Source organism: Virgibacillus salinus (genome assembly GCF_900102415.1).
Lineage (GTDB): Bacteria > Bacillota > Bacilli > Bacillales > Amphibacillaceae > Lentibacillus > Lentibacillus subterraneus.
The window spans coordinates 173,014-220,640 of the sequence record NZ_FNKD01000004.1; the positions used below are offsets into that span (position 1 = coordinate 173,014).

Here is a 47,627-nt window from a genome sequence, read left to right on the forward strand (position 1 = left end):
TACAAGTTTTTTTGCATAATAGAAGGCATCCTGCTTGCTTGAGATACTTGTATTAAATAAGCCTCCAAGTTCTTGCTGATTTGGTTTGATTAGAAAAGGCTTTGTCTGTATTAAATTTTTTAAAGCTTGACCAGATGTGTCGAGAACAAAACGAGCATCTTTTTCATCACATATTTTTGAGATTGCTTGGTAAAATGATTGCGGTATGGAATCAGGAAGACTCCCCGCTAATATAAACCAATCGTTTTGCCGTAACATTTGTATTTTGTTTAGTAATTCTTGCTGCTGATCCTGGTTAATGTTTGGTCCAGGTCCGTTTAACTCTGTTTCTTGCTCGGACTTCACCTTGACATTAATACGGGTAACTTCATGTGTATCGACAAACGCTGTCTCGATACCTTCCTGCTGTAAAAATTGTTTGATATAATCTCCGGTAAATCCACCTGCGAATCCCAATGCTACACTTTTCACCTGAAGTCTCTGTAAAACCCTGGATACATTAATTCCTTTTCCACCCGGATAGTAATAAACCTCGTTTGAACGATTTAATTTCCCTGGTTTAAACGCTGGGAGGTATGTTGTGTAATCTATTGATGGTGTAATTGTGCATGTGTAGATCATGTTGAAAGCCCCTTTACGGTGGTGATTTTTGACAGTTTATCTAAATCTTCTTCATTGATGTCACTTGTGATGATTTCTGCATCCTGCAGTTCGCATATTTTAGCAAAACTTACTTTGTTAAGCTTCGAGTGGTCTGCTAACACATACGTGTTTTTTGCGAGAGTAAAAGCAGTATGTTTAATACTTGCTTCTTCTGGATCAGGTGTTGTATATCCATAATCCTCGTGGAAGCCATTTACGCCTAAAAAGCATTTATCAAATCGGTAACTTTTAAGTGATTGAATAGTTTGTGGTCCAATCAATGCACTGGTTTTTACTTTTATAAATCCTCCAGTTAAATACGTTTGGATGTTATGTTCGATTAATGAATCCAGGTGTGTAAGTCCATTTGTAACAACGACTACTTCTTTATCTTGTAAAAAAGGAATTAATTGCAGTGTAGTTGTCCCTGCATCAAGAAAAATACAATCTCCCTTTTTCACAATTGAAGCAGCATACTTGGCAATATTTATTTTTTCCTGAAGGTTTTTGGCTGATTTTTCCGATATACTGTATTCCTGCAATTTCCGTTCACTTAAAGTAGCTCCACCATGGATGCGTTCGAGTTTATCTAATTTTTCCAGGTCAGTTAGATCGCGGCGTATTGTCGATTGAGAAGCAGAAGTTGCGACAGAAATGTCCTGGATTGTGATTGTTTGTTTCTCTTTTAATAAATTTAAAATAATTTCATGGCGTTCGGTAGTCAGCATCTTGTCACCACCTAATATTTTGATAATCTCAGTATAAGGGAAACGTTTTCATAATTCAATCATAAAAAATCAAAAACAATCAAAAGTAATCATTTTTTTAATATTATGCTGTCATATGTTTAAAAATGCCATAAATCGGTTATTATCATTTAAAGTATAATATTATTAAAAGAAAGGAGGACTTCAAATGCGCAATGTATCCTTAGAAGGTATTTTCGTACACCCGATTACTCAAAAAAGCCTTAAGCGTTCAGGTACTGCACATGCGATTGCTGCTGCAGAATATGCTTATATGTTTGCCAAAAGATATGATGTTAACCCAGACCATGCAACAAAGGCAGCACTCTTACATGATATTGGACATTATACGTGGTATCGCGATGGGGCATGGGATTATGAGCTATACAAGGAAAGTGATATTCATGCAATAAAAGGGGCAAGTCGTGCACATAAACTGCTCGTCCGTATTGGGGAAGATCGTCATGTGGCAAAAGAAATTGCCGTCGCTATTCTGTTGCATACAGATTCGTATTTACCCAATGGCGAACTGGAATTAAAGCCATTGCAAAAAGTTGTTGCACTTGCCGACGAGGCTGATGAAGAAATTAATGGAAATCATCATTATAAAACGATTGAAGATCATGTTGCCTTGGAACGTATTCGAGCGCTTGACACGCGAATTGACAGTGGCGAAAAATCCGCGCATGAAATAGTTTAACCTCTTAGAAATCTTCTCTTTTTTTAATCCCCTAATAAATTCTTTTAAATTATTTTCAAACCGCTTTCACTGGTATAATGAAGATGAAAGGGGTTTTTTGAAATGAAAAAATGGTCAGAGGAAATTGAAATTGACGCACCTATTGAACAAGTTTGGAAACTTTTAGATGGCACGTTGGAGAATATGCAAAAAGTAATGCCAAATGTTATTGCAAATGAACCAGTCAAGGTCACGGACGAGTTAGTGGGCAGTATCCATCGTCAAAAATATAAGGAAGGTAAACGTGTAGAAGAGTACGATGTGGAGACATTACTTTACCAAAATCAGCCTGATTATAAAGAAATGAAGGTTGGTTTTACATTGGCTAATATGTTTGATATTACAGCACACTATGAACTGAAAAAGTTAGATGAAAGCAAAACTTATTTCCGTTATGAAACAACAAACCAGCCACTAAAATGGTTCATGAAACTATTGATAAAGCTAGCCATTAGCAACAAAGTAGTTGTGAAGTTTGTAAACCGTGTGAAACAGGTTGCTGAAGATGAGAGTAACCGCTAATACATAAGAATGGTAAGTATCTGGGGCAAATATTAAGGATTGAATTATCAAAAGTTAATCGTTTACATTGCTGGCGGACATACGTTCCACTATCTCTGATGAAAAGTGGCTTTTGAGGTGATATGCGGACATAGGAGCCCTTATTTAACATTTATCAGCATATAAAAAGACTGTTTCCATCAAATAAGGTCCCTGGTGTCCGCTAAAGTAACTTTGGCATTCATCGTGCTAAATTAACTCTATTTTACCCCAAGGTATTCTTCCAAGGTTAGCCCTTTTTGCATAATCTCCTCAGCGGCATCTTGTCCAACATAGCGTAAATGCCATGGTTCATACTGATATTTGGTGATTTTTTTCTTACCTTTAGGGTATCGAATGATAAATCCATACTCTGCAGCATGCTGTTGTACCCATTTTCCTTCGTCAGTTTCACCAAATTCGACTGTTAATTCATATCCATTATCAGGACTAGTTACATCCATTGTTAAACCGGATTGGTGCTCACTTTCTCCAGGCCTTGCACTAAATGTATTTGCAACTTTTTCACCGTGCTGTGCAACGTTAGAGGCAAATATAGCATCCTGTCTATCATAGGAGCGATACCCTGATTGGGCGAATAAATCAATCCCGGCATTGTCTCCTGCCTGAAACATTTCTTCTAGTGCATCTGCTGCAATTTGACGCATTTGCATTTTAGGTACCGAACCAGTAAAAGGGAATCGTACATCTGGTTTTACTAGATTACGAGGAACAAAGTCTGCTGGTAATGCATGTTCTTTATTTACTAGTGCTAAAATTTCATGTGGGTTACTGACAGTACTCTTATCATTATCCGGTTTTGCCAGTCCTGATGCTGGCTCTATCGATGATTCGTTTTCAAGTGATTTTCTGAGAGCTTCTTTTGTAGCTTTATTATATATCCCTGAGACATCCATGCCTTCCTGTTGCATTTGAAAATCTGTGATTGCCCAGGTTGTCATAGCATTGAACTCACCATCCACGGTAAGTGAATACCCTACTTTGTTAAGAATTTCCTGCAGGGACTGAACAGATTCACCCTGGTCCGTTTTATGCAAAGTTGTTTCTGGCAGTGTTACATCTTCCTCCTCTGGTTCTTCTTTCATATCCTGACCATTTTTTTCACTAGTTGGTGCTGAATTGGTATTTCTATCTTTAGGTTCTTGATTATTGCATGCGACTACTAGGAATAGTAGTGTCATCAGTGCAAAAGCGACTGATAATCCTTTTTTGAGCATTCATGTTCTCTCCCTGTTATCCTCTATCTACTATTCGTATATGAAGGTAAAAAAGTGTCATTGATAGAGGGAAAATATTTTTTTATTTCAAAAATGCCACTTTTTGAGCTTCTGGTTCGATTATAGTATTAGAATCATAGTTTTCTTTTAATCCATTAAATATCATAACACTTGATGTTTTTAGTCGTCTACACGAATTGGTATTTACATCATTGCATGAATATTGCTTTATAATTAGAGTGAGTCTATTTTCTAAGGATATTGAAGCAATGTTTATTTCTGTCCGAAGCTTTAAATGCTCTGGGGGAAAAACACAATTATTTCGCCTCTCTCATAGTTATATTGAAGTGAATATGACTGGAGGGAACAGGTGTGACTGCTATGACAAGCATGCCAAAGCATGTTGAACCCAATTATAGTTTGATAACATTTTTACTTTTTTGGTGTGCGTTGATTGTTGTCTCAAGTGTGTATGTAACTACTCCTCTTATTGGTGTGTTTGTAAAGGAGTTTCAAGTAACTCAAACAACCGCTGCGTGGACGGGAAGTATATTTTCTCTGTTTTATGCGGTGGGATTTTTAGTTTTGGGTCCGTTAGCTGATCGTTATGGCCGAAAACAAATGATTGTATTTGGTCTGGGTGTTCTTTCACTGGTTACCTTTGCGATCGGGTTCGTGAATCATCTCATATGGCTAATAATACTTAGAGCATTACAAGGATTTATCTCAGCAGCATTTGCTCCAGCAGCTTTAGCTTACGTGTTTGATGTTTTTCCAAAGCGTAAGCTGGTTACAACAATTGGCTTTACTAGCTTTGGATTTTTAACAGCGGGAATCTTCGGTCAGGTAGTAGCAGGATTTATTGATCAAACGTTTGATTGGCATTTTGTTTTTATATTATTTGGAGGATTATACCTAGTTAGTTTGCTTGCAGTTGCTAAAATATTGCCAACAACCAAAAGCGAAAATACTCCTATTAGTATGGCTTATCACATCAAACAAGTGAAAAAAATCTTTGCTCAAAAAAACTTCCGTTTATGCTATGTAATTACGATCATGTTACTGCTAACCTTTATTGGTATGTATACCGCGCTTGGTGATTATTTAAAAAACGCGCCTTTTTACCTTAGGGATAAGGAAATTCTCTACGTTCGGACTGCAGGATTAGCTGGAATGATTCTTTCACCATTCACCGGATTTTTGGCAAAGAAGTTAGGATTGTTAGTGGTTTTACGAGTGGGTTTAGCGGTTTCGGTAGGCGGATTAGTAATGTTAGGGGTAGACACTAATTTACCAGTAATCATTTGTATGAGTGTAGTTTATGTAGCCGGTATTTCACTAACATTTCCAGCAATTATGACGTTAATTGGTGAATGGAGTGGAAACATCAGGGCAATTGCTGCATCAATATATACGTTTATATTATTTATTGGAGCATCACTTGGGCCAATTGTTACCAGTGGTTTAATGCAAACAGGAAGTTTTTTTATAACCTTTGTCGTTTTGGCCATATTGTTATCGGGTGGACTAGTAGCTTCGTTTTTTATTCGTAGTTAGTGTGAAATTTCTCGATAAGTAAGGTGATATAAAATAATAATGCTGGATTCATTGTGCCTGAATCCAGCATTGTTGTGTCTTATTTTGATTCGAATAATCTAGTGATTTCAACAATTACATTTGTTGCTTTCTCCATGTTATCGACTGAAATATATTCAAATTTTCCGTGGTAGTTTTCACCGCCTGTGAATATGTTCGGTGTCGGTAAACCCATATAGGAAAGCTGTGAACCGTCTGTGCCGCCGCGAGCTGGTTTTACAAGGGGGTCAATGTTCAAATTTGTCATAGCTTCATAGGCGATATCAACAATTTCTTTTACAGGCTCGATTTTCTCGCGCATGTTGTAATATTGATCAGCCATTTCCAGTTCTGCACAATTTTCGCCATAGGCTTCGTTAATGTCATTCGTAAATTTACGCATTGTTTCTTTTCTGGATTTAAAATTATCTTTATCAAAATCACGAATGATATAGGTTACAACAGTTTTCTCGACATCACCATTAACGGAAATCAAGTGGTAAAAGCCTTCGTACTTTTCTGTATGCTCAGGTGATTCGTGTTGGGGGAATTTGTTGATGAATTCCGCTGCCAATTTTCCTGCATTAATCATTTTATTCTTAGAAGTTCCAGGGTGCACACTGTTGCCTTTAAAGGTGACTCTGGCAGCTGCAGCGTTAAAGCTCTCATACTGTAATTCTCCCAATGGGCCACCGTCGACGGTATATGCAAAAGGAGCATTGAATCGTTCCACATCAAACTTTTGAGGGCCGCGGCCGATTTCTTCGTCAGGTGTAAAGGCAACACGTATGTCTCCATGTTTAATCTCAGGATGATTGATTAAATAATCCATCGCAGTCATAATCTCAGTTATTCCTGCTTTGTTATCTGCACCAAGCAAGGTTGTCCCGTCTGTAGTTATGAGGGTGTGTCCCTTGTAGCCTGGGAGCTCAGGAAAATCTTTAGCAGTTAAAGTTACTCCTAAATCTTTGTTCAATGTAAGGTCATTCCCATCAAAGTTTTCCACCACTTGCGGATTCACACCCTTTCCGGTGAAATCAGTAGCAGTATCCAGATGCGCCAGGAATCCAATTGTGGGTACTTTTCTGTCCGAATTTGATGGCAGCGTTGCCATTACATATGCGTTGTCATCGACTGTTACATCAGTCATACCAATTGTCTTCAGCTCATCTACCAATAAGTTAGCAAGTTCAAATTGACCTGGTGTAGATGGGGTACTTTCATTGCTTTCGTCAGACTGTGTATCGATTTTTACATACCTTGTTAGGCGTTCGATTAACGTTTTTTTCATATGTATTCACCTCCTTATTTAGTTAATTTTATCATAAACTTAGAAAGGAAATAGAAATTAGTTTAGAATATAAGATAGAAAGAATTATTTAGGAGGAGGGGTGATTTTGTCAAAGATAGTTAATGATACTTGGCTTAAGGAACAGTTGGAAAACAAGTTAGAGAATACTGTTGTCGTTGATGTCCGTTTTGAGTTGAATGACCCTGAGGCCGGGAGAAAAGCTTATTTGGAAAGCCATATTCCACATGCGGTTTATTTGGATTTGAACAAAGATTTATCAGGAAAAGCAGAGAAGCACGGTGGTAATCATCCATTACCAGATAAGGATATGTTTGCTGCAAAAATAGGCAATATTGGAATTGACCATGATACAGCAGTTGTAATCTATGATCAGCGAAATGATATGTTCGCCGCGCGTTTATGGTGGTTGCTTCATTACATTGGGCACGACAACGTATATCTTTTGGATGGTGGGTTCGAACGTTGGGTAGAGCAAGGACATGAGGTGTCATCGGAAATACCGACTCTATCTGCAAAAGATTTTCAGCCAAATTTTCGTAAAAACCAGGTTGCTGACATTGATGAAGTGAAGGAAAAGCTGGGTAATAAATCTGCAGTATTAATTGACTCACGTAGCAGAGATCGTTATTTAGGAAAAACAGAACCACTATATCCAAAAGCAGGGCATATTCCTGGAGCCAAAAACTACTTCTGGAAGAATGTTTTGGATGAGAATGGCAACTGGAAAAATGACACTGACCTTCAAGAGAATTTTTCCTCATTATCTAAAGAAGATGAGATAATCGTCTCTTGTGGCTCAGGGGTCTCCGCATGTCCGAATGTGCTAGCTTTGAAGAAAGCTGGCTATAAAAATGTTAAGCTTTATCCTGGTAGTTTCAGTGACTGGATTTCATATGAAAAAAATGAGATTGAAAAGAAGGGTGAGTAGCAAATGGATATAAAACGAAAACGCTGTGAATGGGTAACCGATGAACAAATATATATCGACTATCATGACCATGAATGGGGAAGGCCAACACATAATGATCAGGAATTGTTTGAAATGCTTTCATTGGAAGGTGCTCAAGCAGGTTTAAGTTGGATCACGATATTAAAGCGAAGAGAAAACTACCAAAAAGCTTTCGATTACTTTGATCCCAAGATCGTTAGTAAATATGATGAAGGTAAAATTGAAAAGCTGTTAAATAACGAAGGAATCATCCGGAACAAACTCAAGGTTAATTCAGTTATTACGAATGCAAAAGCGTTCTTACAGATTCAAGAGGAATTTGGTGACTTTGACAGTTATATCTGGAATTTTGTTGGTGGTGAACCCGTTCTAAATAGCTGGGATGCGCATGCTGATGTCCCCGCCTCCACTAAAGAGTCAGAGGCAATGAGTAAAGACCTGAAGAAACGCGGGTTCAAATTTGTTGGCCCGACTATTTGCTATGCATTTATGCAAGCAACAGGGATGGTTAATGATCATACCAAAGATTGTTTCTTGGCAGTCGATAAAGCATAACTACTTTCTAACTAGATAAGCTCAACTGAGGTTTGGCAATAAGCGGAGTTTCAAATATCATAGGTAATGAAAGAACAAGCTACTTCTTAAGAAGTAGCTTGTTTTATAATTTAATTATTACGTTATTGACATTACTGCAAGATAGGATATACTATTAATTGAACACTGGTTAAATAAATGAGGGATAATTAAATGGCAGCCAGAAAAGCAGTAGTAAAAGAACTAACTCGCGAAATGATTATGAATGCTGCACGAGATTTGTTTGTAGAAAAAGGGTACCAATCTGTTTCAATGCGGCAAATTGCAAAAGTGTTAAACTACAGTCATGGAGCAATTTATTATCATTTTAAAAACAAGGCGGAGTTGTTCTATGCTCTAGTTGAAGATCATTTTATCATGCTGGATAGTATGATTGACGAATTAGTTTTAGAAGAAATAGAAGACTATGAAAAACTAAGAAATATCTTAATGGGGTATATTGAGTTTGGCTTAACCCATCAAAGCCATTATGAAATTATGTTCTTGGTCAAGGATGAAGAAGTTCGTACTTTTATAAATGAGAGTCCAATGCAAACGTATCAAAAGTTTGCTTACTATGTATCCCAGTTAAGTGACAAGCATTTAACCGTACAGGAGATATGGTCTATATTTTTATCATTACATGGGTTTGTAACACATTATATAAGGCACGTAGCAAATTTTAAAGATGCAAAAAGTATGGCGGAAGCGCACGTTAATTTATTACTTGAATGGACAAAAAGATAGAGTTTAAACAACTTTATTTTTTTACTAATAATTAAACACTGGTCAATTAATAGGAGGGAATAAAAATGAAAGTAGCATTAGTATTGGGTGCGACAGGTGGTATGGGGTATTCAATAGTTAGGGAGCTGTCGGCGCGGAATATTAAAGTGAAGGCATTTGCACGAACTAAAGGAAAACTAGAGAACATGTTTCATACAGACCCAAATGTGACAATTCATCCCGGAGACATTTTAAATCAAACCGAATTAATCGCTGCGGCAGAGAAGGTGGATGTTATTTTTAATGCAGTAAATATTCCGTATGATGAGTGGGAGGATAAGCTGCATCTCTTAACGAATAATGTACTTGAAACTGCAAGACAAGTTAAATCCAAGCTTGCAGTTGTAGATAATATCTATGCATATGGGAAAAATACCGGTGTCAAGGTCAATGAATCTACTCCAAAATACCCTCATACCAAAAAAGGGAAACTACGCATGGAAATGGGTGAATTGATTAAGGAGTCTGAAATCCCTTATTTAATAGTGCATTTTCCAGATTTTTATGGGCCTTACGTAGAGAATGGACAAATTAATTATACCTTACGACAGATGGTTGCTGACAAAAAAGCAGGTTTTATCGGCAGACATAATATAGCAAGAGAGCATATTTACACTCCTGATGGTGCAAAGGCAATGGTAGAACTTAGTATGCATGAAGCTGCGTATGGACAACACTGGAATATTCCTGCTGCTGATGTGATTACTGGTGAGGAAATCATTGATATAGCAAAATCTATAACTGGATACAGTAAACGTGTATTTACTATTACGAAAACCTTGATTAGATTTCTTGGTGTATTCAATAAACAAATGCGTGAATTTGCAGAGATGCAGTATTTGAATGAGGATCCTGTAGTTTTGGATGGGAGAAAGTATGAGGAGAATATTGGTTCGATTCCCAAAACTCCTTTTCATGAAGGATTAAAGGAATCCATTGCTTCCTATCAAAGATAACAGTAGAGCCAGTTTCATCAACTAATCGATGAAAGCTGGCTCCTTAGTTAGTCAATCATAGGTGCTTTTCTTTGTTTTGTTGCTTGTTCATAAGCATATGCTAATTCGATAAGTTTCTCTTCTGTGAAGGCTTTTCCTGTAAATGTTATGCCGACCGGTTTTCCTTCTGTTGTATATCCTGCTGGAACGGTTATGGAAGGGTAGCCTGCTTTTGCGGCAATACCGGCACCATAATTATTCGCAAATATTAATGCGTCTAAATTATTCTCGTACATTGCTCCGTCGATACCTTGTTCCTGTGACATCTGAATATCATTTAATCTGGCATTGATATATTCTGCCTCAACTAGTTTTCCACTTTTCTCATCTGACTGCTCGAGAACTGTCTGTCCGTATTTCAGAGCTTCTTCTCCAAAAAATTCATTTAATTGAATCACTTCTTCTAACGAATGAACTGGGAAGTTATTGGATAAGTTTTTCAAGTATGCATTTACACCACTTTTAAACTCATGAAGGAGTACGTTAACATCGTTTAAATTGGTCGGCAAGCTAATTGGATCAATCAATTCTGCACCTGATTTTTGTAAATCTGCTAAAGCAGTGTTAATTATGGTTAGTTCTTCATCATCAAGTCCTTCCAGGTAATCACGTGAGATGCCAAGTTTGGCATTATTCAATCCGTCCATATTCAGGGCTGAGGAATAATCTTGTGTAAGACCTTTCTTGATAAGTGAAGTAGCTGCATCTTTTGCATCAGCACCTGAAAGTGCTCCTAATAAAGTGGCAGCATCTTCTACAGTTCGAGTCATGGGACCGGCAGTATCCTGGCTATTTGATATCGGGATAATTCCCGTTCTGCTTAATAATCCAACAGTAGGTTTAATGCCAACAAGTGAGTTACTGCTTGCTGGGCTAAGAATTGAACCACTAGTTTCTGTACCAATTGCACCTGCAGCAAGGTTAGCTGCTACGCCTGCTCCAGAGCCTGCACTGGATCCTCCGACATCAAACTTGCCTAGGCCATATGGATTCATAACTTGGCCACCTAATGAGCTGTATCCATTCGGCATACCGTCTGTCATAAAATTTGCCCACTCAGTCAGGTTGGTTTTTCCCAGAATTACTGCACCTGCTTCGCGCAGCTTGTTAACGATAAAGGCATCTTCTTTTGCATAATTGTTTTCCAAAGCTAGTGAACCTGCAGTGGTATGTGTTTTATCCCCTGTATCGATGTTATCTTTAACCAGGATGGGGATTCCGTGAAGCGGTCCACGTGATCCCTTTTGTTCTCTCTCAACATCCAATGCTTCAGCGATATGCAAAGCCTCAGGATTGACTTCTAATACAGCATTAACCGTTTCGTTGTATTTGGCGATATTTTCTAAGTACTTCATCGTTAGCTTCTTTGCTGATAGGTTTCCAGTTTCCATTTCGTTCTGCATCTCGGATATGGTTGCTTCGTTAAGTGTGAATGACAATATATTCTCCCCTTTGTTAAAAATTTTTATCGTATGTTATTCGATTTTCTGATTCCACTGTACTGTAAAAATGAAAAATCACATAATTATAAGTTCATATTAACATTTTTACTGATTCATTATCCTACTAATTTAAAATTTATCTAAAATTGCATCATTTATGTGGCGGGAGTATACTTATATCAAAAAGTAATGAATTACAATAAGGTAGCTTGAATTGAAATAATTCATCGGAAGAATTGTACAGGGAACTTGTGAAATGAATGAACAAAAATCAGTTTCGCAGTTTTTGGAACCGGGCAAGGATAAATTTACACTATAACATCGCACAAAGATTAGGATTTATGTTCGACAAGGGAACAGAGATAGAATTTATTGAATTTAATGGTTCTTGATCATTCAATTGACGGTAACGCATCTCTGAGTAAACTAGTGGTAGACCGAAGTTAGGGCATACTGTACTAAACCGAAAGGAGTTGAGCGTTATGGCGGATAAGGAACAAGATAAGAAGGAGCAAGAACGATTCACGCAAACCTTTGAACAAATTGAAATAATACACAATCCAAAGACTAAGAAATCCAGCAATAAAGAATAGATGATACTGAACGGGAAACATATAATGAACAGTCTATCATGATTGATTCGAGTGTCGCAGCAGTTTATATCAACTACGTTATGATTTCATTGCTTTGATGAAGCAACAATCTTTTAGAAAACAGCCTAGGCATTATTGACTCAAAACAGTTTTTCGAATAAACTAAATTTAAAAGGAGGTGGGTTAGATGAATTTTACTGGTAGTGGCATAGCAAAATTCAAAGAATATCTTTGGATGCGTTATGCGATTTTTTCCGATGTTTCTTTACAAGGGATACGTATGTCCTTTTTTAGCAGTTAAGAAAGTATAAATACTTTCTTACTGCATAAGGGCAACTAAGGCTTATCTATATTAAAGCTTGGCGATAAGCCAAGTTTTCTAAAGAAAAATTTAGCGGAAAACTATCAGTAGGAGACATCTACCCACAAACGGAATTATCATCAAAAAGGCGGTGGAGAATGACTCTCTAGCGTCTTTTTTATTTCCCATAGTAGTTGTCTCTTCTAAATGGAGGAAGAGAATAATGATTATATGCAGTATACAAAATGTCACACAAACAATTGCCGCGAACACAATCTTTGAAGAGATTTCATGTGAAATCAAGCAGGGTGACCGAATAGGTTTGATTGGAAGAAATGGTGAAGGGAAGACAACTCTATTAGATTTAATAGCTAAAAAAACGCAGCCTGTTGAAGGCACGATTACCTGGAAAAAAGATTCGACAGTGGGTTTATTGCAACAAGTACCGCAAATTGCTGAAGATAGGAAAGTTGAAGCAATACTCTATGATGTTTTTACGGCTATGGAAGAATTAAAAATGCAAATGTCAAAATTGGAACGTGCCATGTCAGAGGAAACGGACGCTGATGAGCTAACACGTCATATTGAGAAATATGGATCCTTACAAGAAAAATTTCAGCAGGATGGCGGTTATGAAATTGATTCACAAATAAGAAGAATCATGAGCGGACTTAAAATAGATGATCTGGCTGAAAAAGAATGGCAGCAGCTTAGTGGCGGTGAGCGGACAAAGGTTGGTTTAGCGCAGTTGTTATTAAAGTCACCTGACCTGCTGCTATTGGATGAGCCAACGAACCACTTGGACCTCTCAGCGATTGAATGGCTTACTAACTTCATCAATAACTACAGTGGGACAATTATTATTGTTTCACATGATCGCTACTTTTTGGATGAAACGGTAACATCCATTTTGGAGATGGATCAAGGTGAACTGATTAAATATCTTACCAATTATTCAAATTACGTAAAAGAACGGGAAGAGCGCTTACTTCAGGAATTTCAGCAATATGAGGATCAGCAAAAGAGAGTTAAAAAGATGAAAGAGACAATAAAAAGATTGAAAGAATGGGCTAATCAGGCTAACCCGCCTAATGCCGGATTACATCGCCGGGCAAAAAGTATGGAAAAAGCTTTAGCCCGAATCGAACTGATGAAACGGCCTATTCTTGACCATAAAAAGATTGACCTTGATTTTCAATCGAATAAACGAAGTGGAAATGATGTTGTGTTCGTGGAAAGGGCTCGAAAAGCTTACGGTGAAAAGCAGTTATTTTCAAACATTAATATGCATGTCCGCTTTCAGGAACGAGTCGCAATTATTGGTGAAAATGGTAGTGGAAAATCAACAATGCTGAAAATGATTTTAGGTACTGAAAGATTGGATGAGGGTGTGATGAAATTAGGCAGTAATTTGTCAGTAGGGTTCTTATCGCAGCATATGTTTGAGATAGATGGTGATCAGTCCATACTTGATGAATTCCGTGATCAGGTTCATGTTACAGAAGGTGATGCGCGAGGAATATTGGCGAAATACCTTTTTTATGGGAAAACAGTCTTTCAAAAAGTGAAAAGCTTAAGTGGCGGAGAAAAGATGCGACTTCGGTTGGCACAATTAGTTCACCAGAACCACAACCTGCTAATTCTGGATGAACCAACGAACCATTTAGATATCGAGTCAAAGGAAGTATTGGAGGAAGCTTTAGATCAATTTGATGGAACCATAATCGCTGTCTCTCATGATCGTTATTTTCTTGATAAGATTTTTTCAAAGACGTACTGGCTGGCTGAAGAAAGCCTCATGAAATACGAAGGGAATTATACCTTTGCGAGGGCAAAACGACAAGCATAGCATTTTTTCCTGCGTATACCATGTGATAAACTATACTTCACTACAGCATGAAAGGGAGTATATAAATGCAATATATTACATTAAACAATGGTAATCGCATGCCCCAACTTGGGTTTGGCGTGTGGCAGGTACCCGATGAAGAAGCAACTCCAGCTGTATCGAAAGCACTTGAAGTCGGGTATCGATCCATTGATACGGCAAAGGTATATGAAAACGAAAGTGGAGTAGGTAAAGCACTAGCAACTAGTTCTGTGTCGCGTGAAGATTTATTTATTACGACAAAGGTTTGGAATAGCGACCAGGGATACGACAATACTTTAAAGGCATTTGACAAAAGTCTGGAAAAACTGGGAATTGATTATGTTGATTTATATCTGATTCATTGGCCAACCCCGGAATTTGATGACTATGTCGAGACGTATAAAGCGATGGAAAAGCTTTATAATGATGGCCGAGCTAAAGCAATCGGTGTTTGTAATTTTAATATTGAACATCTCCAGCGTTTGTTGGATGAATGTGATGTAGTGCCGGCTGTGAATCAAGTGGAATGCCACCCATATTTACAGCAAAATGAGCTAAAAGACTTCTGTGAAAAGCATAATATTTACTTAGAAGCTTGGAGCCCATTAATGAATGGCGGCGAAGTTTTAAATAACGATGCAGTTAAGCAAATTGCGAATAAATATGGCAAAACTTCAGCACAGGTAATTATTCGCTGGCACCTTCAATCTGATGCAATCGTAATTCCAAAATCAGTTACGCCATCACGAATAGAAGAAAACTTTAATGTGTTTGATTTTGAATTAAGTGCAGATGATATGAATGAGATTTCTAAACTGGGTCGTAATCAGCGAAAAGGCCCTGAACCAAGTGAAATGAATAAGCGGTGAGAAAGGAACAGACGCGGATTGAATCTGCGTCTGTTTTTAGTTTACTATCTAAAAATAGCGGGTAATTTGCAATTATAGAATAGTAATTATATAATAATTCCAAACAATTTTTATATTAGGATTTTAACTCCTAAATAATACTGACAAATATTCGTTATATAGTTGCAGGGAAGTTTCCCGGTGATGTCGGGAACTTAACAATATAGAAAACTTTTATGAAAAATACTTAATAGGGAGTGTTTAGAATGAAAGATCTATATCCTTCAAGAAAAAAGGACCAGCCGGAAATTTTGGAACGGAAGGACCCTGTGATTCACACAGATCGATCTCTTGATCATCATGCTCCTATTTCCAAACAACAACTTGATTCTTATAAAAAAAATGGGTTTTTGCAAATTGAGAATTTCTTCTCGGATGAAGAAGTTAAAGATATGCAGAAAGCCATTTTTGAATTACAAGATTCTACTAAGCATGTCACGTCTGATAAAGTAATTCGAGAGCCGGAAAGTGATGATATTCGTTCCATTTTTCACGTTCATAAAGATGATAATTACTTTAAAGATGTCGCAAATGATCAGCGAATACTGGATATCGTCAACCATCTGTTGGGGAGTGATGTCTATATTCATCAATCCCGCATTAATTACAAGCCAGGGTTTAAGGGGAAAGAATTTGACTGGCATTCTGACTTTGAAACATGGCACGCAGAAGATGGTATGCCACGGATGAGAGCTGTCAGCTTATCGATAGCATTATCCGACAATTATACGTTTAACGGGCCTTTGATGCTTATACCAGGGTCCCAAAACTACTATGTTAGTTGTGTAGGGGAAACGCCCGATAATAATTATAAAGAATCATTGAAGAAACAAAAAGTTGGTGTACCTGATGAGGATAGCCTGCGCTGGCTTGCTGAAAAAGGCGGTGGGATATCTGTTCCAACAGGAAAAGCAGGCTCAATCACGCTTTTTGAGAGCAATACCATGCACGGTTCAACAAGTAATATTACACCTTATCCGCGTAACAATTTATTCATGGTGTACAACAGTGTGGAAAACCGCTTAGTTGAGCCGTTCTCAGGAAATAAGAAACGTCCTGAGTATATAGCTGTACGGGATAGTGGTATCCCAGCAATGAGCTAACTTAAAATAAAGTCTAGCCGGGAAACTTCCTGAGTATCTTAGCTAGAAGGAAAGCAGATGTCGCTTATAGTTGACATCTGCTTTTTTAACTGCTTAGGAAACTATAAATCTTGAGCACTGTGGAAAACTAACTAAGCTATCTAGCGGCGTCCAGCTCCGACGTACAGGACGTACTAGTGCCGGTGACGCCACAGGACGTAGCGTTCTCACCGGCCAGCGCCCAGCGACTAGCGCAACTTCCTTCACCTTCGTACGATAAGTCAACATCGGCTCACTTTGGTCGCCGTGTTTCCTTTATCTCAAAGAGTTGTCGGAAGTTCAACTAAGGTCGCCACTTTGCGCGGCAACGTTAAACCACCCGCGATGCGCGGGCGCAGTTCGTACGTCGCTAAACAGGCGCTTATGCTTTTGTTCCTTGACTTTTTTTAAAAAATGTATAATTATTAAATTATAGAATTTTGTTCATCCATTTTGAAAGGAGTGGTGTTTAATGGCAATTGTAAATCAAATTTCAGTAAACCAGCACACACGTAGTAAAATGGAGGGACAGTCCGTGTAAAGTACGACTTTTCCTCCAACATTAAGGAGGAAATTTTAAAATTGGAGAAGTTGAAACAAATTGGATGGGACGATACCATTCTGGATATTGAAAAAGATAATATTGCCCGTGTTATTACGGTGCAGAAAAATAGTTACAGGGTAACCGATGGTGACATGGATTACTTGGCGCATTTAAGTGGTAGATTTTTAAATCAGGCGTCTTCGCCACTTGATTTCCCAGCAGTGGGTGATTGGGTAGATGTACAAAAACTATCAGATGAACGTAAAGCAGTGGTTAATCGTGTTCTCACACGGAAAAGCCAGTTTATCAGACAGGCTGCTGGTACAAAGACTGAGGCGCAAATTGTTGCTGCCAATATGGATACTGTTTTTATTGTTAATTCACTTAATCATGACTTGAATCTTCGACGCATTGAACGCTATATTTTATCAACATATGAAAGTGGTGCGTCTCCTGTTGTTGTATTAACGAAGAAGGATGAATGCACTCCAGATGAAGTTCAGGATGTTATGATTCAAGTGGAAGAGATTGCGATTGGCGTGCCAATTGTAGCTATTAGTAACGTGACACGAGAAGGTATTGATGAATTGATGGAGTATTTAGCACCGCAACGAACTGCTGCATTGCTCGGTTCATCAGGTGTGGGTAAGTCCACATTGGTAAATACATTGTTGGGACAGGATATACAGGATACAAAAGGTGTCCGTGAAGCCGATAGCAAAGGCCGTCATACTACTACTCACCGGGAAATGTTCAGGCTGCCAAATGATGCTCAGCTAATTGATACACCGGGGATGCGTGAACTGCAACTATGGGAAGGCGAATCAGTAATTGAAGCAACTTTTCAGGATGTTGAAGCATTTGAAAAAGAATGCAAATTCAATGATTGCCAGCATGATACAGAACCAGGGTGCCGCATTCAGGAAGCACTGAACAATGGTGAGTTGGATGAGGATCGCTATCAAAGCTATCTCAAACTTCAACGAGAACTCGCATATGAAAAAAGAAAACAGAATCAAAAAGCAATGCTGGAAGAGAAAAATAAATGGAAAAAAGTATCGAAACAGCAGCGGGAAAACTATAATTTCCGTAAAATGCGATAATAAAGAGCGTTCTTCCTTGTTCTAAAAAGGAAGGCGCTCTTTTTTAGCAGTTAAAAAATCAACAGGTCTGTCGGGTGCGCAGCTATCATCTACTATGAAAAAGGCAAACTTGAATCTTAATAATTAATTTTAGATACAAATACAAAGTATAAAGGAGTTCTAAGAAAGCAAAATACGCTCTCATAAGAATTCCTTTAACGAATGTCAAATTTTTAATGGTTGACTTGATAATGAAGTCGAGAAGCTTCAACCAGATACGTAAAACTCTAACTCAGCAAGATATTAGGAACTTCAACCAAATACACGCTTGACCGCGTCCGTGAACTCTTGAAAGTAAGCTGGCACCTCACTATCTTCTAATCCTACACTCATGTTTTGAGCAATTGATTCGTTATACCATTTCTGCTGATTGTAACCGGCATTAAAATTCTCCCACAATAATTCACCTTGGCGTGCATATTCTTTTTCCATAGAAAGCAAGTTATCTAATTTGTCGGCAACAATTAGATACTTCACTTCTTTTTCGGCATATTTTACTGTGTCAATTGTATGCTGTTTACGCTCCTGCCATGATCTCGATTTATCCTCAGTATGAGCAGATACGAGATGTGCGACCCTAGGACCGAAAACTGATTCAATATCCTCGATTTCATAAGGGGTATCTTCGACGACATCATGTAAATATCCAGCACAAACTACTTCATCACTAAAACCGGAATCTTCCAATATCTTTGCGACACGAATTGGATGTGTAATATATAGTGCATCTGAACTTTTTCGTTTCTGCCCCTCATGTGCTTTTTCAGCAAAGGCCTTAGCCTGTTGTATCATGTGTTTTCCTCCTTGTCACTTTTGCAGAGTAATTGTAAATGCTATTGTTATATAACTGTACTATCAAATTCGTTATTTTACTATGTTTTGGTAAGAATTTTGGTAGTTTCTATTATAAGCTTCTTCCAATCTAATAACTAAGCAAGTATACTTAATAACAGACTATATAGATGCACATGATAGAGAATTATTAGATTATAAGAAGTGAACTAGCCAATCGATTAGTCGTTTTAATTAGTATGAATTTAGAAAGAAGGATATAGATGAAAAATGACCAATCAATCGCAATATATTTTTGGTTGCTTCTTGTCCCTTTATTTTGGGGAGGTGCTTTTGTAGCAGCTGAGCATATTATTACAGAAATACCTCCTGTTACGGCAGCAGCCTTTCGGTTTGGATCAGCCGGTATTTTATTACTAGTATTTGTTTTAGCACGAAAAAAACTGGATTTCACAGCCATTAAAAAGCAATGGCTCTCCATTTTGTTAATGGCTATAACAGGTATTTTTGGCTATAATTTTTTCTTTTTCACAGCGTTAGATATTACTTCTGCAATCAATGGGTCACTAATCGTAGCAACAACGCCTGTTCTTCTAACCTTTGGTGCTGTTCTTTTTTTGGGTGAAGTTTGGAATAAACAACTTGGATTTGGCCTAATATTATCACTATTAGGAGTTGTTGTTGTAATCTCAAAAGGATCAATAGAGACACTGCTGAATCTAGAGTTTAATTCAGGCGATCTTTTATTTATTGGCGGGTTAATTTGCTGGGTTAGTCATGGACTGTTAGGTAAAGTTGCAATGCGTGATGTTTCCCCTGTTGTAACGACGACTTTAACTACATTAATTGGTTCTATATTTCTTGCAATCTTTTCTATTCCAGAAAAGGGATGGGACAATATCTTTTCCATGTCTACTCAAGGCTGGGGAGAAATGTTGTTTATGATTATTTGCTCTTCTGTCGTAGGTTTCTTATTATGGAATCATGGGATTAAGCAGATTGGAGCAAGCAAAGCGAGTATTTATATGAATTTAGTGCCAATTAATACTGCTTTGCTAGCAGTATGGCTTTATGCTTCTCAAATTACATGGCCGCAAATTATTGGTATGATAATGGTAATAACAGGTGTTTATTTTGTAACATTTCATCAATATTTGAAGAATAAACGTGTTCGCCAAAAAATGGCTCGTTTTGAAAATAAATCAGTAAATAATTAGAGTTGGGATGTGTAATGATGGAGGAAGGAATTAACAAGCGTAAAACAGAACATATTCGCCATTGCTTAACAGGTAATGTAGAAGGGGTGAACAAATCAACTGGATTGGAAGGGATATCTTTTATACATAATGCATTACCTGAAATAAACTTTGATGATATAAACCTGTCTGCCACCTTCTTGGATAAGCAATTAAAGGCACCTTTTCTTGTAAGTTCAATGACTGGCGGGTCAGAACTTGCAACTAAGATTAATCAAAATCTAGCTGTAGCGGCAGAAGAAAAAGGGTGGGCAGTTGGGCTCGGTTCAACCCGTGCCTTTTTGGAAAGTGATGCACATAAGGATTCTTTTTTGATTCGTAAACAAGCACCTACTGTACCATTGATAGCAAATATTGGTGCAGTACAGTTGAATTATGGATATGGTGCCGAAGATTGTCAGCGAATTGTTGATTTGACAGGTGCGGATTCTATCTACTTACATCTTAATCCGTTACAGGAAGCAGTTCAGGATGAAGGGGATTTGGATTTCGAAAACTTGCTGTCCAAAATAGAGAAAGTATGTACAGCCTTGGATGTTCCTGTAGGTGTAAAAGAGGTCGGCTTTGGAATTGATGGAACGGTAGCAAAAAAGTTGTATGACGCAGGGATTTCATATATTGATGTTGCCGGTGCAGGCGGTACTTCTTGGAGTCAGGTTGAAAAACTACGTTCGAAAGATCCGTTGAAAAAAGCGGCAGCCGAGGCTTTTAATAATTGGGGAATACCAACGAAGGATTGTATTGTTTCCGTAAGGGATGTCTTACCTGATGCTCCAATTGTGTCAAGTGGAGGTATGAAGACTGGTGTGGATGCAGCCAAGGCACTGACGATCGGAGCGGATATAGTAGGGTTTGCCCGTAAATTACTGCAGGCTGCGACAGAGTCAGCCGAAGCTGTTATTCAGACAATGGATCAGATTGAGCTTGAACTGAAAATGACGATGCTTGGTGTTGGAGCAAAGACGATTACTGACTTAAAAAATACGAAACGAGTCACGATTATGGGACAATCGTTGCTCGAAGATTAATAAATCAGCTGTTTGCCATCGTGGTGAACAGTTTTTTTATGTTTAAGACAAATCACACAGGGTAGACTATTTAAAAAATTGAGGGAGGACTGTCAATGCCTTGGACATTAAACAACTATCCGTCGTCGATGAAGAATTTAAATCATGTAACAAAAAAGAAGGCGATTGATATTGCTAATTCAATGATTGATGAAGGCTATGAAGAGGGACAGGCAATTCCTATTGCAATGGAACAAGCAAAAGAATGGCGGCAAAATGCAGACGAGGACGAAGTTGATTCATATGAGAAAAATGGCAATACAATAGAACGCTCAGAAGAGGGTAAAAAGTACGAAAGCAACCCTGAACGGTTAGAAGAAGCGGAGCATGTTATAGCACATAATGATGGTTGGGCCGTGAAATCAAGTAATGCCCAACGAGCAAGTGATGTTTTTGATAATAAAAATGATGCTGTCGAACGTGCTCGTGAAATCGCCAATAATAAAGGAACATCTTTAAAAATATATAAACAGGATGGTTCTATTCAGGAAAACCATTCATATTAGGATACTGAGAACTGCTCACATGGTGTGGGCAGTTTTTTATTAATAAATTAATAATTACATTCTAATACTAAGGAAAAAAGGAGGACGTTATCAAATGGATAAAGAATTACACGAGAGTAAAGATAATAAAACAATACCAATGACTTCTATTACAAGTGGGTCGGGGCAAGAGGTATTAAACGGTGTGTATTATTATACAGACCAGATTGTGAATATAAGCTTTATTGGCTTTCCTGGTGAAGGGGATTGGGTGCTTGTTGATGCTGGGCTTCCAAAAGCAGCGGCAGAGATACGCTCCGTTGTCGTGGATCGTTTTGGAAGAGATAGTCAACCATCTGCAGTCATTTTAACTCATGGACACTTTGATCATGTAGGCGGGTTACTTGAATTAGTTGAAGAATGGGATGTTCCTGTTTACGCACATGAGCTTGAACTTCCTTATTTAACTGGAGAAAAAAGCTATCCAAAGCCAGATTCAACAGTTGAAGGTGGGTTTTTGGCTAAAATTTCGGGGATGTATCCGAATGAACCGATTAATATCGGAAATGCGGTTCAAGCGTTGCCCGAAGATAATAGTGTACCAGGACTTGATGACTGGCAATGGATTCATACACCTGGTCACTCACCGGGACATGTATCGTTCTACCGGGAAAAGGATTCATTACTTCTATCTGGTGATGCTTTTATAACCGTTAGACAGGATTCATTTTATAATGTCTTGATGCAAACTGTAGAAGTGAATGGGCCGCCTAGATATCTAACAACAGACTGGCAGGCGGCAAAAGATTCGGTAGAAAAGCTTGAAGCATTGCAGCCAGAAATCGTAGTACCTGGTCATGGGTCAGTTATGAAAGGCGAGGAACTAAAGGAAGGGTTAAAAAAACTTGTTCAAACGTTTGATCAATCAGCAATACCAGATTATGGACGATTTGTAGATGACAATAAAAAGCAATAATTAAATATAAGCACAACATTTACTGTAAAGGATTAAGCTATGCTACAATAATTACAGAAATGAGGTGTTTTCCATGAAGATAGAAGTATGGTCAGATTTTGTATGCCCATTTTGCTATATTGGTAAACGTAGGTTGGAAATGGCATTGGAGAAGTTTTCACATAATGATAAGGTAAATTTAGAATATAAAAGCTATGAATTGGATCCTAATGCAGAAAAGAACCCTGGAAAAAATATTCATGAATTATTAGCTGGTAAGTATGGCATGAGTGTAGAGAAAGCCAAGAACTCAAATGAAGAGCTGGGCAAACAAGCAGCTGACATTGGATTAACGTATAACTTTGATACGATGCAGCATACAAACACATTCGATGCTCATCGTGTTGCGAAGTATGCAGATGAGAATGGTAAGGGAAAAGAAATGACGGAACGATTGCTAAAAGCATATTTTACTGAATCTAAACTTATTAGTGATCATGCTACATTAATTGAACTTGCGGATGAAGTAGGATTAAATAAGGATGAAGTTACAAAGCTGTTAAAAGTCGATGATTATGCAATTCATGTTCGTGCTGACGAAGAACAGGCAAGACAGATAGGTGTTCAAGGTGTTCCATTTTTTGTATTTAATGAAAAATATGCTGTATCTGGCGCACAGCCATCGGAAGCTTTCTCCGAAGTGATTGAAAAGGTCTGGGAAGAAGAAAACGAAAAACCAGTGTTACAAACATTAAATCCTAAGAAATCAAAGACCACTTACTGTACAGACGAAGGCTGCGAAGTAGAGGATGAAGACTAGGGGATACTGAAATTAGCTCTCAAGCTTTTCTAAAATTAATTACGGCAGAATTATGTAAAAAATATAAGCTAACGTAACTGAAATGTTAATTAAGGGCGTAAAGGCTTATGGGGCAAGCCTGGAGGATACTTAACCATATTTTTGGGTATTTGCTTTTACCCTTCCAAATATGTTTGAATGTAGGAACAATGAAATGAAATGAGGGAACTATCAATGAAAAAATTTATAATGTTTATAATGGCATTGAGTTTAGCCACTATTTTAGCAGCATGTGGCGGTGATGGCTCTGAGGAAAGTAAAGATAACAAAGACAAAGAAGGAAACAAAAAACAAACAGAAGAACAAGCAGGACAGGCAGGACAAGCTTCAAGCAAGCCAGTTGAAATTACAGATGAAGAAAAAGTTAAGAAGGACAAAATTGTAACAAAAATAAATGGCGAAGAAATTAAAGGTCAAACATACAATGCAACGTACGCTCAAACGAAAGTAATGATGCAACAGTATGGCCAAGATGTTAGTGATAAGAAAAAATTAAAGGAACAAACTCTAAATGCTATTGTACAACAAGAATTATTGAAACAAGATGCAGAAAAGAATGGCATTGAAGTATCAGATAAAGAAGTACAATCTCAGTTTGAGAAGGCTAAATCAAGTAATAAAGAACAATTTGAGTCAGTATTAAAACAGTATCATTTAACAGAAGAAACTTATAAAGACCAATTAGATTTCGAACTTACAGTACAGAAATATAAAGAACAACAACTAGAAGATACAAAAGTAACTGATAAAGAAGTACAAGATTACTACGATAAATTAAAAGAGCAACAAAAGAATGCTTCTAAGGAACAACAACAAGAATTGCCTAAGTTGAAAGACTTAGAAAAACAAATTAAACAACAACTGAAACAGCAAAAAGAACAGCAAAAGCTGCAAGCTAAAGTACAAGAGCTACAGAAACAAGCAGAAATTAAGCATATGATCTAAAAAGAGAAAAGCATCGTTCCCAATGGAACGATGCTTTTACTTATTTTTCAGCATTATTGAATCAAGCGTTTGTAATAAAGAGTGCATACTTTCATCTGTACCAATTGTTATTCGCAGGTAGTTTTCAATTCCTGCTTTATTAAAATGTCTTACCAGAATGTTTTGGTTTTTCAGTTCTGTATACAATATTTCTGCACGGTAATTATAGTGACTTATAAAAATAAAGTTTGTACTTGATGGAAGTACATAGAATCCTCGTTTTTTCATCTCTGTAGTGATCCATTCCCTTGTTTTGATAATTTTATGGGTTGTATCTTTAAAATGTTCAATATCCCTAATAGCTGATTCTGCGCCTGCAATAGCAAGACGATCTATTGTATATGAATTAAAGGAGTCTTTGATACGTGTTAATGCTTGGATCAAATTTGGATTTCCTAATGCAAATCCAACACGTAAGCCTGCAAGTGAACGTGATTTAGACATTGTTTGAACAACCAGTAAGTTATCATATGTGTTGATTAGAGAAACTGCAGAACCTGGAGCAAAGTCTATATATGCTTCATCAACAATTACGACCTGATCTGGATTATTATCCAGAATATCTTTTATCGTTTCCAATTCCATGTATAAACTTGTTGGGGCATTTGGGTTGGGAAAAATAACTCCGCCTTCTGACTGGAAAAATGCCTCGGATGGAATACTGAAATCACGATTAAGCGGTATTTCTTCATATGGAACGTTAAAAAGCTTAGCATACACCGGATAAAAACTATACGTGACAGCAGGAAAACGGATCTTTTGCCCACTTTCGAAAAAAGCCATAAACGAAAAGGCTAATACTTCATCTGATCCGTTTCCAATAAAAACATTGCTTGCTTCAAGATTATAATATGCACCGATTGACTCACGCAGTTGATCTGCACTCGGTGATGGGTATAAGTGTAATTTGCGTTCCAATTCTGTTTTAATGGCATCCACTACGTTTGGGGATGGAGGATAGGGATTTTCATTTGTATTTAACTTCAGTAAATTGGGAATATCAAGCTGCTCGCCGGGTACATATGGCTCTGTGCGCTTAACTGTTTCACTCCAGAATTTACTCATTTTTATTACCCTCTTTTGCAATATGGCGTCCATACAATTCTTTTTTTATATCTTCGACTGTTACTTCTAATAGTTCCATTAAAACGAGTGTGTGATAGGTTAAATCAGCAATTTCCCAGGTTACTTCCTGCTTATCATGATTCTTCGCCCCAATTATTACTTCACTTGCTTCTTCACCTACCTTTTTGAGAACTTTATCTATCCCTTCTGTGAATAAGTAAGTTGTATAGGAACCATCTACCGGCTGCTGTTTTCGTTCACTTACTTTTTTAGCTAACTGGTGTATTACGTTTCGAGTTTGTATTTCATCAGAGAAGAGAGTTTGAAAAAAGCAAGTATCATTGCCTGTATGACATGCCGGTCCAGTGGGATTAACTTGAACTAATAGGCTGTCTGCATCACAATCATAGCTGATGTTTTTGACGATTTGTTTGTTTCCGGATGTTTCTCCCTTATTCCAAAGCTGCTGCCGTTTACGGCTGAAGAACCATGTTTCACCGGTCTGTAGTGTTTTATTTAGAGAGGTTTCATTCATATACGCAAGTGTCAGCACTTCTCCTGTTTTAAAATTTTGTATTATTGCTGGGATAAGACCATTTTCGTCAAAAGAAAGCTGGTTTATATTCGTTTCCATTAGATTTCCCTCCTTACAATGATATTGCTGGCTGCAAGATATTCTTTCAAATCAGGTATTTGTATTTCACTATAATGGAATACCGATGCTGCTAGGGCAGCGTCTGCACCACCTTTTTGAAGTACATTAGCAAAATGCTCTTTAGTACCTGCGCCGCCGCTTGCAATAATTGGGATATTTACCTTGTCTGCGATTGCTCTAGTTAGCTCCAGATTATATCCGTTCTTTTCTCCATCAACATCAATTGCGTTAATGACGATTTCTCCGGCCCCAAGCTGTTCTCCTTTAATTGCCCATTCGATTGCGTCTATCTCGGTATTTGTACGTCCGCCGTTGATATAAACCTGCCACGTATTTTCACTTACCGCCTTGGCATCAATGGAAAGCACGACACATTGACTGCCAAATTTTAAAGCGGCGTCTTTTATTAATTGAGGGTTTTTAATTGCTGCACTGTTTATCGATACTTTATCCGCCCCGGCTCTTAGTGTTTGATGAATATCAGTTATAGTCCGGATTCCTCCACCAACAGAAAAAGGTATAGCTATTTCTGCTGCAACATTTTCAACTACATCGAGAAAGATATTGCGGTTTTCATTGGACGCTGTTATATCGTAAAAGACAAGTTCATCAGCTCCAGCTTGGTTATACTTTTTAGCTAAGTCTACCGGATCATCAACATCCTGGATATTTTGAAATTTACGCCCTTTAACAACGCGGCCTTTATCGACATCCAGGCAAGGAACAATTCGTTTAGCCAGCATTATTTACACCATCCAATAGTGATTCAAATGTTATTGTTCCGTCATATAATGCTTTTCCAATAATAGCACCATACAGGTTCATTGATTTTAGCCGATTGATGTCGGCCTTTGTAGATACTCCGCCGGAAGCGATCAGGTTAATTGAAGTAGTATCTTTTATTTCCTGCAATTCATTAAAGTTTGGCCCTTTTAACATGCCATCCTTTAAAATGTCGGTATATATTATTGTTTTAACACCTAGTCGTTCTAGTTCTTTAACAAGTTCAGTTGCTTTCACACTGCTTGTTTCCGTCCAGCCATCAGTGGCTACATATCCATTTCTTGCATCAATCGATACGGCAATTTGTTCTCCGTATTCACGAATAGACCGTTGCAGGAATTCTTTATCATTAATTGCTGCTGTGCCAACAATAACTCGATCAACTCCTGCTTCTAAATAGTCTTTAATTTTATGTGAAGAACGAATTCCGCCACCAACTTGAATCGGGATTGTTGTTTGTTGAGCAATGGCCTTGATGGAATCTATATTGCTCGATTCACCTGTTTTAGCTCCATCAAGGTCCACGATATGAAGGTAGGTTGCTTGTTTGTCCTGCCATTGCTTTGCTGCCTCAACTGGAGAATCATGATATATCTTTTCTTGTTTATAGTCTCCTTGAATTAGGCGAACACATTTACCATTTCTAATATCAATAGCTGGAAATAGAATCATGAAATCATCTCCCCGAAGTTTTGTAATAGCTGTAATCCAACTTCACCACTCTTTTCGGGGTGAAATTGCATTCCAATAATATTTTCTTTTTGTACCACTGCAGGAACCATACCACCATAATCAGCACTACTTACAAGGTCTTCCTTCTGATAGGAGCTAACTGCATAGGAGTGAACAAAGTATACATAGGCATTTTCCTTAATGTTACTTAAAAGTGGGTTTTTTTGGCGATGTGATAGGGTATTCCAGCCCATATGTGGAACCTTTACCGATTCAGCAATTCGTTTAACATCGCCTTGAATGAGTCCAAGTCCTTGCCAATCTCCATCTTCATAGCTTCGCTCATAGAACAGTTGCATACCTAAACAGATTCCAAGCAATGGTTTACCAGAAGATGCTTCTTGTTGAATAGTACGTATTAAATCTAATTCACCAAGCGCTTCGATTGCATCTTTAAACGCACCAACACCAGGAAGTATGATTGCTGTGGCATTTTCAATTGTTTGTTTATCAGTCGTTAAGCAGGAGTCCAATTCTAGCTTAGTTAACGCAAATTGCAGGCTTTTAATATTACCAGCCCCATAGTCGATTATTGCAATCATAAGATAATATCTCCTTTATAAGGTCCCTTTTGTCGATGGGATGCCTTTTATACGAGGATTCTGCTGGCTCGCTTGGTCTAATGCACGCCCAAATCCTTTGAAAATAGATTCGATAATATGATGCGTGTTATTACCGTATTCTAGGTTTATGTGAAGGGTAAGTTTGGCATTGCTTGCAAACGCCTGAAAGAACTCTTCAACAAGCTCTGTATCAAAGCTGCCAACTTTATCCTTCAAACCATCAACATTATAGACGAAGTAGGGGCGTCCGCTAATATCCAACGAAATTGTAGAAAGAGCTTCGTCCATCGGAATCGTTTTAGTAGCATAACGAGTTATTCCTTCTTTATTGCCAAGTCCTTCGTTAAACGCCTGCCCTAGAGCAATTCCAATATCCTCTACAGTGTGATGCTGATCAACATTTAAATCACCCTCACACGTCAGTTCAAGATCAAATAATCCATGCTTTGTCAATAGAACTAACATGTGGTCTAGAAATCCAACTCCGGAATCGATTGAGGATTTACCAGTACCATCTATTGAGAAATCCAGGGCAATCGATGTTTCTGAGGTTGCTCGTTTAATAGAATGTCTACGCATTATGATTATCCTTTCTGATTTGAATTGAATTAGCATGTGCTGATAATCCTTCAGCTTTAGCCAGGGTTATTATATTTTCTGAAGCATCTAGTAACGAATCCCTTGAGTAACGGATAATGCTCGATTTTTTCATAAAATCGTACACGCCAAGCGGAGAAGAAAAAGCAGCTGTTCCACTTGTTGGCAGGGTGTGATTTGGTCCGGCAAAATAATCTCCTAACGGTTCAGGAGAGAAGTTTCCTAGAAAAACAGCTCCTGCATTCTGGATATCTCCTACTTTCTCGGTCGCATTTTCTATCATCAGCTGTAAATGCTCAGGCGCAATTTCATTAACTAGGTTGATTGCTTCCTGTATATTCTTCACAACTATAATTCTGCCATTTTGTGTGAGTGCTTTTTCAATAATATCTTTACGGTCAAGTGTAGTTGTTTGCTGATCAATTGCTCGCTGCACCTCAGTGGCTAATGATTCACTAGTTGTTATACAGATTGAAGTGGACTGCTCATCATGCTCCGCTTGTGAGAGTAAATCTGCAGCAATATAATCAGCTGGCGCTGATTCATCTGCAACAACACATATTTCACTTGGCCCGGCTATCATATCGATAGCAACATCACCATATACCCATTTCTTCGCTCGTGCCACAAAAGCATTACCTGGGCCAACTATTTTTGTAACCTTTTCTATACTTGAAGTTCCGTATGCCAGTGCAGCTATTGCTTGCGCACCACCTAATTTATAAACTTCGTCAACACCGACTACCTCTGCAGCTGCAAGCACCTCTGGACTAATTTTTCCATTTGCATCTGGTGGTGTAGTGATAACGATTTTTTTCACACCGGCGAGCTTAGCTGGAATAACGTTCATTAAAACTGTAGAAGGATAGGAAGCCTTACCACCCGGGACGTAAACGCCAACTTTTTCTAATGGAGTGACTTTCTGTCCGAGCATGATACCTTCCGTATTATCAGTAAACCAGGAATATTCTTTTTGTACTTCATGAAAAGCTGTGATGTTAGCTTTCGCTTCTTCTAGTGCCGATTTAAATTCGTCACTAATCATCCCTTTTGCCTCAATGAATTCATCCTTCGTGACGGCTAACTGCTTTAGTTTTATACCATCGAATTGCTCGGTAAAACGATACAATGCTTCATTACCATCTTTTTTAACCTGTTTAATAATTTCTAGGACAGTTTCATCAATGTTATTTTCATCTGCTTGGGAATAAGTATCATTATTTTTCTCTTGTCTAAATTGCTCGGGTGTTATCCGTTTCATCAAATATCACTCCATGACCGATTTTAATTTATTAATAAGCTCGTGTATTAAAGCAGACTTTGTAGTGAAACTTGCTTTATTGACGATTAACCTTGTGCTGATGTCCTCAATCTCATCGATAATTTTCAATCCATTTTCATTGATGGTGGTTCCAGTTTCCACGATATCAACAATAATATCAGCTAAACCGATAAGTGGAGCTAGTTCAACTGATCCATTTAACTTAATTGTTTCAATTGGGATCCCCTTTTGCTGGAAGTGACTCTTAGCCACTGTTGGGTATTTAGATGCGATAGTTAGTTTCTGAGTGCTTTCCAAGGTTGTTTCAGGCTTTCCGGCAACTACAAATTGACATCTGCCTAATTTTAAATCCAGTATTTCATATATGTCTGCTTGTGATTCCAATATATTGTCTTTTCCGACAACCCCAATATCAGCAGCCCCTTTTTCTACGTATGTTGGGACATCAACTGCTTTAACAAAAATTAACTTAACTGTTTGATCGGTATTGTAAAAAACCAGCTTTCGGCTTTTTGTATGAAAGTCAGGGAAATCGATACCGGCATTATTAAGTAGTTCAATCGTACTTTCCGCTGTTCTGCCTTTTGCTAATGCTAATGTTACATAATCCATTTAATTATCCCTCATTCCTTCATGAAGCAGCAGTTCTAACTCATTATAGTTCGTAAATGGAGTTTTTCGCTTTTTGTCGATTACTAGATTTTCTTCAGTTTGAAAATAAGCAATACATTTAGAACTGAAATCATCAATATTACGGTTATCATCCATTGTATAAGTGATAATGCGATAGCCTGCCTCACGTAGTGTATTAGCAGCAATTAACGCATCTTTCTGCTTGGAGTTTTCGTAATATATAATCACATCTATAGATGTTGTGTCATTTGCTATCAGATTTTTCCGTGTCATAGAATGTAAAAGGTTATCAACTTCACAGGCGAATCCAATCGCAGGTATGGAAGTATCAAATTGTTCGGCCAAATGATCATATCTTCCACCCATTAATACTGGTTTGCCGAAGCTTGCCACAAATCCTTGGAAAATAACCCCTGAATAGTAGTTCATATTGTTGATTAATCCAAGGTCAAATATGACTGAATCCTCTACACCATATGCTTTGAGTACATCGTAAATATCACTGAGGTTTTTAATCTTCTGTTGCATTTTTTCATTTAATGCAATTTTACTAGCACGTTTAATTACATCCTCTGGATCACCATATAGAAGGGGTATTGCTTGAACAGCGTCACAAAGTTCTTTATCAACGGATAATCTTTCAAGGAATGGCCCAATTTCAGTAAGGTTCTTTGATTGAATTAATCCCTTCAACTGATCTAATTCATTTTGAGATAATGCTAGTTGATTTACGAGTTCCTTGAAATATCCTGCATGCCCAACTTCAAGTTTAAATGACTCAAATCCTAAGTCTTTTAATGTATGGATTGCTAAAGCAATAACTTCTGCGTCATTTTCGGGTGTACTTTCACCAAAACTTTCAATACCTGCCTGTGTTGTTTCCTTGTTATCTGCCTGCTCAAATGACTGACGAAAAACATCCAGCACATAGAAAAATCTCGATCCTTGTGAGAGTCGTTGTTTATTGGATGCTATCATTCTCGTAATTGGAATTGTCACATCGGGACGTAAAACTAATACTTTTCCATAAGAATCAATTACTTTTAGCATTTCATCTTTATTTATGGTACCGGACATCATCGAATATAAATCGTAAAATTCAAACGTAGTCGTCCGTACTTGTTTATATCCATAAGTGCTAAAGCGATTTTTTAATATTGATATCAGATTATCTCGCACCTGGAAATCTCCAACACTAGTATCTTTTGTACTGTCAAACAAATATTGATCCATTAAAAATAGTCACCATCCATTCACTTTATCACTTTATCGCTTTACTTAATTAAAGTTATATATTATTCTAATTAGTAATAGATAAAATGTCAACAGTAAGGGGAGTAATTGAGTATGTTTGATTATCATGTTCACAGTGATTTTTCGGCTGATAGCACGACACCAATGGAAAAAACTATTGAAAAGGCGATCGAATTAGGGCTAGAGGAAGTTTGTTTTACGGACCATATTGACTATGACTATCCAGATGAGTCGATTGTATTTGTTTTTGACTTGGAGCGATATGATGAAAAAATAAAAGAATTGAAAGCTGTTTATGCAGATTCTATTTCTATTAAAAAGGGAGTTGAAATTGGAATACAGCCACATCTTGTAAAAAGGTACAATGATTTACTTGACGATAAAGTGTTTGATTTTATTATTTGCTCAATGCATACATCCGAGCAAAAGGACCTGCATTCAGGCAGATTTTTTAATAATAGATCAGTAGATCAATCATACCTTGCCTATTATGAGGAACTGTTGTATTGTGTTAAGAACTTTAAACAATATAACGTATTAGGACATATTGACTTAGTGAAGCGATATGCTAAACAAAACAGTACAAATGATTTTCATGACATATTGCGTCAAATTTTTAAGGAGATAATACCAGAGGGCAAAGGTATTGAATTGAATACATCAGGGATTCGATATGGTTTAAAAAATGGAATGCCTAGCTCCGATATCCTGAGGCTGTATAGGGAGTGTGGTGGTGAAATCCTGACATTAGGATCGGACTCACATGTGGAAACCACACTGGCATATGACTTTAAGGAATCACTTGATATGCTTAAGGGTCATGGATTCAATTATATTGCAACATTTAATAACGGTGTGCCAGTATTTCATAATATTACGAAGCTTTAATATCATGAGAATAGAAATTGTCATAGTTTTTATAAAAGGTAGGAGGTATAATAGTATTTTGGATGCTATAATGGTTATGTAAAAAAATATCACTTTAGCTGGTGTAAAAAATATGAAACAACTTACTAAACTTCTTTTAATTATTGCGGGGTCAATTTCGTTGGCTTTAGGACTATTGGGAATAATTCTTCCCTTACTGCCTACCACACCATTATTACTTTTGGCTGCTGCATGTTATGTGAGAAGCTCCAACCGATTATATGAATGGTTAATTACCAATAGATATTTTGGTTCATATATTGAGAATTACCGATTAGGAAAAGGGATTCCGTTAAAGGCGAAAGTAATAGGTGTTTCTGTTCTATGGTTATCGATGGGATATACTATCTTGTTTGTTATTCCATTAATTATAGTTAAATTACTATTAGCTTGTATCGCCATGTTTTTTTCGTGGTTTATTTTAAAGCAGAAAACATTGCATAAGACACAAAGATAATTAGTACGTTAGTGGGGTCAGTTTTTTGGATAAGAAACATATTATAAATGTAGTGTCACTATTCGCGGTATTAATAAGTATAATACTCGTGATTTATATACCAAAAGAGACAAAGTCAGAACAAAATATAGGTAATCCAACTGTGTTTATTCATGGTTACAAAGGTACATTTAATTCATTTGGCAATTTACTGAACAGGTTTGAGAATAGATATGATTGGGGTAATAAAGCACTGGTATACCGTGTTTCACCTCAAGGTAAAATAAATGTTAAAAATCTTAGTAAAGGAAAGTCAGAGCCTGCTTTTGTGCAAGTAATCTTTGAAAATAACCGCGCAAGCTTCTTGAACACCTCAAGTTGGCTTTCATCTGTACTTTCACATATGAAGGAAACATATCATATTGATACTGTTAATCTGGTTGGACATTCTATGGGTGGACTTGTTGCATTGAAGTTTATTGAAGAATATCAGGACCAGAAGATTTATCCGCGTGTTGCAAAATTAGTCACGATTGGAAGTCCCTTTGATGGCATATATAATAAGCAATACTTTCAGATCCATCGTGATGCAGCAGCAGCTGATTTAAAACCTGATTCTGTTGCAATGCAAACGATACGCAAGAAAAAGCATACTATACCAGGAGGACTTAATGTCTTAAACATTGGAAGTACCGGGGATCTTGTTGCAATGCCAGAAAGTGTGCAATCATTACGAAGTATTGTAAGGAAAGATCAATTGCAGGAAAAAATGATTGAGGATGATATGCTTGGGCATAGCGAGATGCATGAAGACATTCGCGTTGATAATCTAATTCATTCATTTCTTCAGTCTAAGGTTGCAACACAATAATTTATTATTAAAGGAATGGTTTTAGTGGTAAATGATCATCATACGTACGAAAAGTTAACAACAATTACATCAGAGAAAAATGTGATGGTTAATGAACACTTGAAAAATCATACGTATACTCGCCTTGGCGGGATGGCTGATTTTTTTGTGACACCAGAAACATATGAACAAGTGAAGCAAATTGTGAAGTTATCCATAAAGGATGATATTCCTTTTACACTACTTGGCAACGGATCAAACCTAATTGTAAAAGACGGTGGAATTCGTGGTATTGTATTGAACTTAAAGCAATTAACATCGATAGAAACAACAGGGACAACAATTGTTGCACAAAGTGGCGCTAGGATAATTGATGTATCCAGAGAAGCATTATTAAAAAGGTTAACAGGACTGGAGTTTGCATGTGGAATTCCAGGTTCGGTTGGTGGTGCGTTATTCATGAATGCGGGTGCATATGGTGGAGAGATTAAAGATGTATTGGAAAGTGCCATAGTAGTTGATCGGAATGGTGATTTATATACGTTGTCTGCACATGACCTGGACCTAGAATATCGCTCAAGTAATATTCCGGAAAAAGGATATATTGTATTAGAGGCAACTTTTTCTATGGAGGCCGGTAATTATGAGGAAATTAAGGCTGTAATGGATGACCTTACCTTCAAACGTGAATCCAAACAGCCTTTAGAGTACCCATCATGTGGTAGTGTGTTTAAGCGCCCACCTGGGTATTTCGCAGGGAAGCTGATTCAGGATAGCGGCCTTCAAGGAAAGGAAATTGGTGGAGCTCAAGTTTCATTGAAGCATGCAGGGTTTATTGTAAATAAAGATGGTGCTTCGGCTGAAGAATATATTGGCTTAATACACTTTGTACAGGATACAGTAAAAGATAAGTTCGGTGTCAATCTTGAGCGTGAAGTTAAAATAATCGGTGAGGATTAAATTGAGTTAAAGAGTGCTGTGGCTACTATTAAGTGGTCACAGTTTTTTATTTTGAAATGCTTTGTTCGTATGTTGATATAAACCGAGACGTAACATGAAAAAGTAGTTGAGTGCTATGACACCACTTTGGAAATACATGCCGCTTTCCGCGGGCAACGCTTCAGCTTCCTCGGAAGCAAAGAACGCTTCCTGCGGGATCTCTTAGGCTCGCTGTCCCACAGGGGTCTCGCATATTCCAACTGCGTGGCCAGAGAACCATACTAAATACTACGTATTTGTTCCCTTTAGTCAATGTTGTAATAGATACCAGTAATAATAATTTTTAGAAATTAGCGATTATAAAAAAGCTGACTCAATTATATGAGTCAGCTTTATATTTATTACGTTCTGAATCTACGTTCTGAATCTGTGTAAGAAACTTTGCAGTCGCTCGTTAGTTGAGTTTTCCAAGACATCCATCGGTGGACCTTCTTCAGCAATTACGCCATTATCAAGAAATAGAATACGATCAGCAATGTCACGAGCAAATTCCATCTCGTGCGTAACTAATACCATTGCCATTTCACCTTCATTAGCTATGTCACGGATAACTTCTAATACTTCACCGACCAGCTCAGGGTCCAAAGCAGATGTCACTTCGTCAAAAAGCATTATTTTGGGATGCATAACAAGTGCACGGGCCATTGCTACACGCTGCTTCTGACCGCCTGACAGCATAGCAGGATAGTCATCCAGCTTATCCCCTAGACCAACTTTTTCCAACATTTCAATCGAGTCTTTCTTGGCCGATTCTTTATCCTTTTTCTGTACATGAATTGGTGCTGTCATGCAATTTTCTAAAATTGTCATGTGTGGGAATAGATTAAAGTGCTGGAATACCATCCCGATATCCCCACGAACCTGTCTTAAGTGTTTCTCATTGGCAGGAACGAGGTCACCATCCTTCTCCATATGCCATAAATTCTTGCCATCGACAATAATACTGCCTGATGTTGGCTGTTCCAATGTCATTAACATACGAATAATTGTCGTTTTACCGGACCCACTTGGTCCAATGACAGCAACCTTTTCAGCTGGCTGAATATCCAAGTCAATACCTTTTAATACTTGGACATCGCCAAATGACTTATGCACATCATTATACCTTACAATAGGTTCAGACATATTATCACTGCTCCTTTTCTCTTAAACTGCTTTACTTCCTGTTGGTTCCTTTTTATCAAAACGTTTGTTCATTTTGCGCTCAAGCTTATTAATTAAGATTGCTGAAGGATAGCTTAACACTAGGAATAATATTGCCACGATTGTAAGCGGCTCTAAGTATCTCCAATGTTGTGCGCCATAATCATTTGCCATTGCCAGAATACCCAAAACTCCAATTGTTGAAGCTAAAGGAACTTCCTTAAACATGATAATTAAATAGTTTCCTAGCATCGGAATGGTCGGGGGTAGTGCTTGTGGTAAAATTATCTTAGTCCACTTTTTACTTGTTCCATAATTTAACGCTCGCGCAGCTTCCCATTGACCATTATCTACTGCATCAATTCCTGAACGATATACTTCACCAATGTATGTACTATAGTGAATTCCAAGTCCGATTACTGCAGATACGAATGGATCCAACGCCATACCGACAACAGGAACCATTGGCCATGCGTAGAAAATAAAGAATAACTGTACTAGTGGTGGTGTGGAACGTATAAATTCCATTACCCACAAAAGTGGCAGTCTTATTACTTTTATTGGCATACGTCTTATTAATGTCCATATAAATCCGAAGATCAATGCAAATAAATAACACGCAATTGTTAATCCTAATGTAATACCCAGACCTTCTAATACCACAGGGAAGGCATCAGAGAATGTACTCCAGCTCCAATTACTCATTGACTAGCCACCCCTTTCTTAGAAGCACTTTCCATTTTCTTGGTAAGCCAAATTAATGGAAGAGCAAGAATAAAGTAGAATAATAGTACTAAAAAGTATACTGTTGGTGCTTGGGATAGATTGGAGCTTCGCAGTATATCTCCATAGTATAAAATATCGGTCATACCAATTAATGATACAAGTGATGTTGATTTCAACATCAGGATGAGGTAGTTACCAAATTCCGGAAGCATCATACGAACTGCTTGAGGGAAAATTACGAGTCTCATGCGTTGAAAACGTGACATGTTTAGAGCTGTTGATGCTTCTGATTGTCCTTTTGCCACAGCCAGTATTGAGCTGCGAACAATTTCAGACATGTATGCTCCATAGTTTAGGGAAATAGCAAGTACACCAGCCCAAAAGTTACTTCCTACCTCTATCCCGAATAATATTGGAAATGCATAGTAAAGCCAAAACAATTGTACGATAAGTGATGTTCCGCGGAATACTTCTACATAAAAGCCTGTAAATTTGCGGAGTAAAATATTATTGGAGAGCCGGCAGAACCCTGCAATAAATGCCATTAAATAGCCCAAAACTATTGAGGCAAGCAGTACAGTAACTGTAATCTCTACACCCTTCATCAGAACTGGGAAAATATCGGCTATCGCATTAATGCTAATCACTCCTTCTCTGTAATTTTTGCAAAAGCATAGGGCCTGACTTCCCTAGGTAAGGGAGCCGACCCTATGGAGTCATGTTAATTATTTAAGATTAAATCTTAATACTGTTCACCGCTACAAACACCTTCTGTTGTAATGTCTGATGGAACTGAATTAGTTTCACCACTAAAGCCATTTGCTTCTAAAAGTTCCTTAACTGTTCCATCTTCTTTTAGTTTAGCTAATGCTTCATTGTACGCTTCACGTAATGCATCACTATCTTTGTGGAATGCAGCAGCACCGTAACTTGGAATTCCTTCAATGTCTGGCTGTTCAAAGTCACTGACGAATTCAAGTTTATCATTTCCTGAGGATTCCAGTGCGCGTTTTACTGTCATTTCTGTACCAGTTGTTGCATCAGCACGACCTGAAGCTACAGCAGAGAATGTTCCAGGAATATCTGAAGCACTCTGAATTTGGTCTTCACTTACACCCATTTGCTTAACATATTCATGTTCTGTTGCACCCGCCATAATTGAAACGGTTGCGCCAGTTTCTGCGATATCTTCGTAACTGTGTAAGTCCATTGGGTTACCCTTCTGAACGATAAGCCCTTCCCCATATTGCATTTCTGGTTCACCGAAGTCAGCATTTTCACAACGATCAGGGTTAATTGCCATACCTGCTGTAATAACATCGAACTTACCAGCATTTAAGCCGGGAATAAGTTGACTGAAATCTGCCAATTGAGCTTCCATCTCATCAATACCAAGTTCAGCGAAAACAGCCTGTGCAATGTCTACAGCTGCTCCTTTTAACTCCCCGTCTTCCTGATATCCGTATGGAGCTTCGTTAGCAAAGCCGATTGTTACTTTGCCTTCTTCCTGAAGTTTTGTTAGCAAGTTGCTTTCACCTTCACTGCTGCTATCGTCTGCGCTTTCTTCTTCGCCACCGTTACCACTTGTGTCATCAGAACTGCTTGTATCATCAGATCCGCAAGCAGCCAGCAACATAATTGAAATAAAGAAGATTGAAGCTAATAATAATTTTTTCATCTCTTTAATGACCTCCCTTTGTATTAAAAAAAATAATAAGTAAGTAAAGTAAAAAACGCATTTTTGGAAAAATGCTAAGTCAATTTTTTTTATGCTTATGACTTTTTTACTAGAAAAAGAACAGTAATTTACTGTGAAAATAATGTGAAAAGCTGGGGAATTTCTTTTCAAATAGTGATACTATAATATTATAGGGTATTATCCAATGGTTCAAACCCAGTATTTTTTGATAATTTGGAATAAACCTTCAAATAATACTATTAATTACATGATGCTCGTATATACCAAAATATGCTTTCGTATAGATAATAATACTTTTATATACTCAATATTTGCTATATTTTCAGTAAATTACCGTTTTATTTAAGGATTTACAAACTGGTAGAAAACAAGATACGATTAATAGTAATAATACTGTTATGGAGGCGATAAGGTGCATATTGTTGTATTGGGTGCAGGTGCTTTAGGTGGTTATTTTGGTTCTCGATGGGAAGAAGCTGGTGCAGATGTAACCTATTTGGTAAGGGAAAAAAGAGCAAAGCAGCTTCATGAGCAAGGGATGAAGGTTAATAGTACACAAGGTAATTATTCGGTTAGTGATCTCCGAGTCGTTACTGATGTACATAATATTGAAAATCCAGGCTTGGTCTTTGTAAGTGTAAAAGGTTATCATTTAACAGGAACTTTAGAAGACTTAAAAGTACTAGTAGATAAAGGTGCGTTCGTCTTACCCGTTTTAAACGGAATAGAACATATAAGTGTTTTGCAGGATTACCTTGGTGAGGAGTCGGTTATTGGTGGTCTTTCCTTTATCGTTGCTACATTGAATGACGATGGGCATGTAGAGCACTCAAGCGAATTTCACAAGCTGGTCTTTGGCCCATTGAATCCTAAGCAATCAGATATTTGTCAGCAATTACGGGAGCTCTCAAGTAAAGCGAAACTAGAGACAATTTACAGTGACTCTATTTTACAAGAGCTATGGAAAAAGTACCTATTTATCAATGCTTTTTCTGGTATTACGACTGCAACAGACCTGCCCATTGGACCAGTTCGCGATAATAAGGATACACTTAAGGTAGCTGAGTTAATTTTAAACGAGATGCAGCAGTTGGCAAATAGCTACAATATTGAAATTACAGATGAAGACGTCGCTGGGGCAAAAAGCAATTTACAGAACTTTGGATATGATGCCACATCGTCTATGCATCAGGATCGCCGCAAAGGGCAAACTCTTGAATTGGATCACCTGCATGGTGGGGCACTGCGGTTAGCGGAAGCGAAAGGACTGAAATTGCCTTTTACTGAAGCTGTTCACGGTATCATCAAGCCATTTGAAGGGGCATAAGTTTATGTATAAGCTAAGAGAGGTTAAGTATGAAGATTATGAAGCTATTAACTTGTTAACTAATAATAAGGAAAATACGCATTTACATGACGATGTATCTTATATGGAGCAAGCTTTTTTTGACCGTATGTTAGTAGATGAATCTATTAGATGGTATGCCGTGGAAAAAGATGCGCATATCCGTGCCTTTGTATTATTTCAACTGGATGTATCTACTAAGGAAATTCACATTGATAGATTTACAATTGATGCAGCATATAAAAACAAAGGCCTTAATGAACACTTATACAGCAAAGTTGAACGATTGGCAGAACGAAAGTCCTTTACAAAAATGAGAACAGAAATTTCCACAACTGAGTTGGATGTGTATGATTTTTTTGAAAGTAAAGGCTGGATAAAGGCTGAAAATGGAAGTTATGTATTAACAATGAAAAAGTAGAAGGTGTATTTAATGACGGTGTATATAATTATAGCAATTGCCATTATGTTGGCTGTTCTGGCTTTAACATTAATGGCTATATCGAAAGGTTATGATTACAAACATTCGATTGACCCATTGCCCGATGATAAAAGTAAGTCAGAGGATGAAAAAGACCACAGGGGTTAGTGTGGTCTTTTTGGCAGTAAGAAAGTATAAATAATTTCTTACTGCATAAGCGCAACTAAGGCTTTCGCCATAAGGCTTGGCGATAAGCCAAGTTTTCAAATATCCAATGGTTTTAAGTTTGCCTCGATTTCTTCACGACGATGTTCAAACAATGGTGGCAGTGCTAATGATTCTCCAAGATGATTCATATCTTCATCAGTAGCAAACCCGGGTCCATCAGTTGCTAATTCAAATAGAATACCATTTGGTTCTCTGAAGTAAAGTGATTTGAAATAAAACCGATCCACTAAACCTGAGTTAGGCACGCGTGCTGTCTGTAAACGATCTCTCCATTGTGCTAATTCTTCTTCATTATCTACACGAAATGCTACATGATGAACACTTCCTCGCCCAGGTCTTTCCTTAGGAAGGTCATTACGCACTTCTAAATGAACCTCGGCACCTGTTCCGCCTTCACCAGTTTCAAATACAATAATGTCTTCATTACCTTTAAACGATGATGGGTAGCTTCCAGTTTGCTTAAAGGTTAATAATTCCGTCAGTACTTTAACAGTAGGTGCTGGGTCCTGGACGGTTAGTTTTGCAGGGCCAAGTCCAATAATACCTTTTTCAGCTGGCACGCTGCTATGGTCCCATACTCTACCGCCTTTTACTCCTTGGTTTGTTTCATCAGAGATAAGCGTCAATCGTTGTCCTTCTGGATCACGGAAATTAATAACATTCCGTTCCCCCTGTCTGGTAATCCCGCCATGATCAACATTGTAATCGCTCAATCGTTTTTCCCAAAATTCCAATGCGCTATCGCTTGGGACTCGTAGTGACGTTCCCGAAATGCTGCCTTTCCCCTGATATGTTGTGCCCGCATTGGGTATTTCAAAAAAGGTAAGGTCGGTGCCTGGATTACCTGCTTCGTCTGCATAAAATAAATGATAGACAGATGGATCATCCTGATTAATTGTCTTTTTAACCAGTCTCATTCCGAGAATCTCTGTGTAAAAATGATAATTATCTTTTGCCTTTGCTGTTATGGCCGATACATGGTGAATACCTTTTAATTCCATTTCAAAGTCACTCCTATTTATTTTGAATTCAAGATAATTATAGTATAACGGGAACTCTCTTCAAGTGTCTAGTTAAATGCTCAGTTGTCTTTTTGTTCGTGTGATGGGCGAAGTCCTTTTTTTAGTTGACGGATACTTAATCCGAAATCCATTTGCAGGTGTGGGTAATCTTTAAACTTGCTCCAATCACCGCCCCATTCAAATCCTAATTGCTTAGCAATATCAGCGACTTCGAACCAATCTGCTTTGCCATTGTTATTTCCGTCATAATTTATGTCCCAAATAATTTTGCCATCATTATTCCGTAATGCAAAATCAACAGCAAGGCCATAATTATGGTATGATTCGCCACCCTTCGCATACGTGACGACATCTTCATCAGATGATCGACCTTGTTCATAAAGTTCATTCTGGCGTTTAATGGATCGTACTTTCTCCGTGATGACAACATTTATATCCTGCTGGGCAGACTTTATAAGAAGTTGGCTGGTTTTTGCCGCAACAACGGGGTCCAGCTCTTCGGGAGGAGCTGTGTCTTCGCCAATTTCAATGTATCTGTTATTTCTTTGTTCATTATATATAATGATAAGTATCGTTAAAAATAAAATAATGAGTACCCATGTTGTTATATCTTTGCGATAGCGTTTCAATTTGTCAGTCTCCTTAAGAGAAATAATACTTTTGGGCAATTATAACATTTAAGGGAAGACATCAGCTGTTATCAGTATTTATAGTAACTATCTTGCGGTGTTGAAATTATCCCTTTAAAATAAGACGAAAGGAGGGACGCTATGTATGTGCTTCTAGTTAGCTTGATTGGCTACTTGATTGGATGTGTTCATGGTTCACAGGTCGTAAGTAAATATAAAAAAGTGGATATCAAGAATAAAGGGGTAAAAAATTCCGGAGCCTCCAACACAACGATATTGCTGGGCTGGAAATATGGGATTTTAGTGGCGCTTATTGATGTATTTAAAGCTACATTATCGATATTATTAGTATTATATTTTTTAAATGACCAGGGAATTACTGGGGAAACACAAACTTTACTTGTGTACATTAATGCATTATTTATCATTTTAGGTCATAATTATCCGGTCACAATGAAGTTCAGTGGCGGGAAAGGAACAGCCTCATTAGTTGGGGTGCTGCTGGCAATTGACTGGAAGGTGGCTGTTATTGGTATAGGCATCCTACTTTTATTTACACTGACTACAGATTATTTAGTTGTTGGTGTTCTGTTTATGTATTTCTCATTTTTGGTGACGACCTATTTCTTCTTTGGAATCGAACCAACCATGGTAGTTGTGCTATTATCTATTATAAGTATTATGAAACATATGGAAAATTATAAGCGTATATTAAATAAAGAAGAAACTAAACTATCAAGTATGTTTAAAAAAGAATCATAGACGGAGGAATTAAATGCTGGATATCATAATATGGATTGTCATTGCAGCTTTATTCATCTTAAGTTTTGCAGGAATTATTTTTCCAATCATTCCATCACCATTAGTCTTGTGGGTTGGTTTTTTACTATATCATTTTGTAATAAGTGCGGGTGAATTAACTTTAACATTTTGGATAGCGATGGTTATTTTAACGGTACTATTGATTGTATCGGATATTGTCGCAAATAGTTATTTTGTAAAAAAATTCGGCGGCAGCAAGTGGGGAGAACGTGGTGCAGCAGTAGCTGTTATTGTAGGCTCGTTTATTATCCCTCCATTCGGCATACTGATTGTACCATTTATAGTTGTTCTGTTGATTGAAATGGTACAGAAAAAATCATCACAGGAAGCACTGTATGCATCAATTGGCTCGTTAATCGGATTTCTTGGAGGAGCTATAGCGAAAGTAGTCATTCAAGTTATCATGATCGTTTGGTTCATAGTCGTCGTCGTAATATAATGCAGAAGGGATTTTTAACAATGAGCAAACCACCACGAGTTATAACAATCGCAGGATCTGCAGCTGGAGGAAGTGCTGGAATTCAGGCTGATTTAAAGACATTTCAGGAATTGGATGTATATGGGATGAGTGTCGTCACAGCGATTGTTGCAAGGCACCCTGAAACGAATAACAATGTGCATCCGCAATCACTTGAGGCAATTGAAGCGCAATTTGCAACAGCAGTTAAGCAAGTTGGCCTGGATGCAATAAAGACCGGGATGTTATTTTCAAAAGAGGTAATAGATAACGTTGCTGGACTTATCGATGGAGCAAGTATAAATACGTTGGTGATTGATCCGGTAATGGTCGGAAAGCTTGATTCGAAACTGCTGGAAGACGATGCAATCGATTCATTAAAGACAAAGCTATTACCGAATGCTACTATTATTACGCCAAACATGCCGGAAGCTTCTTACCTATTGGATGGACGCGAGATTAAGCATGTTGCAGATTTAAAACAGGCGGCCATCGATTTGCATGAATTGGGTCCACGATATGTATTGGTTAAAGGTGGAAGGTTGGAAGGTCCAGCGGTTGATGTGCTGTACGACGGTGAAACACTTGCGACCTTTGAGGCCCCGCGAATCGATACAGTAAACACAAGTGGGGCAGGATGTACATACTCTGCAGCAATTACTGCATATATTGCCAACGGATATTCCGTACTAGAGGCAGTCCGTTCCGCAAAAAGTTTTGTGACAACTGCAATAGAATATGGATTTTCATATACAAAAATGGTTGGTCCTACTTATCATGCAGCACCTCGTACACATGGAGAAGCACATGAAATTAAAGTGAATTGATTTAATGGGAGGAGAATGATTAATTGGGAAAGCGAGCATTAATTAATATTGATTACACGAACGACTTTGTTGCAGATGATGGCATGCTAACTTGTGGTGAACCGGGGCAAGCCATTGAAGGGGAAATTGTTTCGTTAACAAAAAAATTCATTAATGCAGGGGATTATGTAGTGTTTGCAGTTGATGCACATGAGGAAGGCGATACAAATCACCCGGAATCGAATCTATTTCCACCACACAATATTATAGGAACTGAGGGAAGACAACTTTTTGGGCAATTAACTTCAGTCTATCAATCCAATAAGCAGGCTGAAAATGTTTATTATTATGATAAAACGCGGTACAGTGCATTTGCAGGAACGGATTTGGAATTGAGATTGCGTGAACGGAAAATTGACGAACTTCATCTTGTTGGTGTTTGTACGGATATTTGTGTGTTGCATACTGCTGTTGACGCCTATAATAAAGGCTTTAAAATTGTTGTACATAAAGATGCTGTAGCAAGCTTTAACGCTGCAGGCCATGAATGGGCACTAGGACATTTCACTGACACATTAGGTGCAAAGGTCATATAGTAGTGAGAAGCTGGGGATTAGTAGGTCGAGCTGTAAACAACTCGTCTCACAGTACTTTTAGGGTTCTTTTTATGGTGTAAGTTGGGGGAGTATACATGCGGGATTTTTCCAGAAATAATTCATATGAAGGCTTTATGATCAGGAATGCAAACAAAAGTGACTCGGAATTTTGCGTGATGCGGCAACCTGGCTGATTAAGAAGGGTATTTATCAATGGGAGTATTACCTGAGTGATGAATCAGTCAGGGAGATAAAGCAGGACATTAATGCTGGAACAACCTTCCTTTTTGAAGATAGCGGAGGTCATGAAGTTGCGGTGTTTAATCTTTCACCAAACCAAATTGAATTGGATATCAGTATTTGGGATGAGAGAAGTGATAAAGCTTACTATCTCCATCGATTGGCTGTAAATGAGAATTATCATAGTAGGCAGATTGGTAAAAAGATATTAGCGTGGATTATGGATAATATTGACCAACATCAGGGGATTTTGCGATTGGATTGTGTTGCCGAAAATCCAAAATTGAATCAGTTTTATCTTGATGCAGGATTTTCATTTGCTAGTCATGCTGAAGCAATGGGAATTACCTTTTCGAAATATGAAAAATCCTTCAATGGTAAGGCTTGACTTTACCTTAACATCCCTATATATTTGAAAATATAATAGAAGAAACGTTGATAAGGATTAGTACAATTTGAAATGTCTTTTACAGAGAGGAAATGGTTGCTGGAAATTTCCAAAGAGACAAATTGGAACCTGCCTTTGAGTTCGCTATTTATACGGCTTTTGCTGTAGAATATGCGCGGTTCATGACCGTTATCATGCCAAGTGTGCAAGATTTTATATCTTGTGAACAAGGGTGGTACCACCAAACCTCGGTCCCTTATACAGGACGGAGGATTTTTTGTATTTAAGAAAGAAATCCAGTGCAACTAAAGCTCTCGCCGTTAAGGCTTGGCGATAAGTCAAGTTTTCTAATATATAAAAAATTAAAAGAAAAGGGTGTTTAATTTGGGTAAAAATAAACAATTTGTTGAAAAAGTTACTGCAATGGAAGAGGATTTTGCACAGTGGTATACCGATGTAGTAAAGCAGGCGGACCTTGTCGATTATGGGACAGTCCGTGGCACAATGATAATTAAACCATATGGATTTTCGATTTGGGAAAATATCCGTGATGAGCTCGACCGAAAATTTAAGGAAACAGGTCATTCCAATGTTTATTTTCCATTATTTATTCCGGAAAGTTTGCTGCAAAAGGAGAAAGATCATATAGAAGGATTTGCACCGGAAGTAGCGTGGGTTACCCATGGTGGAGATGAAGAACTGAGCGAACGCATCTGTGTACGCCCGACTTCAGAAGTTCTTTTCGGTGAATATTATTCGAAAAATATTCATTCTTATCGTGACTTGCCAATGCTTTATAATCAGTGGAGCAATGTAGTCCGCTGGGAAAAAACAACTCGTCCATTCCTCCGTTCACTCGAATTTTTATGGCAAGAAGGACATACATGTCATGCGACAAGTGAAGATGCACAGGATGAGACAGCTCGAATGCTTGGAATTTATGCGGATATTTGTGAAAACTACTTGGCAATACCAGTGTATCGCGGTAAAAAAACGGAAAAAGAAAAATTCGCTGGAGCTGATTATACATTAACAATTGAAGCTCTGATGCATGATGGCAAGGCACTGCAGTCAGGCACATCACACTATTTTGGAACAGGCTTTGCTGAAGCATTTGATATTCGCTATTTGGATAAAGAGGGCAATCAGCAACCAGTTCACCAGACGTCATGGGGCATGTCCACACGCGTTATGGGCGGATTAATCATGGTCCATGGGGATAATCGCGGATTGGTCGTTCCACCACGAATTGCGCCAACCCAAGCAATGATTGTTCCAATTGCACAACATAAAGAAGGTGTATTGGATAAAGCTTATGATCTTCGTGATAAATTAAAAGGTGTCGCACGAGTTGGCATTGATTCAAGTGATAAAATGCCAGGGTGGAAATTTAATGAGTATGAAATGAAAGGTATACCTGTTCGAGTTGAAATGGGACCAAAAGATATTGAAAAAGATCAGGTTGTTCTTGTACGACGTGATACTGGTGAAAAGGAATTTGTTTCACTTGATGAAGTGGAAGCACGATTACCAGTGTTGTTAGAAGAAGTTCAGCAGGGGTTATTTGATAAAGCGTTAAATCACCGTAATGAAAAAACAACCACTGCAACGAATATGGAAGAATTCAAAAAATCATTAGAAGAAAATTCTGGATTCATCAAGGCAATGTGGTGCGGTGACACGGAATGTGAGGAAAAAATCAAGGATGAAACATCAGCAACATCACGCTGTATCCCATTTGAGCAAGAAAATATTTCTGACTCCTGTGTATGCTGCGGTAAAGAAGCAAAAGAACTAGTATACTGGGCAAAAGCATATTAATGGTAAAAATCGAGCGCCGATAGATGCGCTCGATTTTTTTATCGAGAACTTCAACCAGATATCGAGAACTTCAACCAGATATCGAGAACTTCAA

At 37.8% G+C, this 47,627-nt stretch carries 52 protein-coding genes and 1 other annotated feature (1 of these 53 running past the window's edge); of the genes, 31 read left to right on the plus strand and 21 right to left on the minus strand.

The window, feature by feature from the left end; all coding sequences use genetic code 11:
* Together pfkB and BLS02_RS16455 are read right to left on the minus strand one after the other, a co-directional pair.
* Window positions 1-621, minus strand: partial view of a 1-phosphofructokinase gene (pfkB, locus tag BLS02_RS16450; RefSeq protein ID WP_092494122.1) — the 5' portion only. It extends 297 nt beyond the left edge of the window; only the first 621 of its 918 coding nucleotides appear in the window; the start codon lies at window positions 619-621; its stop codon lies off the left edge, out of view.
* The gene (locus BLS02_RS16455; RefSeq protein ID WP_092494123.1) at window positions 618-1,370 is read right to left on the minus strand and encodes a DeoR/GlpR family DNA-binding transcription regulator; all 753 of its coding nucleotides are present in this window, start codon (window positions 1,368-1,370) and stop codon (window positions 618-620) included. The genes pfkB and BLS02_RS16455 overlap by 4 nt, the downstream gene beginning before the upstream one ends.
* Window positions 1,371-1,557: 187 nt before the next feature.
* On the opposite strand from BLS02_RS16455, the gene BLS02_RS16460 reads away from it, so the two are divergent.
* Window positions 1,558-2,088, plus strand: coding sequence for an HD domain-containing protein (locus tag BLS02_RS16460; RefSeq protein ID WP_092494124.1), 531 nt, complete (start codon window positions 1,558-1,560; stop codon window positions 2,086-2,088).
* A gap of 102 nt (window positions 2,089-2,190) precedes the next feature.
* Window positions 2,191-2,649: an SRPBCC family protein gene (locus tag BLS02_RS16465; protein ID WP_092494125.1), complete on the plus strand. Its 459-nt coding sequence runs from the start codon at window positions 2,191-2,193 to the stop codon at window positions 2,647-2,649.
* A gap of 239 nt (window positions 2,650-2,888) precedes the next feature.
* Here BLS02_RS16465 and BLS02_RS16470 read toward each other — a convergent pair whose 3' ends face one another.
* Window positions 2,889-3,905 carry a D-alanyl-D-alanine carboxypeptidase family protein gene (locus BLS02_RS16470; RefSeq protein WP_092494126.1) on the minus strand — a complete coding sequence of 339 codons (1,017 nt, stop codon included), beginning with the start codon at window positions 3,903-3,905 and terminating at the stop codon, window positions 2,889-2,891.
* Window positions 3,906-4,286: 381 nt separating this feature from the next.
* On the opposite strand from BLS02_RS16470, the gene BLS02_RS16475 reads away from it, so the two are divergent.
* On the plus strand, window positions 4,287-5,462 hold the full coding sequence (locus tag BLS02_RS16475; RefSeq protein ID WP_092494248.1) for an MFS transporter: 1,176 nt from the start codon (window positions 4,287-4,289) through the stop codon (window positions 5,460-5,462).
* Between the two features lie 79 nt (window positions 5,463-5,541).
* Here the strand turns inward: BLS02_RS16475 and pepT are convergent, their stop codons facing one another.
* The gene (gene pepT, locus BLS02_RS16480) at window positions 5,542-6,771 is read right to left on the minus strand and encodes a peptidase T (protein ID WP_092494127.1); all 1,230 of its coding nucleotides are present in this window, start codon (window positions 6,769-6,771) and stop codon (window positions 5,542-5,544) included.
* Between the two features lie 106 nt (window positions 6,772-6,877).
* On the opposite strand from pepT, the gene BLS02_RS16485 reads away from it, so the two are divergent.
* The 4 genes from BLS02_RS16485 (at window position 6,878) to BLS02_RS16500 (ending at window position 10,056) form a co-directional block, all read left to right on the plus strand.
* A complete protein-coding gene (locus BLS02_RS16485; RefSeq protein WP_092494128.1) occupies window positions 6,878-7,720 on the plus strand; it encodes a sulfurtransferase in 843 nt (280 codons plus the stop codon).
* Between the two features lie 3 nt (window positions 7,721-7,723).
* A complete protein-coding gene (locus tag BLS02_RS16490; RefSeq protein WP_092494129.1) occupies window positions 7,724-8,296 on the plus strand; it encodes a DNA-3-methyladenine glycosylase I in 573 nt (190 codons plus the stop codon).
* A 192-nt stretch (window positions 8,297-8,488) separates the two neighbouring features.
* Window positions 8,489-9,061 carry a TetR/AcrR family transcriptional regulator gene (locus tag BLS02_RS16495; protein ID WP_092494130.1) on the plus strand — a complete coding sequence of 191 codons (573 nt, stop codon included), beginning with the start codon at window positions 8,489-8,491 and terminating at the stop codon, window positions 9,059-9,061.
* 65 nt (window positions 9,062-9,126) lie between these two features.
* Complete coding sequence (locus BLS02_RS16500; RefSeq protein WP_092494131.1) at window positions 9,127-10,056, plus strand: SDR family NAD(P)-dependent oxidoreductase; 930 nt, start codon at window positions 9,127-9,129, stop codon at window positions 10,054-10,056.
* Window positions 10,057-10,103: 47 nt separating this feature from the next.
* Here the strand turns inward: BLS02_RS16500 and BLS02_RS16505 are convergent, their stop codons facing one another.
* Window positions 10,104-11,534, minus strand: coding sequence for an amidase family protein (locus tag BLS02_RS16505; RefSeq protein ID WP_302846754.1), 1,431 nt, complete (start codon window positions 11,532-11,534; stop codon window positions 10,104-10,106).
* A gap of 783 nt (window positions 11,535-12,317) precedes the next feature.
* On the opposite strand from BLS02_RS16505, the gene BLS02_RS19370 reads away from it, so the two are divergent.
* The 5 genes from BLS02_RS19370 (at window position 12,318) to rsgA (ending at window position 17,977) form a co-directional block, all read left to right on the plus strand.
* On the plus strand, window positions 12,318-12,431 hold the full coding sequence (locus tag BLS02_RS19370) for an RAxF-45 family protein (protein WP_302846755.1): 114 nt from the start codon (window positions 12,318-12,320) through the stop codon (window positions 12,429-12,431).
* Window positions 12,432-12,654: 223 nt separating this feature from the next.
* Window positions 12,655-14,280, plus strand: a complete 1,626-nt coding sequence (gene abc-f, locus BLS02_RS16510; protein WP_092494133.1) for a ribosomal protection-like ABC-F family protein — start codon at window positions 12,655-12,657, stop codon at window positions 14,278-14,280.
* A gap of 65 nt (window positions 14,281-14,345) precedes the next feature.
* Window positions 14,346-15,170 carry an aldo/keto reductase gene (locus BLS02_RS16515; RefSeq protein ID WP_092494134.1) on the plus strand — a complete coding sequence of 275 codons (825 nt, stop codon included), beginning with the start codon at window positions 14,346-14,348 and terminating at the stop codon, window positions 15,168-15,170.
* 245 nt (window positions 15,171-15,415) lie between these two features.
* On the plus strand, window positions 15,416-16,312 hold the full coding sequence (gene thpD, locus BLS02_RS16520) for an ectoine hydroxylase (RefSeq protein WP_092494135.1): 897 nt from the start codon (window positions 15,416-15,418) through the stop codon (window positions 16,310-16,312).
* 600 nt (window positions 16,313-16,912) lie between these two features.
* Window positions 16,913-17,977 carry a ribosome small subunit-dependent GTPase A gene (rsgA, locus tag BLS02_RS16525; protein ID WP_092494136.1) on the plus strand — a complete coding sequence of 355 codons (1,065 nt, stop codon included), beginning with the start codon at window positions 16,913-16,915 and terminating at the stop codon, window positions 17,975-17,977.
* Between the two features lie 291 nt (window positions 17,978-18,268).
* On the opposite strand, the gene BLS02_RS16530 is transcribed toward rsgA, so the two are convergent.
* Window positions 18,269-18,808: an HD domain-containing protein gene (locus BLS02_RS16530; RefSeq protein ID WP_092494137.1), complete on the minus strand. Its 540-nt coding sequence runs from the start codon at window positions 18,806-18,808 to the stop codon at window positions 18,269-18,271.
* Between the two features lie 263 nt (window positions 18,809-19,071).
* Between BLS02_RS16530 and BLS02_RS16535 the strand changes: the two genes are divergently transcribed.
* From BLS02_RS16535 to BLS02_RS16560, 6 genes are all read left to right on the plus strand, one after another.
* The gene (locus BLS02_RS16535) at window positions 19,072-20,025 is read left to right on the plus strand and encodes a DMT family transporter (RefSeq protein ID WP_092494138.1); all 954 of its coding nucleotides are present in this window, start codon (window positions 19,072-19,074) and stop codon (window positions 20,023-20,025) included.
* 17 nt (window positions 20,026-20,042) lie between these two features.
* Window positions 20,043-21,092 (plus strand): type 2 isopentenyl-diphosphate Delta-isomerase, encoded by a 1,050-nt coding sequence (fni, locus tag BLS02_RS16540; RefSeq protein WP_092494139.1) that lies wholly within the window; start codon window positions 20,043-20,045, stop codon window positions 21,090-21,092.
* Window positions 21,093-21,187: 95 nt separating this feature from the next.
* Window positions 21,188-21,637, plus strand: coding sequence for a DUF2188 domain-containing protein (locus tag BLS02_RS16545; RefSeq protein ID WP_092494140.1), 450 nt, complete (start codon window positions 21,188-21,190; stop codon window positions 21,635-21,637).
* 94 nt (window positions 21,638-21,731) lie between these two features.
* Window positions 21,732-22,592, plus strand: coding sequence for an MBL fold metallo-hydrolase (locus BLS02_RS16550; protein ID WP_092494141.1), 861 nt, complete (start codon window positions 21,732-21,734; stop codon window positions 22,590-22,592).
* 73 nt (window positions 22,593-22,665) lie between these two features.
* On the plus strand, window positions 22,666-23,391 hold the full coding sequence (locus tag BLS02_RS16555) for a DsbA family oxidoreductase (RefSeq protein WP_092494142.1): 726 nt from the start codon (window positions 22,666-22,668) through the stop codon (window positions 23,389-23,391).
* A 213-nt stretch (window positions 23,392-23,604) separates the two neighbouring features.
* Window positions 23,605-24,375, plus strand: coding sequence for a SurA N-terminal domain-containing protein (locus BLS02_RS16560; protein ID WP_175559517.1), 771 nt, complete (start codon window positions 23,605-23,607; stop codon window positions 24,373-24,375).
* 36 nt (window positions 24,376-24,411) lie between these two features.
* On the opposite strand, the gene hisC is transcribed toward BLS02_RS16560, so the two are convergent.
* From hisC to hisZ, 9 genes are read right to left on the minus strand one after another with little or no spacing between them, the layout of a single operon-like run.
* Window positions 24,412-25,479, minus strand: a complete 1,068-nt coding sequence (gene hisC, locus BLS02_RS16565) for a histidinol-phosphate transaminase (protein WP_092494144.1) — start codon at window positions 25,477-25,479, stop codon at window positions 24,412-24,414.
* The gene (hisIE, locus tag BLS02_RS16570) at window positions 25,472-26,113 is read right to left on the minus strand and encodes a bifunctional phosphoribosyl-AMP cyclohydrolase/phosphoribosyl-ATP diphosphatase HisIE (RefSeq protein ID WP_092494145.1); all 642 of its coding nucleotides are present in this window, start codon (window positions 26,111-26,113) and stop codon (window positions 25,472-25,474) included. The genes hisC and hisIE overlap by 8 nt, the downstream gene beginning before the upstream one ends.
* Window positions 26,113-26,877, minus strand: coding sequence for an imidazole glycerol phosphate synthase subunit HisF (gene hisF, locus BLS02_RS16575; protein ID WP_092494146.1), 765 nt, complete (start codon window positions 26,875-26,877; stop codon window positions 26,113-26,115). The genes hisIE and hisF overlap by 1 nt, the downstream gene beginning before the upstream one ends.
* The gene (gene hisA, locus BLS02_RS16580; protein WP_092494147.1) at window positions 26,867-27,589 is read right to left on the minus strand and encodes a 1-(5-phosphoribosyl)-5-[(5-phosphoribosylamino)methylideneamino]imidazole-4-carboxamide isomerase; all 723 of its coding nucleotides are present in this window, start codon (window positions 27,587-27,589) and stop codon (window positions 26,867-26,869) included. Before hisA ends, hisF begins: the two co-directional genes overlap by 11 nt.
* The gene (gene hisH / locus BLS02_RS16585) at window positions 27,586-28,191 is read right to left on the minus strand and encodes an imidazole glycerol phosphate synthase subunit HisH (RefSeq protein ID WP_092494148.1); all 606 of its coding nucleotides are present in this window, start codon (window positions 28,189-28,191) and stop codon (window positions 27,586-27,588) included. The genes hisA and hisH overlap by 4 nt, the downstream gene beginning before the upstream one ends.
* Before the next feature lie 15 nt (window positions 28,192-28,206).
* Window positions 28,207-28,791 carry an imidazoleglycerol-phosphate dehydratase HisB gene (hisB, locus tag BLS02_RS16590; RefSeq protein WP_092494149.1) on the minus strand — a complete coding sequence of 195 codons (585 nt, stop codon included), beginning with the start codon at window positions 28,789-28,791 and terminating at the stop codon, window positions 28,207-28,209.
* On the minus strand, window positions 28,784-30,070 hold the full coding sequence (hisD, locus tag BLS02_RS16595; RefSeq protein ID WP_092494150.1) for a histidinol dehydrogenase: 1,287 nt from the start codon (window positions 30,068-30,070) through the stop codon (window positions 28,784-28,786). Before hisD ends, hisB begins: the two co-directional genes overlap by 8 nt.
* Before the next feature lie 6 nt (window positions 30,071-30,076).
* Window positions 30,077-30,703 carry an ATP phosphoribosyltransferase gene (hisG, locus tag BLS02_RS16600; RefSeq protein ID WP_092494151.1) on the minus strand — a complete coding sequence of 209 codons (627 nt, stop codon included), beginning with the start codon at window positions 30,701-30,703 and terminating at the stop codon, window positions 30,077-30,079.
* Window positions 30,704-31,957, minus strand: coding sequence for an ATP phosphoribosyltransferase regulatory subunit (gene hisZ / locus BLS02_RS16605; protein ID WP_092494152.1), 1,254 nt, complete (start codon window positions 31,955-31,957; stop codon window positions 30,704-30,706).
* Window positions 31,958-32,071: 114 nt separating this feature from the next.
* Here hisZ and BLS02_RS16610 point away from each other — a divergent pair, with 114 nt between their 5' ends.
* The 4 genes from BLS02_RS16610 to murB all read left to right on the plus strand — a co-directional run bounded on the left by BLS02_RS16610 (window position 32,072) and on the right by murB (window position 35,151).
* Window positions 32,072-32,866, plus strand: a complete 795-nt coding sequence (locus BLS02_RS16610) for a histidinol-phosphatase HisJ family protein (protein WP_092494153.1) — start codon at window positions 32,072-32,074, stop codon at window positions 32,864-32,866.
* A gap of 112 nt (window positions 32,867-32,978) precedes the next feature.
* Window positions 32,979-33,362: a YbaN family protein gene (locus BLS02_RS16615; protein WP_092494154.1), complete on the plus strand. Its 384-nt coding sequence runs from the start codon at window positions 32,979-32,981 to the stop codon at window positions 33,360-33,362.
* 25 nt (window positions 33,363-33,387) lie between these two features.
* The gene (locus tag BLS02_RS16620) at window positions 33,388-34,212 is read left to right on the plus strand and encodes an alpha/beta fold hydrolase (RefSeq protein ID WP_092494155.1); all 825 of its coding nucleotides are present in this window, start codon (window positions 33,388-33,390) and stop codon (window positions 34,210-34,212) included.
* Window positions 34,213-34,236: 24 nt separating this feature from the next.
* Entirely contained in the window at window positions 34,237-35,151 is a 915-nt protein-coding gene (murB, locus tag BLS02_RS16625; protein WP_092494156.1) for a UDP-N-acetylmuramate dehydrogenase, read from the plus strand.
* A 393-nt stretch (window positions 35,152-35,544) separates the two neighbouring features.
* On the opposite strand, the gene ehuA is transcribed toward murB, so the two are convergent.
* The 4 genes from ehuA to ehuB form a co-directional block, all read right to left on the minus strand.
* On the minus strand, window positions 35,545-36,315 hold the full coding sequence (gene ehuA / locus BLS02_RS16630; protein ID WP_092494157.1) for an ectoine/hydroxyectoine ABC transporter ATP-binding protein EhuA: 771 nt from the start codon (window positions 36,313-36,315) through the stop codon (window positions 35,545-35,547).
* 21 nt (window positions 36,316-36,336) lie between these two features.
* Window positions 36,337-37,038, minus strand: coding sequence for an ectoine/hydroxyectoine ABC transporter permease subunit EhuD (gene ehuD, locus BLS02_RS16635; RefSeq protein ID WP_092494158.1), 702 nt, complete (start codon window positions 37,036-37,038; stop codon window positions 36,337-36,339).
* Window positions 37,035-37,664 (minus strand): amino acid ABC transporter permease, encoded by a 630-nt coding sequence (locus BLS02_RS16640; RefSeq protein WP_092494249.1) that lies wholly within the window; start codon window positions 37,662-37,664, stop codon window positions 37,035-37,037. Before BLS02_RS16640 ends, ehuD begins: the two co-directional genes overlap by 4 nt.
* A gap of 137 nt (window positions 37,665-37,801) precedes the next feature.
* Window positions 37,802-38,737 (minus strand): ectoine/hydroxyectoine ABC transporter substrate-binding protein EhuB, encoded by a 936-nt coding sequence (gene ehuB / locus BLS02_RS16645; RefSeq protein ID WP_092494159.1) that lies wholly within the window; start codon window positions 38,735-38,737, stop codon window positions 37,802-37,804.
* A 433-nt stretch (window positions 38,738-39,170) separates the two neighbouring features.
* Here ehuB and BLS02_RS16650 point away from each other — a divergent pair, with 433 nt between their 5' ends.
* The 3 genes from BLS02_RS16650 to ytzI are packed head-to-tail and all read left to right on the plus strand — an operon-like array spanning window position 39,171 to window position 40,692.
* Window positions 39,171-40,085, plus strand: coding sequence for a ketopantoate reductase family protein (locus BLS02_RS16650; protein WP_092494160.1), 915 nt, complete (start codon window positions 39,171-39,173; stop codon window positions 40,083-40,085).
* A 4-nt stretch (window positions 40,086-40,089) separates the two neighbouring features.
* Window positions 40,090-40,524: a GNAT family N-acetyltransferase gene (locus BLS02_RS16655; protein ID WP_092494161.1), complete on the plus strand. Its 435-nt coding sequence runs from the start codon at window positions 40,090-40,092 to the stop codon at window positions 40,522-40,524.
* A 12-nt stretch (window positions 40,525-40,536) separates the two neighbouring features.
* Window positions 40,537-40,692 (plus strand): YtzI protein, encoded by a 156-nt coding sequence (gene ytzI / locus BLS02_RS16660; RefSeq protein WP_092494162.1) that lies wholly within the window; start codon window positions 40,537-40,539, stop codon window positions 40,690-40,692.
* A 95-nt stretch (window positions 40,693-40,787) separates the two neighbouring features.
* On the opposite strand, the gene BLS02_RS16665 is transcribed toward ytzI, so the two are convergent.
* Together BLS02_RS16665 and BLS02_RS16670 are read right to left on the minus strand one after the other, a co-directional pair.
* Entirely contained in the window at window positions 40,788-41,753 is a 966-nt protein-coding gene (locus BLS02_RS16665) for a ring-cleaving dioxygenase (RefSeq protein WP_092494163.1), read from the minus strand.
* Window positions 41,754-41,833: 80 nt separating this feature from the next.
* Window positions 41,834-42,403, minus strand: coding sequence for a M15 family metallopeptidase (locus BLS02_RS16670; RefSeq protein ID WP_092494164.1), 570 nt, complete (start codon window positions 42,401-42,403; stop codon window positions 41,834-41,836).
* Window positions 42,404-42,544: 141 nt separating this feature from the next.
* Here BLS02_RS16670 and BLS02_RS16675 point away from each other — a divergent pair, with 141 nt between their 5' ends.
* The 6 genes from BLS02_RS16675 (at window position 42,545) to proS (ending at window position 47,533) form a co-directional block, all read left to right on the plus strand.
* Window positions 42,545-43,165 carry a glycerol-3-phosphate acyltransferase gene (locus BLS02_RS16675; RefSeq protein WP_092494165.1) on the plus strand — a complete coding sequence of 207 codons (621 nt, stop codon included), beginning with the start codon at window positions 42,545-42,547 and terminating at the stop codon, window positions 43,163-43,165.
* A gap of 13 nt (window positions 43,166-43,178) precedes the next feature.
* The gene (locus tag BLS02_RS16680) at window positions 43,179-43,664 is read left to right on the plus strand and encodes a DUF456 domain-containing protein (protein WP_092494166.1); all 486 of its coding nucleotides are present in this window, start codon (window positions 43,179-43,181) and stop codon (window positions 43,662-43,664) included.
* A gap of 20 nt (window positions 43,665-43,684) precedes the next feature.
* Window positions 43,685-44,509: a bifunctional hydroxymethylpyrimidine kinase/phosphomethylpyrimidine kinase gene (gene thiD, locus BLS02_RS16685; protein ID WP_092494167.1), complete on the plus strand. Its 825-nt coding sequence runs from the start codon at window positions 43,685-43,687 to the stop codon at window positions 44,507-44,509.
* 23 nt (window positions 44,510-44,532) lie between these two features.
* Window positions 44,533-45,084, plus strand: a complete 552-nt coding sequence (locus BLS02_RS16690; protein WP_092494168.1) for a cysteine hydrolase family protein — start codon at window positions 44,533-44,535, stop codon at window positions 45,082-45,084.
* Window positions 45,085-45,253: 169 nt separating this feature from the next.
* Entirely contained in the window at window positions 45,254-45,712 is a 459-nt protein-coding gene (locus BLS02_RS16695; protein ID WP_175559519.1) for a GNAT family N-acetyltransferase, read from the plus strand.
* Window positions 45,713-45,750: 38 nt separating this feature from the next.
* Window positions 45,751-45,972 (plus strand) — a binding site (T-box leader).
* Between the two features lie 163 nt (window positions 45,973-46,135).
* Window positions 46,136-47,533: a proline--tRNA ligase gene (gene proS / locus BLS02_RS16700; protein ID WP_439144727.1), complete on the plus strand. Its 1,398-nt coding sequence runs from the start codon at window positions 46,136-46,138 to the stop codon at window positions 47,531-47,533.
* Window positions 47,534-47,627: the final 94 nt, after the last annotated feature.

Coding starts and splice junctions, on each gene's coding strand:
- BLS02_RS16455 (WP_092494123.1), bottom strand. CDS start 1,370: ATGCTGACTACCGAACGCCATGAAATTATTTTAAATTTATTAAAAGAG.
- BLS02_RS16460 (WP_092494124.1), top strand. CDS start 1,558: ATGCGCAATGTATCCTTAGAAGGTATTTTCGTACACCCGATTACTCAA.
- BLS02_RS16465 (WP_092494125.1), top strand. CDS start 2,191: ATGAAAAAATGGTCAGAGGAAATTGAAATTGACGCACCTATTGAACAA.
- BLS02_RS16470 (WP_092494126.1), bottom strand. CDS start 3,905: ATGCTCAAAAAAGGATTATCAGTCGCTTTTGCACTGATGACACTACTA.
- BLS02_RS16475 (WP_092494248.1), top strand. CDS start 4,287: ATGACAAGCATGCCAAAGCATGTTGAACCCAATTATAGTTTGATAACA.
- pepT (WP_092494127.1), bottom strand. CDS start 6,771: ATGAAAAAAACGTTAATCGAACGCCTAACAAGGTATGTAAAAATCGAT.
- BLS02_RS16490 (WP_092494129.1), top strand. CDS start 7,724: ATGGATATAAAACGAAAACGCTGTGAATGGGTAACCGATGAACAAATA.
- BLS02_RS16495 (WP_092494130.1), top strand. CDS start 8,489: ATGGCAGCCAGAAAAGCAGTAGTAAAAGAACTAACTCGCGAAATGATT.
- BLS02_RS16500 (WP_092494131.1), top strand. CDS start 9,127: ATGAAAGTAGCATTAGTATTGGGTGCGACAGGTGGTATGGGGTATTCA.
- BLS02_RS19370 (WP_302846755.1), top strand. CDS start 12,318: ATGAATTTTACTGGTAGTGGCATAGCAAAATTCAAAGAATATCTTTGG.
- abc-f (WP_092494133.1), top strand. CDS start 12,655: ATGATTATATGCAGTATACAAAATGTCACACAAACAATTGCCGCGAAC.
- BLS02_RS16515 (WP_092494134.1), top strand. CDS start 14,346: ATGCAATATATTACATTAAACAATGGTAATCGCATGCCCCAACTTGGG.
- thpD (WP_092494135.1), top strand. CDS start 15,416: ATGAAAGATCTATATCCTTCAAGAAAAAAGGACCAGCCGGAAATTTTG.
- BLS02_RS16530 (WP_092494137.1), bottom strand. CDS start 18,808: ATGATACAACAGGCTAAGGCCTTTGCTGAAAAAGCACATGAGGGGCAG.
- BLS02_RS16535 (WP_092494138.1), top strand. CDS start 19,072: ATGAAAAATGACCAATCAATCGCAATATATTTTTGGTTGCTTCTTGTC.
- fni (WP_092494139.1), top strand. CDS start 20,043: ATGGAGGAAGGAATTAACAAGCGTAAAACAGAACATATTCGCCATTGC.
- BLS02_RS16545 (WP_092494140.1), top strand. CDS start 21,188: ATGCCTTGGACATTAAACAACTATCCGTCGTCGATGAAGAATTTAAAT.
- BLS02_RS16550 (WP_092494141.1), top strand. CDS start 21,732: ATGGATAAAGAATTACACGAGAGTAAAGATAATAAAACAATACCAATG.
- BLS02_RS16555 (WP_092494142.1), top strand. CDS start 22,666: ATGAAGATAGAAGTATGGTCAGATTTTGTATGCCCATTTTGCTATATT.
- BLS02_RS16560 (WP_175559517.1), top strand. CDS start 23,605: ATGAAAAAATTTATAATGTTTATAATGGCATTGAGTTTAGCCACTATT.
- hisC (WP_092494144.1), bottom strand. CDS start 25,479: ATGAGTAAATTCTGGAGTGAAACAGTTAAGCGCACAGAGCCATATGTA.
- hisIE (WP_092494145.1), bottom strand. CDS start 26,113: ATGGAAACGAATATAAACCAGCTTTCTTTTGACGAAAATGGTCTTATC.
- hisF (WP_092494146.1), bottom strand. CDS start 26,877: ATGCTGGCTAAACGAATTGTTCCTTGCCTGGATGTCGATAAAGGCCGC.
- hisA (WP_092494147.1), bottom strand. CDS start 27,589: ATGATTCTATTTCCAGCTATTGATATTAGAAATGGTAAATGTGTTCGC.
- hisH (WP_092494148.1), bottom strand. CDS start 28,191: ATGATTGCAATAATCGACTATGGGGCTGGTAATATTAAAAGCCTGCAA.
- hisB (WP_092494149.1), bottom strand. CDS start 28,791: ATGCGTAGACATTCTATTAAACGAGCAACCTCAGAAACATCGATTGCC.
- hisD (WP_092494150.1), bottom strand. CDS start 30,070: ATGAAACGGATAACACCCGAGCAATTTAGACAAGAGAAAAATAATGAT.
- hisG (WP_092494151.1), bottom strand. CDS start 30,703: ATGGATTATGTAACATTAGCATTAGCAAAAGGCAGAACAGCGGAAAGT.
- hisZ (WP_092494152.1), bottom strand. CDS start 31,957: ATGGATCAATATTTGTTTGACAGTACAAAAGATACTAGTGTTGGAGAT.
- BLS02_RS16610 (WP_092494153.1), top strand. CDS start 32,072: ATGTTTGATTATCATGTTCACAGTGATTTTTCGGCTGATAGCACGACA.
- BLS02_RS16615 (WP_092494154.1), top strand. CDS start 32,979: ATGAAACAACTTACTAAACTTCTTTTAATTATTGCGGGGTCAATTTCG.
- ehuA (WP_092494157.1), bottom strand. CDS start 36,315: ATGTCTGAACCTATTGTAAGGTATAATGATGTGCATAAGTCATTTGGC.
- ehuD (WP_092494158.1), bottom strand. CDS start 37,038: ATGAGTAATTGGAGCTGGAGTACATTCTCTGATGCCTTCCCTGTGGTA.
- BLS02_RS16640 (WP_092494249.1), bottom strand. CDS start 37,664: ATGAAGGGTGTAGAGATTACAGTTACTGTACTGCTTGCCTCAATAGTT.
- ehuB (WP_092494159.1), bottom strand. CDS start 38,737: ATGAAAAAATTATTATTAGCTTCAATCTTCTTTATTTCAATTATGTTG.
- BLS02_RS16655 (WP_092494161.1), top strand. CDS start 40,090: ATGTATAAGCTAAGAGAGGTTAAGTATGAAGATTATGAAGCTATTAAC.
- ytzI (WP_092494162.1), top strand. CDS start 40,537: ATGACGGTGTATATAATTATAGCAATTGCCATTATGTTGGCTGTTCTG.
- BLS02_RS16665 (WP_092494163.1), bottom strand. CDS start 41,753: ATGGAATTAAAAGGTATTCACCATGTATCGGCCATAACAGCAAAGGCA.
- BLS02_RS16675 (WP_092494165.1), top strand. CDS start 42,545: ATGTATGTGCTTCTAGTTAGCTTGATTGGCTACTTGATTGGATGTGTT.
- BLS02_RS16680 (WP_092494166.1), top strand. CDS start 43,179: ATGCTGGATATCATAATATGGATTGTCATTGCAGCTTTATTCATCTTA.
- thiD (WP_092494167.1), top strand. CDS start 43,685: ATGAGCAAACCACCACGAGTTATAACAATCGCAGGATCTGCAGCTGGA.
- proS (WP_439144727.1), top strand. CDS start 46,136: ATGGAAGAGGATTTTGCACAGTGGTATACCGATGTAGTAAAGCAGGCG.